The organism is Luteolibacter flavescens, assembly GCF_025950085.1.
In the GTDB taxonomy this organism is placed as follows: Bacteria; Verrucomicrobiota; Verrucomicrobiia; order Verrucomicrobiales; family Akkermansiaceae; genus Haloferula; species Haloferula flavescens.
The window spans coordinates 54,095-110,878 of the sequence record NZ_JAPDDS010000015.1 but is presented as its reverse complement, the minus strand read 5'-3'; the positions used below and the strand labels follow the sequence as shown (position 1 = coordinate 110,878).

Here is a 56,784-nt window from a genome sequence, read left to right as displayed (position 1 = left end):
AGCAGTGCGGGGATCAGCGCGCGGATCTCCTCCGGAGCGTCCGGCACCAGCTCCGCGAATGCCACGGGAGGGATGCCCTTTCCCGCGGCGATCCAGCGGGCGCACAGCGTGGCCCGCAGCGCGTAGAGGTAGTCCTTTGCCCGCACCTGCTCGTCCGCCAGCTTTCCCAGCACCATCTGCCGTGCCAGGCCGTGGTAGTGGTCCCGCGAGGCCCGGGGTGAAAATACGGCGCGTGCCGTACTTTGCCAGCGCTCGCGGAAGCCGGGCTCGCAGCGATACACCACCGGCGAGTGCAGCCACTCGACCAGCGCGCCATTGCTCCTCCCCAGCAGCCGCACTGCCTTCCGCACGTCCCACCCTCCGGCATCCAGATCGCCCTCCTCCAGCGGCAGGTCGATCGACTCCATGCCATCCAGCACGGAGAGATAGGTCTGCTCCTGCCGCACGAAGATGAAGCGGATATCGTAGTCGCTGTCCGGCGAGGCGAAGCCCCATGCGCGGCTCCCGGACTCGCAGGCATAGGGGATCGTCACGCCATGCTGGCGTTCGATGCGGTCGAGCAGTGCTTGGATGGCGTCTTCCATGCCACCGCCATGGGGCCTGAAACCTGCCATGCGGGGAAGTGGAAAAAAGTCACTGTGAAGAACAGCCATTCAACCGCAGATGGACACGATGAACGCAGATGAAGAGGTGATCGGGACCAGGATGGATGGGATGGATGGGATGGATGGGATGGATGGGATGGATGGGATGGATGGGATGTGATCGGAATCCGGCTGATTATCCGTGTCCATCGTGTTCATCCGTGGTTGGATGGGTATACCTCAATCATATCTGGCTGCCTTAATATACCTGCTTGGCGACGATCATGGCATGTCGTTAGGATGAAGCGTCGGCTCTCCTGATTTCACCATGCGCTACGAACCTGCGGATTTTTATTTCAATGGCGAGCTGATGCCGGCTTGGGGCGCCAGTTGGAGTTTGGCCGGCTTGGCCGAGCTTCTCGATAGCAGCGATTCGTGGGACGCGGACTACAGCCATCGCGACGTCTGGATTATCTATTGCAGGATCGACCACGAGGGAACGGTCGAGAGCTGCGATCCGCGGGTGTTCTTGTATGTGATTCAGGAAGTCGTGCTCCTGCTCCTGCGTCACTCGGAGCAGATGCTGGTCTCCCTGAAGGGCGACGCAGAAGATCCCGTGAAAGTGCACCGCCAGATGGTGGACGCGGCTTTCGCGATGAGGAGGTCGGTCATCGAGAAGGGATGCGCCTTCTGGTGCTCCGGCACTACGGAGGATCTCCAGCAATGCGTGGACTGGATGGAGCGGTCGCGATTGCCCGCGGACGATCCCCGCTATCAGGAGCCACCGCATGTGGAGAGTGAGAAGAGTTCCTTGGATTCGCTTCTCAAAAGCCAGGCGACGAATTTGCACCGGCTTGCGCAGGCAGGTCGCTTCGATCGCGAGTTGAGGAAGGAACTGCTGCGGATTTGAGCGGAGGGCTTTCCGTCAAGCGATGGTGCCGAGCCGGCTGGCGCTTCTGGTGCTCCTCCAGCGCCAACCCACCAGACCACCCCAGGAGATGAAATAGAGAGATGCGACGCACCAATGCGGAATGACTAATTGCGATTTGTAAGATCCAATGTGGCCCCAATTAATATATTCGGGCACGGGGAGCCAGTCTTGGGCGTCGTTCCGTCGTCGGTCAGATCGACACTTTGTGGGCCAACGCGAACCGCCCAAGGGATCCGGCGAGTGGACGAACATCAACGAGCCCGCGTGGTGGTGTAGCCTATCGGAATAGGAAATCGATCCCCGGAAGATGAGATGGCCGCACTAGTGGAGAACTTCATCGAATCCACCCACGCCCATAGCAGGAATATCAGTCCCGGCACGCCGAACCAAAAGGCGCGGGAACGGAGCAGACGGAAACGGGGCGGACTGCCTTTCATGAAGGAACCCTAGGCTTCCGGCGAATGGAGCAGGAATCCAAAAGCACCGAACCCCTTTGAGCCTTCGCCTCTCGTCGTAAGCACGCGAATGAACGCAGATGAAGAAGGGATTGGGGCCAGGATGGATGGGATGGATGGGATATGATCGGAACGCGGCTACTTATTTGAGTTCATCCTGCATTTATCGACCACGGATGAACACGGATAGACACAGATGAAGAAGCGATGGAGTGCTTGCGTTGCCGAGAGATCGGGCCCCTGGGAGCGCCGGTCATCAGACCGGCCCGCCTCACCCCGCGCCCCGCCCGCTCCCCAAAAAGCTTCAACATGGCTCCGAGTAAAGCCGGTCGTAACCTCAAGCTCTCCCCGGCAGTCTCCCACCGGGAACGCGGAATTCATCTCGCGCGAGTCACCACTGCTGCTGTGGTTGAGTTCCATCCGCCGAAGATGATTTCGGGCAGAAGAACGATCTGAAACCATGAACTCGCCCGAGCATTCTCAAGAGCAGCCTTTCAACCGCAGATGGACATGATGAACGCAGATGAGGAGGGGATCGGGACCAGGATGGATGGGATGGATGGGATATGATCGGAATCCGGCTGTTTATCTGTGTCCATCGTGTTCATCTGCGGTTGAAAACTCCATCCGTCAGAGGCAACAGCGTCTGGCCTCTTTATCCCATCCGTCCTGATGCTGAGCCGTGCAGTTCATCTGGGTTCATCCGTGGTTGATGAATGCGGCAGTGAGAGAGGACTCGGGCGGAATGAATTCCGCGTTCCCAGTGGGGGGCGATGCGGGCGTCCGTGGTGGGGGCGGGCGATGAGGGACCACTCGGGCCGGTCTAATGACCGGCGCTCCCAGGTGGGGGACGGCGCTGCCAAGGGGCGGTGCTCCACGGGGGTAGAAATGCAAAAAGGCGGCAGCCCTTTCAGCCACCGCCTTTCGTCGTCCTTCTGCGAATGACCGCGGCGGGCACGGGAGTAAACCCAAGAAATCCCGCACCCGCCGTGGTGCACCGCGATGGAGGTCAGTTAAACCCAAGAAACCTTCCTCCACCGCGGACCATCCGCTAACCAGGAAGAGCTTTCACGGTGCCAACACGGGCTCCCTTTTTCCAAAAATGTATGAATCGGGAATCATCCCGATGTGATCGACGATCAAATCCGGCTCATAGGCGAACTTCTTCAGGTCCTGCCGGCGGGTGCCGCCGCTGAGCACGAGCACGCTGCGGTAGCCCATCTGCACCGCACCGAGGATGTCGGTCTCCATGGTGTCTCCCACCATGATGACATCATCGGTGCGGAGGCCCATTTCCTTGCGGGCGGCTCGCATCATGACCGGGCTCGGCTTGCCGACCGAGAAGGCTTCCACGCCGGTCGCCTTTTCGATCATGGCGACGATCGCGCCGCAGCCGGGGCGGGTGCCCTGGTCGGTCGGGCAGTTCGGGTCGGGATTCGTGGCGATGAGGCGTGCACCTTTTTCCACGAGGCGGACACCACGCTCGATCATCTCGAAGGTCATGGTGCGGCCTTCGCCGACGACCACGAAGTCCGGATCATCATCCACCACGGTGAGGCCGTTGCGGTGGAGGGCGGCGGCCAGGCCGTGCTCGCCGATGACGTAGGCCGTGCCATTCGGCTTCTGGGAAGCCAGGAAGCGGGCGGTGGCCATCGCGCAGGTGAAGACCTCGTTCTCGCTCGCCTCGATGCCGAGACGGCGCAGCTTCAGCGCGACGTCACGGCGTGCGCGCTGCGAATTGTTCGTGAGGAAACGAAAGGGAATGCCGTGATTCCGCAGTCGTGTGATGAAGTCGGACGCTCCGGGGATCAACCGCGATCCCCGGTAAATGACGCCATCCATGTCGAGTAAGAAGCCAACGGTTGCCATGCCACGAACCTAGCGGCTGGCATGCCACCGGGTGGCCCGCAGCAGAAAGCGCCCTGAAGCGCCCTCATGCCGCGAAGCGGTCCGGGTGATCCTCTTGAATGTTTGGCCGATTCAATCAACGGGACCTCTGAAATCGGTCAGCCGTGTGGCGATCCCGTCACGGGTGGTCCTTCAGCAGCTCGTCAGGAGTGTAGAAATCGATCTTCTCCTTCGTCGCCTCGCGGATCTTCGCGACGGTTTCCGGCTTCACCGCGGGTGCCTGGTTGCCGAAGCTGTTGCGCACGTACGTCAGCACGCCCGCCACTTCCTTGTCATTGAGAAGCGGCCCGAAGCCCATCATGGGAGGCACACCGGTGGTCGGGTCGAATTTCGTGCCCTTCACCGTGATGGGTCCATAGAGGCCCTTCAGCGTGAGTTTGATCAGGCGCTCTTCATTGCCGGTGACCCACTCGCTGCCGTCGAGCGGCGGGTAGATCTTCTCCTGTCCCTTGCCGTCCGCCTGGTGGCAGGTCGCGCAGTGTGCCTCGCGTGCGAAGACTTCCTTGCCGAGTCTCCAGAGCTCCAGTTCATCGGCGGGCAGCTTCGGCTCGGCGGGTGCCGCGGTGGCTTCCTCGGGCTGCAGCTTCAGCTTGCCAGAGAGGTAGTCGGCGGCTTGCGGGTTCGCGCTCAGGTCGAGCTTGCCGTCTTTCTTCAGCGTCTCGATGTCGTCGCCCAGCGTGAGGAAGGCGGTCTTCACCGCTTCCGGCATCCACTTCTCGATCGGATGCTTCATCACCTCCAGAGCGATCAGCGCGCCGTCGGTATTATCCAGCCATGACGCGGCCGCGAGTGCCTGGAGACGCACGAGCGGCTCGGGGTCTGCCGCCGCTTTCATGAGGATGTCCTTGTGGTCGGGGATCTTCCTCCACGCATGGCGCACCACCTCCACGGCAGCGGCGCGTGCCTGGTGCGCCTTCGCCCCGAGGCATAGGCCGAGGATCTCGCGGTCCACCTGGTTCTGCGCCCACGTGGCCCACAGCGCTTCGCAGAGGTGGTGCTCATAGCGCGCGTCGGACTTGTCCAGCGTGGTGATCCACGCCTTCGCCGCGGCGGTCACCACGTCGGCCGGGTGGCCGCGCAGCTCGCGGCGCGTGCGGTAGCGGGTGCGATACTCGGGCTCCTTCAGCAGGTTGAAGAGACCGGCGACGGAGCTGTCCACGATGTTCGCGGGCTTCACCAGCGGGCGCGTCTTGTGCGTGATGCGGTAGATGCGGCCATGCTCCTTGTCGCGCTTCGGATCGCGCGCCGAGTGCTGCATGTGGCCGATCAGCGCATTGTGCCAGTCCACGATGTAGAGCGAGCCATCCGGCGCGAACTCCAGGTCGCACGGGCGGAAATTCGGATCCGACGAGGTGACGAGGTCGCCGAGGTGCTTTCCGGAGAAGCCACCGCGGTCCTCCCACACCTGGTGGATGCTGGTGCCGAGGAAGCCGATCGAGTTGTTCGTCATGAAGCCGCCCTGCAGCTCGTCCGGGAAATGCCGCGACGAGATGAATTCCGCACCTGCGGTGGGGCGGGCTCGCTTCGGCGCGAATTCACCGATCTTGCCGGTCTCGTAGCTGAAGGGTGCCTTGATCGAGATCGGCAGGCCCCAGTAGTTGTTCCCGCCCGAGGCGTCCGCGATGAAGCACTGCTGCCAGTCATCGAAGGCGATGCCCCATGGATTGTTGAAGTACGTCTGCACGTAGCGGTCGAGCCGCCACGTCTTCGGATCGAAGCGCCAGATGCCGCCGCCCGTGCATCGCTGCGGGCCATAGGGCGTCTCCACCTGCGAGTGGAGGAAGACACCTTCGCCCATGTAGATCGCGCCCGCGGAGTCCGTGGAGAAGGCGTGGATCGCGTGATGCGTGTCGTGCGGGTCGAAGCCGTGCAGGATGTATTCGCGCTGGTCCGCCTTGTCGTCGCCATTGATGTCGCGCAGCAGCATCAGGTTCGGCTCCTGGGAAACGTACACGCCCTCCGGCGCGAGCTCGATGCCGATGGGCAGGTGCAGGCCGTCGGCGAAGACGGTTTGCTTGTCCGCCCGGTTGTCCCCGTCGGTGTCTTCCAGGATGAGGATCTTGTCGTTCGGCATCTCATCGCCGGGCCGGTAGTGCGGATAGCTCGGCATGGTGCAGACCCAGAGGCGGCCGCGGTTGTCGAAGGTCATCTGCATCGGATTCGCCAGATCCGGGAAATCCTCCTCGCTGGCGAAGACGCTGATCTCGAAGCCATCCATCATCTTGAAGGACTCCAGCGCCTTCTTCTCGCGGAGGTACTGGATGGGGCGGTCGAAGTTCGTCTTCACCTCGTCCAGCGGACGGGTCTTCTCGTCCGCGGCCTTCAGGTCGGTGGTCTTTCCGCGCAGCGCGGCCCAGATCGCCTGGTCGCGGTTCACGGTCATCCCTCGGATCTTCTCGACCTCCTGCGGGTAGTTGAAGTCGCCGTAGGGCTGGAAGCGGCGGCCGTAGGCATGGACGCCATTCAGCATGCGGTGGTCGTTTTGCCAGAACCACGACTTCTCCTTCACCAGCCGGAGCACCTCGCTCGGATTGCTTTCCAGCAGGATCGCCTTCGGTTCGTAGAGTTCCCCGGCGAGGATGTCCCCGATCTGGCTGTCCCCGTATTCATTCAGGGAAAAGCCATTCATGGTGAAGGGCTGCTTCGTCTCCGCGTAGGCCTTCTTCGTCGCGGTGAAGAGATCGATGAAGCCGACCTTCTGGTCTTTGGCCACCTCCGCCATCACCTGCGTGTAGCGGGCGAGATTCTCGTTTTCCTTCGTGCCATCCGGCAGGTCGAAGAATCGGGTGAGATCCTCGAAGGCGATCGGGGAAACCAGCACGAGCTTCGGTGCGGACTTGCCGTTGTACTTCTGCGCGAGCGTGTGGGTGACGAAGGCGGTCAGCTCCTTGCGGTACTTCTCCACGCCCTCCGGGCCGTCGAAGGACTCGTTGTAGCCGAAGAAGGCGAGGATGGTGTCCGCCTTGCAGATCGCCAGCCACTCGTCCTCGGACGGGTAGTGGCCCTCGCCCTTGTGCTGGTTCAGCTCGGGGCGCAGCGCCTCGCCGCCGGGGAAGGCCCATGGGGTGCTCCGTCCCGCGCGCGGGCGGTAGGCCGGGGTGTCGCCGGGGTAGCACATGTTCCGGAGCGTCAGGTCCTGCTCCGGGAAGCGCAGGAGGAGCTGCATCTCGAAGCCTCCGTAGTACTGCATGCGCTCGCCGAGGCCATTCCCGAGCATGACGATGCGCTCGTTCTTCTGCGGCTCCTTGAAAAGCGGGGCCGCGTGCAGCGGGGACGAGAGGAGGACGGCGGCGATGGCGAAAACTCGGGCTTTCATGACGGGTGCTGTCGGTGGGCGACTTGCTGGAATAGCCGACCAGAGGCGGGAATCTGTCTTTTCGTCCGGAAAAGTCTGCTTGGTTTTGTTTGGCAGCGGGCGCTTGCGGGGCTGGCCGGGACGGGCCAATCTGGAAACGTGAAAACCATCATGCAAGCGCTCGCCGCCGGACTGCTGCTCGCCGGCGCGGCCGCCGGAGCCGAGTGGCAGGAGCTTTTCAATGGCCGGGATCTCACCGGCTGGGAGCCGCAGACCAAGGTGGACTGGCAGGTGAAGGACGGCGCGATCGTCGCCACGAAGGGGGCCGACGGGCTGCTGACCACCCGCGAGACCTACCGGGACTATGAGCTGGAGGTGGAATTCCGCGCGCCCGACGGGACGAACAGCGGCATTTTCCTCTCGACGCCGAAGACCGTCACCGACCCGGCGAACGAGTGCTACGAGGTGAATATCGCCCCGGCCTCGAATCCTTTTCCCACAGGCAGCCTGGTGGGCCGCAGCCGCCACGATGGCGGGGAGGCCCCGGAGTGGCGGAAGCTGAGGATGAAGGTGGAGAGCGGCCGGGTACTCGTCTGGCTGGGTGACAAGCAGATCATCGACTACAAGGACCGCAAGCCGCTGGAAGGCGGGCACATCGGCCTGCAATTCCGCGAGGGACGGGTGGAATTCCGCGGCATCCGCATCCGCAAGCTGGGCCTGCCGTGACCCCGGACCCGCGAACCATCGCCACCGAGGTCCGCGCCGTCTATCGCGAGTGGGAGCAGCGCCCGCTGGAGCGCTCCTGCACCGGCAGCGGGGACTGCTGCCGCTTCCGGGCGACCGGGCGGACGCCGTTCCTCACGAAGGGCGAGGCACTCGTCGCCGCGCTCGCATGGCGGGCTGCGGGGCGGACCGAGGTGCCAGCCTCGCCGGACGGGGCGTGCCCTTTCCTGAAGAACAACCGCTGCCAGATCTACGAGGGCCGGCCCTTTGGCTGCCGAACCCATTTCTGCGATGCGGCGGGAGGCCCGGCCACGCGGAAGGAAGTCCGCGACCTGATCCAGCGGCTGGAGGATATCGACCACCGGCTGGGTGGGAATGGCGGGGTGAATCTCCCGGGGGCGGTCGCCGCAGCGATGGCCTCGCTGGGCCGTCGCCGTTGAGCCGCGGGCGGCGGGATGAGGCATCCGGGCAAAAAAATTGCCGCCGGGGTCCCACCCCCGGCGGCTAAAATCATCATCCGTCCGACCGGGGGGTCATTCGGCTGACAATGTGCTGTTCACCCTTACATGAACACCACGCAGAACGTGGTCTTCATAGGGATAGACCCTTGGGGCGGGTGGACGTTCAAAAGTTCTGAAACTTTTTTCCCGGATCTTATTTCCGGCGGTAGACCTCGCTCTCCGGCACGGCCCGGCGCAGGGCTCGCAACACCTGCCGCGTCTCCTCGTCCACCGAGAAGACCATCACGTAGGCCTCTCCGCCCCAGGCCCGTACGATATCCGTCTCCAGCTTCCGGCGGGAGTGGTCGGTCAGATCGTAGGTGAGTTCCAAGGCGATGACCACGAATGGCCAGCCACGGAAGTGCTCGACTTCCTTCGACACCATCAGAGCCCGTTTCACCCCGGATGAGGCATCGAGCAGGTCGCGGAGCGCCTGCAGATCGTTGCTGCACAGTTCGTGAGGGAGGAAGCTGTCGGTTGCCTTGAGCTGGCTCCGCTCCATCAGGGCGGCGCGCAATTCCAGATCGTGCTGGTGCGCCCGGTCCTTGATGAGGGCCGCTTCCAGCACCCGGCCCTGGTTCGCGTGAAATCTCTCCAGCGCCTCGTATGCCTGGCTGGCGATCGCAGGGTCGCTGGTCGCGCGCTCGAGGAAATCGCAGGCCGTGGGGTCGGACTTTTCCGCCAGATGGCTGCCGCGCAGGTAGAGGGCGCCGGAGTGGGCGGGCTGGCGCTCCAGCAGCGCCATTACCTCGGGCTGCACCTTTTCCAGCCCGTCGAGGCGGACCAGCGCGGCGATCCGGTCCCAGGCCTTGCGCACACCCGCGACCTGCTCCAGCTCCTGCTGGTGGGTCCGCTCGTCGTGGGTCTTCTTCGACTCCTCCACCCACATGCTGCTGAAGTGGCGGCGGGACCGGTCGAGGAAGCCCGGGGCGAAAAGCCGGTCGGCAGCCGAGGTACCGTCAGGCAGGGGCTGGGGGAGTTCGCAGGCGGCGGACTCCGGGATGCCCAGCGCGGCCAGTCGCCTCGCGAGGCCCGGATGGCTCTCGGTCGGGCCGGTGCCGACGGCCATGGCCTCGGCCAGCCACAGGGCCGCCTGCCGTGGCTCCACCGGCTGGCGGATCGCCTTTGAAAGCCGGTCCATCACATCGGTCGGGAAGTCGCCATTTTTCTGCATGGCGAGGTCCAGCGGCTCCCAGAAGACGCAGCCGGTGTGCTTCCCGAGGATCGCCAGGCGGCGCAGGCCGGACGCCAGTGTCTCCGGGGAGACGGCCCGGGCGGCGAATTGATCCGCAGCCAGCTCGCTGAAGCGCGACAGGACGAGCACCCGCGAATTGAAATGCAGCCAGAACCACTGGAAGAACTCGCCCACCACCGGGACGTCGCCATTCCGCGTCAGCCGCTCCATCACGCGCTCCCACGTTTCGCGGGTGCGGTAGAGCCAGGTGCAGGTCTTCCCGTCCGCGCGGGTGAGATGGCCCATCTCGTGGGCGAGCACCGCCCGCAGCTCGTCGAGCGGCAGGGCCTCCAGCAGCGGCACCCCGATGACGAGGTGGGCACGATACCAGCCGAAGAAGCCGATGCGCGGATTCTGCACCACCGAGGCGTTCATTTCCGCATTCAGCGTTACTTGATGAAAGCGGACGCCGCCCGCGAGATCGCCGAGGTCGCGCAGCAGCCGGTGGAGCTCCGGGTGGTCCTTTGGCTTCAGTGGCAGCCCGGCCGGGGGCTCGAAGCGCACCCACAGGCAGCCCAGCATGAAGGAAATCAGGCTCAGGCCGGCCAGCGCGATCGCCCCGGCGAGCAGGATAGCCCCGGGCGTATTATAAAGGACCGCCATCACCACGCCGGTGATCACCAGCATGACCCCGGCGAGCACCGGGGCGGCCAGTGCGCCGTAGCCGAGGCTCACCCAGCCGACCGTGCGCTTCAGCAATCCCTCCGGCCGATCGCTCCAGGCGATCTCAAGCCGGTGAACCAGGGACTCGAAGCGTGTTTGCGACATCAGTGGGGGAAATGTGTGTGGTCGATTAATCTAACGGGCATCATGGGACAACACAAAAAGATAGGGCGAAAAGCATGATTCATGATGCATGAATGTCTTTCCGGGAGTTCGGGGTATTCCATGAGCATCTTCCTCCGCATTTATTGCGCCGCAAGGGTATTTCAGCCGCATCCGGTGACTCGGACCGGTGGCTCTTGGAAATCAATGCCATGACTTGGCATTAAAATCGCAACGAGCCTATAATGTCCGATTTCCCCCCCCTTCGGGAGTTACGGTTTTCCTACCGGCGCGGGTAGGTCACCCGCCACAGGACGAGCCCGTGGGCGGGGGCATTCATCCCGGAAAAACGGCGGTCCTTCCCCTCCAGCATCAGCTTCACCCCGTCCGCGGGAAAGCGCCCGTAGCCGACCTGCACGAGGGTGCCGACGATGCCGCGGCACATCTTATAAAGGAAGCCGCTGCCCTCGATGACGAAGGTCAGCTCCCGGCCCGAGCGGACGATGTCGCAGCGGGTCAGGGTGCGGACGGCGTCCTCCAGGACGTCGCCACGGTTCGCGGTGAAGGCGCGGAAATCCTGCCTGCCGGGGAAATGGGCGGCCGCTTCCCGCATGGCGGCGAGGTCGAGCGGGCGGGGGGCGTGCCAGGCCTGCGTCCGCAGCAGCGGATTCATCACGGCATCATTCCAGACCCGGTAGCGGTACTGCTTCCTGGTGGCGTCAAAGCGGGCGTGGAAGGAGGCCGGGGCCTTCACCGCGGCCATCACCCGGATGTCCTCCGGGAGCAAGGCATTGATGGCCAGCGCCAGATGCCGCGCCGGCATGCGGAATTGCCCCGCGGGGATCTCGAAGTGCGCGACCATCCCGCGGGCATGCACCCCGGCATCCGTGCGGCTGGAGCTTTCCACCTGCGGGGCCGCCGGGAAGAGCTTCGCCAACGCGGCCTCCACCTGATCCTGCACGCCGAGGCCGGAGCGCTGCGACTGCCAGCCCTGCCAGGCCGCGCCATCGAAGGCGAGGGTCAGCTTGAATTTCAGCAGTCGCACCCCGCCTTGAAACACCACCGCGACGGCGAAAGCAACGGCGGCTTGGAATCGCGCGGACCTCCCGTATCTTCCCCGCGCATGTCCGCCCTATCGAAGCTCGGCGAAGCGCGCATCGACGAGGCCATCGCCTCGGGCGAGTTGACCCCGCCCGCGCCGGGCACCGAGCTGGACTTGGAGGCGTATTTCCAGGCACCGGCCGAGTGGCGGCAGGCCTTCTCGATGCTCCGGGGCAATGGCTTCGCGCCGCCCGAGGTGGAGCTGCTGAAGCAGGCGGACCGTCTGGAAAGCCAGCTCGGCGATTGCCGGGACCCCGCCGAGCGCATCCGGCTGCGGAGGGAGATCGATGAGCTGCGCGTGCGCTTCCGGATGGCGCTGGAGAGAATGCGCGCCGGTGGCTGAGGGATTCAGCGGAATTGATTCTGGGCGGCCATGTAGTCGTAGCCGGCCTTCGTCATCTTGTCGGTCAGCTTCTTTTCATCCAGCCCGTGGGTTTTCAGCAGGTCCTCCAGCGAGTCGCAGTTGTTTCTCAGCTCGGTATTGAGCAGGCCTAGCAGCAGGTGGGGGTCCATGCGGAGATAGTTCGAGAGATCCACGCGGCGGAGGCTGGGCATCCGGGCTTCCGGGGGCAAGTCCGGCCCATGGATTGGGCCGTGAGTTGGCCATGACCGGCTCATGAATTGGCTTGTCCGGGATACCTGCATCCGCTTTCGATTGCAGGCCATGGAGCCAACCTCTGCCTATGAAGCAGGCCAAGCCTTTGGCCGCATCCTCGTCTATGTCCTGATAGGGCTCTCGATCGTGGGCGGCGGTATCTTCTTCATCATCGGCCTGATCAAGTCCATGAGCCGGAGGAACAAGGGCTGGGTCATCGGCACCATCGTCTCCGGCGTGGTGGCCATGGCCGGGGTCGTGGGGCTCATCGGGGTGACGGCGAATGCCATCGCGAAGATCGCGAAGACCCAGAAGGACAAGAGGAAGACGGTCGCGTCAAAGGACGGACGATTCCGCCTGGAGGTCCCGTCTTCATGGCGCGATCTCCCGGAACTCCATGAAGATGCGGAGATCAAGGCGGGGAATGCTCTCCAGGAGCAGTACGTGGTGGTGCTCGAGAGTCCCAAGGCCGACTTGCTCTTCGATCTCGCGGAGTTCGACGAGTTGGTCATCGGGCAGATGCTGGAAAGCATGCCCGATGTGAAATCCTCCGAGCCGGAGATGCGCCCCGTGGGCTCCTACCCCGCGATCCACCGCCGGATGGCCGGCACGGTGGAAAAGATTCGCGTGGTCTATCACGTCGCCTCGATCGAGACGGACACTGCGTATTATCAAGTGCTCACGTGGACGCTGTTTTCGAAGGAAAGCACGGCCGAGCCGGTTTTCCGCGAGGTCATCGAGAGCTTCACTTCCGACGACGGCCCCCCGGCTCCCAAGGCACCCCGCTTTCCAGCGAATGCCACGGTGCAGGAGCGCGTGGTGGCCATCGTCATCGAGCAGCTCGGCCTCAATCCGGAGACCGTGAAGCCGGAATCGCGCTTCGTGGAAGACCTCGGAGCCGACAGCCTCGATACGGTGGAACTCGTGATGGCGGTGGAAGAGGAATTCGACCTCCCCATCCCTGACGAGGAGGCCGCGAATCTCCGCACCGTGGGCGATCTGATTATCTGGCTGGAGAAGCCACGCGTGGAAGCGGAGTGAAATGCTGCTAAAACAGCATTAATCCGCTTGCAGGTGATCCGGCTTTATGCTGTTTTTCTAGCATGAAGTTGGTGCTGCTTTTCCGGGTGGTGGGTGTGTTGCTGGTGGCGTCGCAGTTCACGAGCTGCGCGTGGCTCGCCGACATCTTCAAGGGTCCCGGTGCCGTGATGGGCAATCCGGGACGCAATGGCGGAGGCCACGCCGAACCGCCCACGAGGAGGCCGCCACCATCCAGAAACCCTGACGAGCTTCCTAAGCCGAATCCCGAGCCCATTCCCGGTCCGAATCCGCGCCCCGAGCCGGAACCCCAGCCTCAGCCTCAGCCGAATCCCAAGCCAGCCCCCAAGCCGCCCGTCCCGACCGCGAGGCCGGTACCGGGCAAGCCGGGATTCGTCTTCAGCCCCTTCAATAACAAGCTGATCGACGTGGAAGGAATGCAAAGTGGCAGGCTGGTCGCGGATCCGCACTACCCCGCAGAGGAGAGAATGTACTTCCGCGTCCCGTGAGCCGGTGCGGTCAGTGCTTCGTCTCCTGAGGCTTCTCCCGCTCCAGACCGTAGTCGTCAGCAAGGTTCTCGTGGGTGTGATTCACGAAGACCGACTGGCCGAGCGGGTGGGAGTCGCCGAGCACCTTCTTTAGCGCGCGCCGCCACAGCTCCACCATCTGGTTCGCCGCCTGGGCCGCGAGGGTCACCGAGGACGGATTCGACTGGTGGAGGAAGTGCGCCTCGCGCTCCACGCTCGCTTCCTCGGTCTCGATGTGATGGAGCAGCGCCTCGATCTTCCCCAGACGCACGGCATCCGGCTCGCCGCGGGCGACGGATTCCTCGAAGTTCCGCTTCAGCGCGTTGTCTTCCACCCGCAGGGCGTCGTAGCGACGTTTCAGGTCGTAGGCGGCGGGCATACCGATCTCCTCGATCTCGCGACCGAGGGCGTCGAGCTTCGCATCCACTTCGGCGATCTTTTCGGCTAATGGGGAAAGGTTCACGGTATTCATGGGTCGGACAAAATACGTCTACCCTTCAACCTAACGCCTTTCCGGGCGGTTCTCCACGCCTTTTTCGCAATCAGCCTTCCACGTGCGGGAAAATCACCGCCACGCGGTCGATGCCGTTCTTCGAGAATTCATCCCAGTAGCGCTTCTCGATGTCGCGGGTCTGCGCGCGGCGGTCCTCCTCGCTCATCTTTTGCCAGGCAGGCATGCCGATCACGCGGACGAGGTCGCGGTCGGCCAGGCGGACGACCAATTCTTCCCAGAAGGACTCGTTGCGGAACTCATCGTAGCACTGCTGGAAGAAGGAGCCGTCCTGGAATTCCGGTGAGAGGTGGTGGCGCTGCTTCTCCTCGTCGAAGTGGACATGCTCGCCGAGGCCCGCGTGCTTCGCCTTTTCCAAGACCTTGTCTTCCAGTGCCTCGTAGGCGGATAGGCCTTCCTCCGCTCCGGGACGCTCGTTCCAGGAGGCGACTTCGGCGGCCAGGCTGACCATCTCGACCAGGGTGCCGAGTTCTTCTTCCGTGAAACGCAGGTGCATGTCGGGGGCGGGAGAGAATCACCGCTTCCTCCGGCCCGCAAGCTCTCAGCGACTCCGCGCTTGCACCGCGCGCGGCATCCGGGAAGACTGCGCCCGTCCGCACGGAAAACGCACGAGTAGCTCAGCGGTAGAGCGGCCCGCTTACACCGGGTTGGTCGGCGGTTCGATCCCGTCCTCGTGTACGTGCCGGTTTCCGGAAGTTCCAAGTGGGGAAGTTCCAAGTGCCAATTTTAGGCAGGCGGTCAGAGGCGGCGTTCGAGGGCGTCCATCATTGCCTTTTCCACGAGGGCGGCGGCGAAGGCTTCGGTGGCCTTGTCGAGGCGCTGGACGGCGGCTTTCAAGGGATTTGGCAGTCCGGCGGCGAGGGCGTCCTTCACGGCTGCGGCTGCGGCTTCGATCTCGCCGCGCTCGTCGGCGGAGACCAGGTCGCCGGCTTCGGCGAGGGCCTGCTCCACGGCGGGAAGAAGTTCTTCCGCCTTCATCTTCGCCTCGGTGAAGATGCGCTCGGCCATGTCCTCAAAGGCGAATTCCACGGACTCGCCCACCATCTTTTCCACGGCCTCGTCGTCCACGTTCACCGCGGCGCTGCGGATCTCCACCACGGTGTCGAGGCCGGTGGTGACGTCGCGCGCGAGCACCTCGAGGATGCCGTTTTCATCGATGCGGAATTGCACGCCGACGCGCGCCTGGCCTTTCGGCGCGGGCTCGAAGGGCACGTCGAAATTCCCCAGCTCCCAATTGTCGCGCGCCATCTCGCGCTCGCCCTGCAGCACGCGCAGGCGCATGGATGCCTGCCCGGCGGCGGCATTCGTGAACATCTCGCCCGCCTTGCAGGGGATGGTGGTATTCCGCGGGATGAGCACGTTCATCAGCCCGCCGAAGGTCTCGATGCCCAGGCTGAGCGGCGTCACATCGAGCAGCACCATCTTCCTCAGCGTGCCTGCCAGCACGCCGGCCTGGATGGTTGCGCCGAGCGCCACGGCCTCGTCGGGATGCTGGGAAAGATCCGGTTCGCGGCCGAAGAGATCCGCCACCGCGCCACGCACCGCGGGGATGCGCGTGCTGCCACCCACCAGCACCACGGCATCCAGATCGGCCGCCGCCACATTCGCGTCGGCCAGCGCCTGGCGGCAGCAGGTGAGCGTGCGGGCGATCAACGGCTTCGCGAGCTTTTCCAGATCCGCCCGGGTGACTTCCTTCTCCAGGCTGAGCGCGCCGTCGTAGAAGGGTGCGCGGAAGATTTCCGACTCCCGGTCGGACAGCGCGCACTTCACGCGCTCGGCCTCGGCCAGCAGGCGGACCTTCGCGGCGGGGTCCAGCGAGTCGAAGTCCTCCATGCAATGCCGTGCGAGGGTGGCGTCGAGGTCATCGCCGCCGAGCCGGGTATCGCCGCGGGTGGCCAGCACCTGGAAAACGCCGTCCTGCATTTCCAGCACCGAGAGATCGAAGGTCCCGCCGCCGAGGTCATAGACGGCGACGCGTGAGCGCTCGCCCAGCTTGTCCAGCCCGTAGGCCAGCGCGGCGGCGGTGGGCTCGCTGACGATGCGGACCACTTCAAGCCCGGCGATCTCCCCGGCGCGCTTGGTGGCGGCGCGCTGGGCGTCATTGAAATAAGCGGGCACGGTGATGACGGCCTTTTCCGCTGTGCGGCCGAGGCGGAATTCGGCGATGCCTTTCAGCTCGCGCAGGATCTCCGCGCTCACTTCTTCCGGGCTGCGTCCCAGCACGGCGACGCCGCCATCCGCGGCGCGCTCCATCGGCACGCAGAATTCCGTCTCCTCGCCATGGCGTCGGCCCATCAGGCGCTTGATGCTGGTGATCACCCGGCCCGGCTCGCTGGCGCGGCGGCGCAGGGACTTCCGGCCCACCTCCACCGAGCCGTCCGCACCGAACCACACGGCGCTCGGCGTGATGCGGCGGCCCTCGGCATCGGCGAGCAGGATGGGGAAGCCGGACTCGACCGCCCCCACGGCGGAATTGGTGGTCCCCAGATCGATCCCCAGAATCAGCTCGCTCATCACGCGGGGAAGCTGTTCCGGCACCGGGAGCAGGTCAATTTTTCCGGGCAATCCGCTCTTGATGTGAGCATCGTGCATATTGCAAATTGCACCTCCGATTCTGAATGCATGACTTTATGCACGATGCTGGCCGATTTTCCGGGTCGGAGATCATTCTCCAAGTCCATGAGGTTCAATACGACTTCGCGTTTCGCACGGGAAGGCATGCAGATTGTTAGGAGATATCGCTAGCCCCATGGACATCCTCATCGTTGACGACGAAAAATCGATTCGCCTCACCACTTCCCTCGCCTTGGAAGGGGAAGGCCACTACGTCGAAACGGCTGAGGATGGGGAATCCGCGACGAGGCGGATCAAGGAGGAGAATTTCGACCTCGTCTTCCTCGACCTGCGGCTCGGCGACGAGGACGGCCTGGAGATCCTCCAGCAAATGCTGAAGGTCCGCCCGAGGCAGCTCATCACCATCTTCACCGCGCACGCCTCCGTGGCGACGGCGGTGAAGGCGACGCAATTCGGTGCCTTCGACTACCTTGAGAAGCCCTTCACGCCGGACCAACTCCGGGCGATCTTGGCGAAGGCGCACCGCGCGCTCCAGACGAAGCACGAGGTGGTGAGGCTGGAGGAGACCGTGAAGGAGCTGAAGACGGAGGTGCGCCACGGTGCGCCGCCGATGCGCTTCCAGTCGGACGATCCGAAGACGAGCGCCGAGATCGAGACCCTTTTCCGCGCGGCGGCGTCGCCTGCCTCCGTGCTGATCCTTGGCGAGAGCGGCACCGGCAAGAGCGTCATCGCCCGCGAGGTGCACGATCGCAGCCATCTGCGCGACAAGCCATTCGTCACGGTGAGCTGCCCCAGCCTTTCCAAGGAACTGCTCGAGAGCGTGCTCTTCGGCCATATGAAGGGGTCCTTCACCGGTGCCATCAAGGACACCTGGGGGAAGGTCCACGCGGCCGAGGGCGGCACGCTCTTCCTCGACGAGATCGGCGAGCTGCCGATGGAGATCCAGCCGAAGCTGCTGCGCCTGCTGCAAGAGCGCGAATACGAGCGCCTCGGCGAAAACAAGGTGCGCGAGAGCAATGTCCGCGTGATCGCCGCGACCAACCGCGACCTCGCCGCCTGCGTGGCCGCCGGCACCTTCCGCGAAGACCTCTACTACCGCCTGAACGTGATCAGCGTGACGGTGCCGCCGCTGCGCGACCGCCGCACGGACCTGGTCCACTTCGCGGAGGACTACCTCAATTTCTTCTCCAGCCAGATGGGCCGGAAGCTCGATGGCTTCTCGGAAAGCGGACGCCAGACGCTGCTGCGCCACGCGTGGCCGGGCAATCTCCGCGAGCTGCGGAATGCGATCGAGCGCGCGACCATCCTTTCCCATGGTCCGCAGGTGGAGGCCGTGGACCTGCCGACCCCGGTGGGGGCGGTGGAGGGAGCGAACAACGGCTCCGCCCTGCCGATGATCGGCGGAGAGCACAGCCTGGACGATCTGGAACAAGCCCACATGCGCGAGGTGCTGCGCTGGGCGCCCACACTTCAAGACGCCGCCGCCATCCTCGGCATCGACAAGGCAACCCTCTACCGCAAGCGGAAGCGCTTCGGCATGGACTGACGCTTCCGCCCCATGCTCCGCACCCGCCTGCTCTACGGACTCGTCACCCTCATCCTGCTCCTGTGGAGCGTGGGTGCGGCGGCGCTGCTGCTGGTGCAGGATGCGAACAAGCGCTTCGCCACGCTGATGGAGGAGAGCTTCCCGGTGATCCAGTCGGCGCGGGGAGTACGGACGGCCACCTCCACGCTGAACAGCTATTATCTTCCCGCTCTTGCTTCGCAATCGGGCGCGGAGCCGGTGGGACGGAGTTTCTTCGACGAGCGGAGCAAGGACCTCGATGCCCGGCTGGCATTCCTGAGCAGCCGTGGCAGCGATGAGCCCCGGTGGAAGGAGGCCATCGCCAGCCTCGATGGAGCGATCAAGATCTACAAGGAGGGCTACGAGCGTCTCTTCGGCGCGCCCATCGTGGACCAGACCCAGCGGGCGGATTTGCTGCAGCATCTCAGCTCGCAGACCCAGCGCATCACGGACATCTCGGAGACGGTTCTGTCGATCGCCGAGGTGAGGCTGAACCAAGGGATCGCGCAACTGGGGGCCGAGAAGTCGAAGAACACGCTCTTCGTCGTCACGCTGGTCTCGCTCGGCACGGCCATCGCCGTGCTGATCTATTTCCAACTCGTGCGCCAGATGGTGGACCCGGTGGTCGGGCTGAAGCGCTCGATCGACGAGATCCGCCGGGGGAATTTCGAGCTCACCCTGCCGGAGCCATCTTCCGACAGTGAATTCCGCGGGGTGGCCACCGCCTTCAATGACATGGCGGCGGAACTGCGCCAGCGCCGCGGCGAGACGGATGACCGCCTGATCCGCACGCACCTGGTGAACCGCGCGATCCTGGAGGCCATCCCTTCGCCGGTCTTCGTGCTCGGGAAGGACGGCCGCATCCTCCAGATCAATCCCGCGGCGGAGCGCCTGACCGAGGGGCTCGGCGTGGCGGGCCGCCTGCCGGCGAAGATCCAGCGCATCCTGGATGATACCGATATTTCCGAGTCGAACCACCTGCCGGAGGACCCGCGCGAGGCGCTGCTCTTCCGCATCGACGAGCGCGAATTCTACTACCTTCCCCGTATCTTCCGCTTCACCTCGGAAGACGGCGTCCACTCGGGCCGCGCGGTGCTGCTGCACAATGTGACGCGCATCCGCTGGCTGGACGACATGAAGACGAACCTGCTCTCCACCGTCAGCCACGAGATCAAGACGCCCCTCACCGGCATCCGCATGGTGCTGCACCTGATGCTGGAGGATCGCGCGGGCAATCTCTCCGACCGCCAGCGCACCATGGTGGCCTCCGCGAACGAGGACTGCGAGCGCCTGCTGGAAACGCTGAACACACTGCTGGACCTCTCCCGCGCCGAGAGCGGCACCACCCATCTGGAGCTGGTGAGCACCTCTCTGCCGGAGGCGCTGGGACGTGCCGAGCGGCTTTTCTTCTCAAAGGCGGGGGAAAAGGGAGTCACCTTCCATCGCGAGATCGAGGAGGGGCAGCCCGAGGTCTGCGCCGACCCTCTGCGGTTGGACGAAGTGGTGAACAATCTGGTCTCAAACGCCATCAAGCACAGCCCGGCCGGCGGGAAGATCACGCTGAAGATAACCCGTCCGAACAGCGATCACCTGCGCGCGTCCATCATCGACGAGGGCGCCGGTGTGCCGCTCTCTGCCCAGGGCCGCATCTTCGAGCGCTTCTTCCGCGCGCCCGGCCAGAGTGCGGATGGCGTGGGCCTCGGACTCTTCATTTCGCGGGAGATCATGCGCGCCCACGAGGGGAAGATCGGGCTGCTGGATCGGGCGGACAAGAAAACGGAATTCTACATCGATGTCCCTCTCGCCTGATACCGCCGCCCGCCGCTTCAAGGTGCTCGTCGTGGATGACGAGCCTACCCTGCGGCTGGGGTTTTCCTACGCACTGGCAGAGCACGATACGGAGACCGCGGCGGGTGGGCGCGAGGCGCTGATCCGCATCGGCGAGCAGGACTTCGACGTGGTCATACTGGATCTCCGCATGCCGGACATCGACGGGCTGCAGGTCATCGAGATGCTGCGCCGCCAGGACAATCCGCTGCCGGTGGTGCTGTGCAGCGCCGCGCTGACGCCCAGCTCTGCCCTGCGGGCGATCACGGGCAACGTGGTGGACTTCCTTCTCAAACCGGTGCGCCCTGCGGAGCTGCGCGGGGTCATCGAGCACGTGCTGAATCCCGGCGAGGACGTGCTTTCCCAAGCGCTGGCCAAGGCCCGCGCGGGCAACCTGAACCAGGCGATCCAGCATCTGGAAGGTGCCGCCGATCCCTGCGCGCGGACCACCGTGTGGACCAGCGTGCTCCGGGCGATCCGGCTGGGTGGCCTGGAAGGAGAAGCCGCGGCATTCGCGAAGCTGGAGCGGGAGGGGCTGGACCAGCTCGCGTTTCGCGCGGAGGGGTGAGGGAGAGCGTCGGCTCCGGTTCAGGGGCTGGCGGGCTTCCGTCTTGATGCGAACCTGATCGCGACCACCAGAAGGAGGACGGCGAAAGCGAGCGGCCAGATCGACGGGCGGGTTTCCTCAACCGACTCCGAAGATCCTTCGGAGATTTCGGGTGGGCTCACGCTCTTGGGTTCGAGCGATTGGGCGACGGGGCCGGTGAGGCTGTATTCCTGAGGGTCGCCTTTAAAGCGGAACGTCCGGTTGCCCGCCTTCAACTGCTCATACCACAGCCGCCAAGGTTCGATGTCGCTTTCCAGATACGACTCCGGATCCTTCTTCAGCGGGGGATTCTCGACCAGGTTTGCAAGAGCTTGGGCAGACAGTTTTCCGTTGGGTTGGGTAAGGCCGTAGTCAGCACCTTTCGCCATGTGCTCGACCGGATCTTCACTCCATTCCATGTCATGGAGAAGGGAGCCCAACCGGTCCACCACGCGGACGTCCTGAAGCTCTCCCATCGAGCTGAGGATTTTGAGGCGTTCAAAATCGTAGGAATTCGAGATTCCCGTTCTTTTCCATTCCTTTCTGAACTCTTCGATCCGCGCGAAAAGAGCGTCTGGAAAGCCATCTGAATTTCTCAAAACCTTCCAAGCTTCGGCTCGAACAAGTTGAACCTCCTCCTTAGGCACTTCATTTGAAGCAAGCACGGCCAACAGCGCAATTTCCTCGGATGAGGGAGGATCTCCCATTTCTTCGATCTTCGCCAGATAGCTATCGGACCATTCCGACCCGGAGGCCAATCCGATGAGGAGGGCCGATATCACCAGTGCTGTTCTCATGACGGGAGGTGTCATCCGCGAGTGGAGAGGATGGGTCGGAGTTATGCAATGAGACTTTTGGAGAGGGTTCTGCTTTGCCGATGGGGTCGGGTGGTGACGCCTCCGGCTGAGGTCCGGAGGGGCTGCCGGGACAAGGATGCACGGTCCATCTAGATCCGGTGATCCTGGGAGCGCGCGGCCACTGGCCCGCTTGGAAAGACCGGCGAAGCAAAGGTAGAAGCCGCTCGCACGGGATATCCGAGAGGCGTGCGTATTTGGTCGCTTCGCCATCCGTCCTGTATGTTCAGAAATGCCACCCCAAAACCCCTGATCCGCCGCGGGTGGCTTCCGAGAATGGGCCCTTACAAAGCTCGTCGGAGGAAGTCACCCGCGGCGGATCGCCGGAAGCACCCCTTTGTGCTTCCTTCGCCAACGCTCCGGGAGAATGCGGGCGGGGGTGGCCTCCCCCGCCCGCAGCGGATGCCTTCAGTCCGAGTCCGTCCAGGACCTCAGAGTTCGTCGCTTAGCTTATGGCCGTCGGCTTCCGCTAAGCGAGTCGGTGGCACGCGCTCCCAGCGGGGGCTGGGGGTGAAGTCTGCTTGCAGAACTGCTTTGGCCGCACGCGGAGCGATGCGGACCACGATGGCCTCGGGTGGGGCGGGCTTGGGAGGGATGACTCGGGCGGAATGAATTCCGCGTTCCCAGTTGGGATCGATCACGGATCACCCGTCCCGGGCCTCACTTCACCTGATACCGCGACGGCCCTTCGGAGGGCTTGGGGATGTGGATGAGCTGGTCGTAGTCGCCTTCCTCGCAGCAGCGGACGAAGCCTTCGGCGTAGCTCTTGAGCTTGTCCCAGCATTCGCGGATCTCGCGGGCCTCGTCCTTGTTGATGGAGTGGTCGAGGGCGGCGGTGGAGATCTGCTGGAGGAGCACGGAAAACTGGCCGACGATCTCATTGGTCGCGGGGAGGACCTGGAAGCCCTTTTCGCAGGAGCTCTGGGGATTCCGCACGAAGTAGCCGCCGGTCTGCTGGCAGAGCCACTCGACGATGCGGAGGTCGCCGCTGAGCTCGATGATCTTCATCAGGCGGTCGAGGGGATTGCGGCTGCCGCTGCCGTCCTCGCTCTGCTTCTCCGCCCACTTGTATACCAGCGAGAGGGAGATGCCGAGGTCCGCTGCGACGGCCTTGGGGCTGGTCTTTGCGAACGCGTTGCGAAGCACTTCGTGGCTTTCCATGCGCGTGACGCTAGCAGGTGCGCGCGTGGTGCAAATGCGAAATTGTAATCACTCAGGCGGACGCCATATCTGCAGCGGTGGCGAGTGACAGAGCGGCAATGTCTTCCACCTCGGCGACGGATTGCACCTGGGCGAGGCGCTGGCGCAGCTCCTTTGCCCCGGGGAAGCCCTTGCAGTAGGCCATGAGGCGGGCGCGCATGGACATCATGGCGTGCTTCTCGGCGCCGTAGCGGGCGCTGCTGACGGCGAGGCGGCAGTGCCTGAGGACGAGCGCCCAGCGGTCCTCGAGGGGCACGGGCGGGAGGGCCTGGCCGGTCTGGAGGTAGTGCTTTGCCTCGCGGAAGACCCAGGGATTCTGCATGGCGGCGCGGCCGATCATGACGCCGGAGACGGCGGTCTCGCGCTTCCGCCGCTCCAGGTCGGCACCGGTGGAGATGTCGCCATTCCCGATGACGGGGATCTTCACGGCCTGGGCGCATGCGTGGATGACGTCCCAATTCGCCTCGCCGGAGTAGCCCTGGGAGCGGGTGCGGCCGTGGACGGCGATGGCTTCCATGCCGCAGTCCTCGAGGATGCGGCAGACTTCCACGGCATTGATGGTCTTGTCGTCCCAGCCGATGCGCATCTTCGCGGTGACGGGGACTTCTCCCGCGACGCCCTTTTTCACGCCGGAGGCGACGGAGGCGAGGGTGGGGCAGTCCTTGAGCAGGGAGGAGCCGCCGTTCTTGGCGACGACCTTGTTCACGGGGCAGCCGAAGTTGATGTCGATGAAGTCGGGCTGCTTCCAGCCGATGATTTTCTTCGCGGCCTCGCCCATGCGCTCGCCATCGCCGCCGAAGAGCTGCACGCCCACGGGGCGCTGCTCGTCGGTGAATTCGGTGTACTTCCGCGTGCGCTCGTCGGCCTGCATGATGCCCTCGGCGGAGACGAATTCGGTGACCATGACGTCCGCGCCGAGTTCCTTGCAGATCTGGCGGAAGACCAGGTCCGTCACCCCGGCCATGGGGGCGAGGTAGAGGGGGAAAGCGCCGTTTTGGAACCAAGGGAGCACGAGGGGGAAGGTAAGTTCCATGCGGGAAGTGCCAAGTGCCAAGACGCGGTGGGGGGACGGTGGAAGTCTTTGGGACAACGAAAGGGGCGAAATTCCGCGAAAGAAAGGTAGGGCCTATCGCCAGTTTCTTCCTTTTCGTCTATTTCGTCCTTTTCGTTGTCGATAAGAACGAAGCGAGCTTGATCTCGGAGCGATGTGGACATATTTTGTCCACATGAAGACGGCGACCGTCCGTGATCTGCGGAATGACTTTGCGAAGCTCGAGGCGTGGCTGGGCGAGGGGGAGGAAATCCAGATCGAGCGCCGCGGCGAGCCGATCGCGGTGCTTAAACCGGTGAAGCCGGTGGAGGGGAAGAAGATCCAGATGCCGGATTTCGCGGCGAGGCGTCGTGCGATCTGGGGCGACCGCGTCTTCACCGAGGAGGAGGTGAAGGCGATGCGTGAGGAGGAGCTGGGCGACCGCGGATGATGAGCGCCTTCCCCGATACCTCTTTCCTGTGCGCGATCTACCGCACGCAGGACAATTCGGACCGGGCGGACGCGTGGATGCTGGCGCGTTCCGGGCCTTTGGCCGCGTCCTCCTACCTCCTCCTGGAGTTCCGCCAGTCGGTGCGGTTCCAGGGGCGGCTCTTTTCGCTGGACCGCAGCAAGGGCTACCCGCCTGCCGAGGCCACGCGGATGCTGCGCGACCTGCAGGCGGACCTTTCCACCGGCATCCTGGAGGTGACGGCGGTGGATTGGGCGGACGTGCATCGCCTGGCGGAGTCGCTGAGCGCGAAGCACACGGCGGCGGGCGGGCACCGGCTGAATGACATCCTCCACGTGGCCACGGCGCTGCACCTGGGCGCGGCGGAATTCCTCACCTTCGATGCGAACCAGCGGCGGCTGGCGGAGGCGGAGGGGATGGCCGTGCCGGTGTGAGGCGGCGGAGCGGAGCGACCGCGGGGGCGATGATGCTTGCCCCGCCATCCGGCAGTCCCTTGTGTAACCGGTACCCGGCGTGCTCGCGCAGTCCGCCACGCACCCCATTTTCCTGCTTGCCCTGATGAAAAACCGCCTCGCCCTCCACTGGCAGATCCTTGCCGCGCTGCTCCTCGCCACGCTCACCGCTGCCAGCTTCCGCGGCATCTTCGGCGAGGCCTCGGAGTCGTCCTTCGTGAATGCGGCGCTGGAGGGCTGCAAGCTGGTGGGGGATCTCTTCCTGCGGGCGCTGAAGATGATCATCATCCCGCTCATCGTCACCTCGGTGGTCGGCGGCATCGCGGGGCTGAAGGACGCGCAGGGCTTTGGCCGGCTGGGGCTGAAGACGATCGGCTTCTACATGGGCACCGGCTTGCTCGCCATCCTGCTCGGCCTCGTGCTCGTCAGCGTCATCGCGCCGGGCCTGACGGACGGCCAGCCGAATGAGTCGATCCGGAATGCCTTCGCGCAGGGGACCGGCGTGAATCCGGCGGACATGGAAAAGATCGCCGCGGCATCCGGTAGCGTGCCGGAGGGCAAGGGCATCTGGGAGAGCATCTCGGGGATCTTCCGCTCGATGCTGCCGGAGAATATCTTCGCCGCCGCCGCATCGAATGAGTCGGTGCTGGGCGTGCTGATCTTCAGCCTGCTCTTTGCCGCGGCCGTGACGAAGCTGCCGGAGCAGCAGGGGAAGTCCCTGCGCGAGTTCTTCGTCGCGGCCTCGGAGGCGGTGGGCACCATCGTCCACTGGATCATGGCCTTCGCGCCCATCGGCGTCTATGCGCTCATCCTGCCGGTCATCTATTCCACGGGCTTCGGGCTGTTTGCAAATCTCGGGAAGTACGTCGTGACCGTGCTGCTGGCGCTGGGGCTGCACCTCTTCGTCACCATGCCGCTGGTGCTGATGCTGGTGGCGCGGGTGAATCCGATGCGGCATTTCTCCGCGGTGAAGCAGGCGCTCATCATGGCCTTCTCCACGGCCTCCTCCGCCGCCACGCTGCCGCTGACGATGGAGTCGGTGAGGGATCGCGTGGGCGTCTCCTCGCGCGTGACGTCCTTCACGCTGCCCATCGGCACGTCGATCAATACGGACGGCACGGCGCTCTACGAGTGCGTGGCGGTGATGTTCGTCGCGCAGGTCATGGGAGTGCACATGGGCTTTGCGGAGATGTTCTTCGTGGTGCTGGCCGCGCTGCTCACCAGCGTGGGCATCGCGGGGGTGCCGCACGCCAGCCTGGTGGCCATCCTGCTCATCTTGAAGAACTCCGGCATCCAGGGAGCGGAGGCAGCCATGGGCGTGCTGCTCGCCGTGGACCGCTTCCTCGACATGAGCCGCACCGCGGTGAATGTCTTCGGCGATACCTGCGTGGCCGTCCTCGTCGCCCGCAGCGAGGGCGAGGAAACACTGGTGAAGAATTGACCTGTGAATCAGGTGGCAGCCCGGCAAGTTGTCATGGAAGAGAATCCGTATGCGCCCCCGGTTGAGGATGGCTCGCTGGCACCGCCGCTGGCCGGGGATGCCCTCTATTTCCGGGACGGTGAATTTCTCGTGGTCCGGGACGGGGCGGAACTGCCACCGGTTTGCATGCGATCAAATGCCCCGGCGGATGCGGACTCATGGCGGAAAAGGGTGAGGATCGCATGGACCCCTCCGTGGGTTTTCCTTATCATGCTGATCCCTTCGTGGGTTTCCACTTTCATCCTGATCAAACTGATCGTGTTTCTCGTGGTGATGTGGTTCGTGCAGAAGAGGGCGAAGATCACCTACACCCTTTCGGCCCCGGTCCGGCGGGCGATCGTCTGGAAGCAGTCGGCCGGTGGCGTTCTGCTCGTTGCCGCCGTGGCGTTGATCATCCTGTTTTTTGCCGCGGAGGATGGTCCGGATCCGGTGTTCGGCGTGACGGGCATCGTGTCGCTGGTCGTCTCGCTGATCCTTTTAATCATCGCGAATCCGATCAAGGTCGTGAAGTTCCGTGACGACTGGTTCCGGGTGAAGGGCTGCTCGCCGGAGTTCCTCGCGAGCCTGCCAGTGCATCGGTCGCCATTCTGACGACGACTGAAGGACGCTCTGGCTATGCGGGTGCCGGTCGGTTAGATGGCAGCCCGGCAAGTTGTCATGGAAGAGAATCCGTATGCGCCCCCGTTTGAAGATGGCTCCCTGACACCGCCGGTGGCCGGGGATGCCCTCTATTTTCGCGACGGTGAATTTCTCGTGGTCCGCAATGGGGCGGAGCTGCCGCCGGTCTGCGTGCGGACGAATGCCCCGGAGACCGGGACCTCGTGGCGGGGAAAGGTGGCCATGCGCTGGGCACCCCGGTGGACCTACCTGATTCCGCTGGCCGCCTTCATCATGAATTCATTCCTTGCCGCGATTGCGATCCTGATCGTGATGAGGATCGTCGCGAATACGGTGAGGGTCACCTACTCGCTCAGTGCGGAGTCCCGTGCCGTCGTCTTGAGGAAGCGGGCGGCGGGGAGTTTCCTTTTCCTCGTCGGCATCGTCCTGATCGCGGCATTCGTCAGCCCCATGCAAAGGAATTTCTCTGGCGATCCCTGGTGGATCGTTGGCTTGGGCGGAGTGGTGATCATGATCTCTGCCGTGACGATCATCCTGAGAGCGAGCCCGCTCCGGATCGTGTCGGTTAGCAACGGGTGGTTTCGCTTGAAGGGCTGCTCGCCGGCGTTTCTCGCGAGCCTGCCGGTGCATGGGTCGCCCTTTTGAAGGACGCTCTGGCCATGCGGGTGCCGTTCAGTTAGAGGGCGGCCCTACAAATTGCCATGGACGAGAATCCCTACGCACCCCCGGCAGAGACCAGTCCGCCGCCGGATTTATACAATCCATTCAACTCCGCCTATTATTTCCGCGATGGTGATTTCCTCGTGGTCCGGGACGGGGCGGAACTTCCACCGACCTGCATGCGGACGAATGCCCCGGCGGATGCGGGCTCTTGGCGGAAAAGGGTGACGCTCGCATGGACCCCTCCGTGGGTCTTCTTTCTCCTCCTGATCAATCTGATCGTGTTGATCGTGGTAATGTTGTTCGTGCAGAAGAGGGCGAAGATCACCTACACCCTTTCCGCTCCGGTCCGGCGGGCGATCGTCTGGAAGCAGTCGGTCGGTGGCGTTCTGCTCGTCGCCTCGGTGGCGTTGATCATCCTGTTTTTTGCCGCGGAGGATGGTCCGGATCCGGTGTTCGGCCTGACGGGCATCGTGTCGCTGATCGTGTCGCTGATCCTCTTCATCATCGCGAATCCGATCAAGGTCGTGAAGTTCCGTGACGACTGGTTCCGGGTGAAGGGCTGCTCGCCGGCGTTCCTCGCGGGCCTGCCGGTGCATGTGTCGCCCTTTTAGCGGAACTGTAGCCGCCGCGTAGGCATCAGGGACAAGAAGATCGAACCGCGAAAAACGCGAAATCCCGCGAAATTTTTGGATCGGGATTTTCTTCCTGCCTTTAGATTTCGCGCCTTTTCGCGTCCTTTCGCGGTTCCATCCCAAGCCCGACTCATCGACTGACCTCCGATCTCACTAGAGGCTACGACTTTGCGTGAAACGCCCTGAAGGAGAGGCGCGGGTTCAGGGGAGCTGCGGCTTCCGCCACTTCACGTAGAGCCGCAGCACCCGCTCCGCTCCGTCCTTGCCGAGCAGGCTGAGCGAGGCGCGTCCGTCCGCGCGGACGCTGCCGTAGGCGCGGGTGCCGTCGCTGCCGACGGCCACGGGCGTGCCGAATTTCCGGTCGGCGTCCTCCGCGCTCATGCGGGGCCATCGGGTGATTTTTTCGGAAACGAGGACGACCTGTCGACGGATGGGGTGGTCACCCCGGGGCTCCAGCCAGGCGAGGGCGATGCGGCGGGTGATCTCCTCCAGCGGCAGCGCCTTCCCCAGCGGCGGGGCGGTGGACGCGGCCACCGGCGGCTGGTGCCTCTCCCGCGGCTGCGGGACGATGGCGGGGACGCCTTCCCCCGGCGGGTCCATGTCCCACTCGGGCGGCGGGGCAGGGGCCGTGGCGGTCGTCGCGTGGGGGAAAAGTTCCAGCTCCACCAGCGCGGGTGGCTTCGCCGGCTGCTGCATGCGGTGCCATATCAGGCAGAGGGCGAGACCTGCCAGCAGCCCGAGCGCCACCAACCCGGCGGTGCTGTCACCGGTGTGGAGGCACCGCGCGGCGAAGCCCACGATGGCGATGGTGGTGGCCGTGGCCGCCACGACGGCGAGCCAAGAGACCGTCTCGCGCCGCAGCACGCCGGACCCCAGCGCCTCCTGCCAGCCGTAGCGCTCCGGATTCAGCGGCTTGTCACACGCGGGGCATATCTCCAGGCCGGAGGGATCTCCCGGGGACAGCCGGTCCCAGCGGGTGAAGTGAAAGGCGTCCATCTCCGCGCCGCAGTGCGGGCATGTGGTGGTGGTCAGCTTGGCCATGACGGATCTTTCCCGGGTTGGGGTGCGTATATCATTCTCAGTGGGTTATGGCAAGTTCGCGGGTGCCTGTGACTCATTTGACGAAGAAATCCCCAAGATTTCCCGATTTCGCGTGTCACACTATGTGCCGCCCGATGCAAGGTAAGAGGAACCCTCACGCTCCGATCATGATGCCGAAATCCATCCGAACTCTGTTGCGGGTCATAGGGACCTGTCTGTTATCTGCCACCATGGCCATGGCTGGACCCCGTGACGAGGAGTGGAAGAAGGTCGCCGAAGCTCGCGAGAAGGATCAGCCGCAGACGGCGATCGAGCTGCTGGCGGGGATCGAGAAGGCGGCCTTCGCCGATGGATCGTGGGCGGAGGGCACGCGCGCGCTCGTCTCGCGGATCGCGGAGGGGGCGGCCATCGACGGGAAGGCCAAGCCAGTGAAGGATCTGGAAGCCGCCATCGGGACCGCGCCGGAGCAGGCGAAGCCCTTGCTGCGGGCGCTCACGGCGCGCTGGCTGCACCGCTATTATCAGGTGAATCAGTGGCGCTTCATGAGCCGCAGCTCGACCGGCCAGCCGGTGGGGGATGACATGGAGACCTGGGATCTGGCGCGGATGCTCACGGAGATCGATGCGCGATTCCAGACGTCCCTGGCCGATGCCGAGGCGCTGAAAAAGGTGCCGGTGGCGGATTTCGCGGAGCTGCTGGAGGCGGGCTCGCTGGGCGATGAGCTGCGGCCCACCATGTATGACTTCATTACGCACCTCGCGCTGGAATTCTATTCCTCGGAGGAGGTGGCGGTGTCGCGACCGCAGGATAGCTTCCAGATCGCGGCGGATTCCCCGGCGCTCGGCACCGCGGCGGAGTTCCTCGCGTGGAAGCCGGAGGTGGCGGATGCCTCGGAGCCGCGGGTGCGCGCGCTGCGCCTCTATCAGGACCTGCTCGCCTTCCACCAGGCGGATGCCGCGCGCGATGCCTTCCTGCTTGTCGATCTGGAGCGCATCGCCTGGGCGGGGAAGACGGCGGGCATCGAGGGTCGTGACGCCCGCCATGAGGCCGCGCTGCGGCGCTTCATCGCGGAGCACGCCGCCAGCCCGGTGAGCGCCTGGGCACGCGTCTATCTGTCCGGCCTGCTGGAGCAGCGGGGCGCGCTGAAGGACTCGCACGAGATTCTCAAGGGGGGCGTCGCCGCCTTCCCGCAGCACGCCTTTGGCAGGCTCTGCCAGAATGGCGTGCAGATGCTGGAGCAGCGCGAGCTCACGCTGCAGACCACCTCCCACTGGACGCCCGCGGGCGAGGAGATCCGCGTGACGCACAAGAACGTGAAGCGCGTCTGGTTCCGCCTCCATGCCGCCACCTTCACGCCATCGAAGGCGACGCTGAGCGAGGACCCGCGGCCCCGCATGGGAGCGGATGCCGCGCCGGTGAGGGCGTGGGAGGCGGAGCTGCCGGATGACGGGGACTTCCGCAGGCGCACCACCTGGGTGCAGGCACCCGCCGACGTGCCGCCCGGCTTCTACGTGCTCACCGCGAGCAGCGATGCGGACTTCTCGGCGAAGGAGAGCGTGCTGGCATCCGCTGGCATCCACGTCACGCAGTTGGCCGTGGTCGTCCGCATCGCGCGTGCGGGTGGCATCGAGGGCCATGTGGTGGATGCCGTGAGCGGCGCACCGCTGGCAGGCATCGATGTCGGCGCGTGGATGGACCGGGGGACCCTGCCGGTGACCCGCAAGGTATCCACGAAGACGGATGCGGAGGGCTTCTTCAAATTCCCAGATATCAGCGGCTCGCGCTATCTCGTGATGGCGGAGCGTGGCAAGGAGCGCGCCGTGGCCCGCGGCTGGGGCGGTGGCGGTCGCGACCGGGACGTGCCGGTGCGCCGCTCGGCGGTCTTCTTCACCGACCGCGCGATCTACCGGCCGGGGCAGACGATCCAGTTCAAGGGCATCTGGTGCGAGGCCGATGCGGAGGGCGGGAACTACCGCACCCTCGCCGGGCAAAGTGGCAGCGTGATCCTGCGCGACCCGAATGGGAAAGAGGTGGGCAAGCTGGAGGTGAAGACCAACGAGCACGGCTCCTTTTCCGGCAGCTTCCCCGCACCGGAGGGCAGCGTGCTCGGCCAGTGCACGCTCCAGTTCGCAGGAACGCCTGGCGTCGCCGTGGTGCGCGTGGAGGAGTACAAGCGCCCGAAATTCTACACCGAGATCGATCCGCCCGCGGACCCCGCCGCGCTGGGGAAGGTCGTGCGGGTCAAAGTACGAGGGGAATCGTACACGGGCGCTCCCGTCGATGGCGCGCAGGTCTCGTGGCGCGTCACCCGCATGACCCGCCTGCCGGTGTGGATGCGCTGGTGCTGGTGGTGCCCGCCGATCGCGGAGGAGTCCGAGGAGATCGCCCACGGCATCGCGGAGACCGCGGCGGACGGCTCGATCATGGTGGAATTCACCGCGAAGCCTGACACGACGGTGCGCGAGGATGTGGAGCCGGTCTTCGACTTCCAGATCACGGCGGACGTGACGGACGCGAATGGCGAGACTCGCTCTGCCACCCGCACCGTCTCCGTGGCCTACACCGCGCTGAAGGCGGAGCTGGAGGCCGACCGCTGGCTGGAGGCGGGCAAGGAGCTGGACCTGCGGCTCAAGACGATGTCGCACGATGGCGAGGGCCGCCCGGCGAAGGGCGTCATCAAGATCCATCGCCTGAAGGAGCCCGCCGTCTGCCCGCGGCCGGAAGAGAATTTCGCCCCATGGCGTCGCCGCGGTGTGGCAGAGGAGAATGATCCCTCGCGCCCGTCGCCGGACCCGGACAAGTGGGAGCCCGGCGAGATGGTGGCGGAGCTGCCGGTGGAGACCGCGGCGGATGGCAAGGGCGGCGTGAAGCGCGCGCTGGATGCCGGTGCGTATCGCCTGATCTACGAGACGAAGGACGCGAACGGCCGCGACGTGAAGGCCATCCTGGGCATCCAGGTGGTGGCACCGGACGCCGCGGACTTCCCGACCATGATGCCCTTCTACACCACCTTCATCGCCGACTCGGTGCAGCCGGGGCAGGAGGTGGTGCTGGTGTGGGGCAGCGGCCATGAGAAGGCGCGCGCGTGCATCGAGTGGCGCATGGGCGACCGCGTGCTGAAGCGCGAGTGGTCCGCCGAGGGCCGCACGCAGCAGGCCTTCCGCTTCCCCGTCGAGGAGAAGCACCGCGGCGGCATCTCCGTGGCCATCACGCAGGTGACGATGAACCGCCTGAACCAGACGAGCCACATCGCGCAGGTACCGTGGACGAACAAGGAACTCAAGCTGCGCTGGGAGCACCTGGTCTCGAAGCTGGAGCCCGGCTCGAAGGAGACGTGGACCGCCGTGATCGAGGGCGCAGGAGGCGAAGCGGCGGCCGCGGAGATGGTGGCCACGCTTTACGATGCCTCGCTGGATGCCTTTGCCCCGCATGCCTTCCGCGGGCTGGCGAGCCTGCTGCGCCGCGAGTGGTCGAGTCCGCCGTACTGGCAATTCAGCGCGGAGACTCGGAACTTCGAGGTGCATCGGAATTTCCCGTATCCGGAATTCTTCCAGATGGACGAGCCCTTCCGGCGCTTTCGCGACGGGCTGGATTTTGGCGAGATCCGTGTGGGCTACGGCGGTATCGGTGGGGGGCGTGGACTTCGTATGAGATCTGACGATCCGTTCGCCGATGCAGTGGGAGAAAGCAGCACTCTTGCTATGAGAGCCCCGGCCGTGGCAGCCGCGCCGATGATGAAGGCGGCACGCTCCGAATTGGCAGCCGATGGTTTCCTTCCAGGCGGCGGTGGCGAAGTCCGCGAGCAGGACGCCGGAGCCGCGGCCCCGGTCGATCCCTCGCAGGTGACGGCGCGTGCGAACCTGCAGGAGACCGCATTCTTCTTCCCGGACCTCGTCAGCGGCGAGGATGGCAAGGTGCGCATGACCTTCACCATGCCGGAGGCGCTGACGAAGTGGCGCTTCCTCGGCCTGGCCCATGACAAGGACCTGCGCAGCGGCCTGCTGGAGGGCGAGACCGTCACGGCGAAGGACCTGATGGTGCAGCCGAATCCACCGCGCTTCCTCCGCGAGGGCGACGAGCTGTGGTTCTCGGTGAAGATCACCAATACCAGCGACAAGGAGCAGAGCGGCACCGCACGCCTCACGCTGAATGACGCCGCCACCGATGCCGACCAGACCGCCGCGCTCGGCGTGACCACCGCGGACCTGCCCTTCACCGTGCCGGCGAAGGAGAGCCGCAGCGTGAAGTGGAAGCTGACCGTGCCGGATGGCGCGGGCTTCCTCCGCTACAAGGCGGTGGCCACCAGCGGCGCGCTCAGCGATGGCGAGGAAGGCTGGCTGCCGGTCATCCCGCGCCGCATCCTGGTGACGGAGTCGCTTTCCCTGCCGATCCGGAATGCGGGGACGAAGGACTTCGACTTCACGAAGCTCTCGCAGAGCGGCGGCTCGCCCACGCTGGAGAATCGCTTCGTCCACGTGCAGGTGGCCTCGCAGCCCGCGTGGTATGCGGTGATGTCGCTGCCGTATCTCATGGAGTTCCCGCACGAGTGCGCGGAGCAGACCTTCAACCGCTACTATGCGAATGCGCTGGCGAGGAATATCGCCGGGTCCGATCCGAAGATCCGCCGCATCTTTGACCGCTGGAAGGCGGGCGGCACCGCGCTGGACAGCCCGCTGGAAAAGAACGCGGACCTCAAGGGCATCCTGCTCGACGAGACGCCATGGCTGCGCGAGGCGAAGGATGAGTCCGGGGCCCGCCGGAAGATCGGCCTGCTCTTCGACGCGAACCACATGGACCGCGAGCAGGAGAAGTCGCTGGCGAAGCTGGCCGCCATGCAGATGGGGGATGGCCTGTGGCCGTGGTTCCCCGGCGGCCGCGGCGATACCTACATCACCACCTACATCGCCACCGGCTTCGCCCGGCTGCGCGCGCTGGGCGTGGAGACGGACATTTCCCCGGCGCTCAATGCGCTGGACCCGCTGGATGCCGCGATGACGAGGCACTACGAGGAGCTGAAGAAGCACAAGCTGCTCGATGGAGAGAACGTCCACCCGTGGATCGCCTACCACCTGTACATGCGGACCTTCTTCCTGAAGGACAAGGCGCTGAAGGCGGAGGACAAGGTGGCCTTCGACTACTTCGCCGGCCAGGCGCGCAAGCACTGGACGAAGCTGGGCAGCCGCATGTCCCGCGCCCACGCCGCGCTCGCGCTGCACCGCATGGGCGAGAAGGAAGTGCCCGCACTGGTGACCCGCTCGCTGAAGGAGCACGCGACGGTGAATGACGAGCAGGGCATGTATTGGAAGGACAGCGAGGGCGAGGGCTGGTGGTGGTGGCAGGCCCCGGTGGAGACGCAGGCCATGATGATCGAGGCCTTCCGCGAGATCGATGCCGACGCGAAGGCGGTGGAGGATTGCCAGGTCTGGCTGCTGAAGCAGAAGCAGGTCTCGAACTGGAAGACCACGAAGGGCACGGCGGACGCGGTGTATTCCATCCTGCGCGGCGGGCAAAACTGGCTCGCCTCGGATGCGCTGGTGAAGATCTCACTCGGCGGCACGGAGGTGAAGCCCGCGGACGTGGAGGCGGGCACTGGCTTCTATGAGAGCCGCTTCGCCGGCGAGGCCGTGAAGCCGGAGCTCGGGAAGATCGAGCTGAAGAAAGAGGACCAGGGCGTGAGCTGGGCCAGCGTCCACTGGCAATACCTGGAGGACATGGCGAAGGTCACGTCCCACGGCCAGAGCGCGATGACGCTGGAGAAAGCGCTCTTCCTCCGCAAGAACACCGACAAGGGCCCGGTGCTCGAGCCCCTCGCCGGACCGGTGAAGGTGGGCGACGAGCTCGTCACCCGCGTGATCCTGAAGAACGACCGCGCCATGGAATACGTCCACCTGAAGGACCTCCGCGGCAGCGGCACCGAGCCGGTGAACGTGCTCAGCGGCTACCGCTGGCAGGATGGCTTTGGCTACTACGAGGTGACGCGGGACACCGCCAGCCACTTCTTCATCGACCGCCTGCCGCCCGGCACGCACGTCTTCGAGACCAGCGTGCGCGTCCAGCACGCCGGAAAGTACCAGACCGGCATCGCCGAGATCCGCTGCATGTATGCCCCGGAATTCAACGCCCACAGCGGCAGCGTGGAGGTGACGGTGGAGTGATCCTGACTGCCGCCGCCGCCGTGCTGCTCGTGTCCGGGCCCCATGCCTCCGCGTGGGGCCGCGACACGGTCACCGGTCGGCAGACCGCGGCCGGGGCGGAGAAGGCTCCGGGGGCTTCCGGGAGATGACTTCGACTTTCCACGATCTGTTGATAGTTACGGTCCGCATGAGAACTCCGGAGACAGCGATTCGGTTGATAGCGCGCGAAGGTCTTTGCAGTGTCTCGAGCAATACGAAGTGGCACCGCGTCCTTGATGCGGTGTCCGGGATTCCTTGTCGGAAGCGGGTGAAGTGGATCGACGTGGAGGAACCTTCGCGATGGGAGGTGGGCCTGTGGCGGCCACACGGGAACTTCGTCGAGTGTGGAGGTGGCCTGGATCAGATGAAATTCATCGAGTGGATCGAGGTCGAGTGCGTCGAGGTGCAGGAACAGGGGCGCTTGGTTTCTCCCCGGCGCGTGGATCGTAAGGAAGAAATCGCGGCGGCTCTGCGGGAGCAGAGGGCGCGGTTCGAGGAGGCCGGAGATGCCATTCGGGTCTTGGGATACCTCCGGCCGGAACGACCTCCGAAATAGTGACTGGCAGCCGGTTTGGCCGAAATTCCCCGCCCCTCACTTGACCGGATTCGTCACAAGAGTGGAATCCTTCGTCAATTTCTCCTGATTTAGATTGGAGCCGGGGGGGTAGTCGCTTAGCAGATAATTCGTGAAAAGAAAAATCGCACTAGCGCTCCTATCCACCCTGTGCTTGCCGGTCCTCCACGCGGCCGAGGCCCGGGTCTGGACCTCCCGCAAGGGCAGCACCATCGAGGCCGAGCTCGTGAAGCAGGACGGCGTCAATGCCACCCTGCTCCCGAAGGACGGCAAGCAGATCGTCCTGAAGCTGGACGACCTCAGCCTGGCCGACCGCCAGTTCCTGGTGGAAAATGCCGGCGCGGACGAGAAGATCCTCGTCACCGGCGAGCTCGGCGAGCCCGAGAAGCAGGTCCGCATCGACGCCGCCACCATCAAGAAGCTGAAGGACCAGTTCCTCGACTTCGGGTCGGAGAGCGAGGCCTCCTTCGAGCTCACGGAGAGCACGCACTTCCTCATCGCGAGCGCCGGTGACGTGCGGCCGAATGCCGCCGCGGAGACCGCCGAGCGCGTCTGGCACGGCATGGCCTTCCAGCACATGAATTTCCGCCGCGACTGGGGCGATGGCAAGATGCTCATCATCCTGGCCGAGAAGCGCGAGGCCTACACCGCGCTGGGGAATTGGTATCAGGAATTCCTCCGCACGAAGGACGCCGGCGACGTGGCCGTGCGGGTCGCCGCGAGCTGGGAAAAGACCGGCTCCACCACGATCAATCTGGATGATACGATCATGGAGCGCTTCAAGCTCTTCCCCCGCGCGCTCGTCTTCAATGTGAAGGACAGCAGCTCGTACAAGAAGCCGATGACGCCCTTCCTGATCAATACCCTCTCGCAGAGCCTGCTGGCGAAGCAGATGGGTGGCGTCAGCTCCTACGGCGACGAGGGCTACTTCGCGGTGATCACCGGCCACTCCTTCTACAAGGAGATCTCGCTGGCAGGGAAGAGCGAGACGAACCTCCTGACCTCCACCGGCACGGACGGCGAAGGTCTTGAGACAAAGAAGGGCTTCGAGGACGGTACCTCGTGGGCACGCGAGCTGAAGTCGATGGTCCGCAAGGGCGACATCAAGCCCGAGCTGGAGCCCATGCTGAAGTGGACGGCCGAGAACCTGAAGCCCGAGCAGCTCGTCATGATGTATGCCTTCGCTTACTTCATGGAGAGCACCCCGGCCCGCCTGAACAGCTTCGCCGCCATGGTCCGCCGCATCGAGACTTCCAAGCAGGTGCCCGCACCGATCGAGATCGCGAATCTCTTCGGCTTCGACACCGTCGAGGCATTCAATGCGGAGTGGCTCAAGTTCATCAAGGAAGGCCCCTTCAAGTAAGATAGAATTTTTCCGATAGAATGAAACGCACCCTAGCACTTTCCCTGCTGCTCGCCCTCTCGCCGCTGACCCGCGCGCAGGATACGGCCGGCATCGAGTATCGCGACTTCACCGGCCCCGGCGGCGCGCCGATCTCGGCGGTGGTCGTGGACAAGAACGATACCCAGGTCATCCTTCTCCTGAAGACCGGCAAGCGCACCACCGTGCCGCTCGACAAGTTGAGCGACAAGGACCGCGAGTACATCTCCTCCTGGAACAAGGAGAAGGCCGTCTTCCTGCAGAAATGCAAGAACCTGAGCATCCGCCAGCTCCTGGAGCTGCGCGGCTACGAGTCCTTCGTCTTCCGTTTCGAGAGCAATTCCATCTACATCGATGGCAAGCTGAACGGCACGCCCGGCAAGTTCCTCATCGACACAGGCGCGGGCACCAGCCTGCTCCACATCCCCTTCGCGAAGACGGCGAATTGCGAGGTGGGACCGATGGATGAGAAGATCTACGGCGTGGCGGGCGATGCCCCGGCCGGCTGGACGGACGTGCCCACCATCTCCTTCGGCGAGTCCGTCTTCAAGGGCCGCAAGATCCTCGCGACCGACCTGGGCAATGGCCTGCCGGAAGGCGCGAAGGTGAACAAGGACGCGATCCTCGGCGCCGACATCATGAGCCAGCTCGATGCCGTGATCTCCTACCCGGAGCGCCGCATCTTCCTCCGCCCGGACAAGTCCGACGAGGCCGCTGTTGAAGGCGTGGGCAATGCCCAGGAAGGCGATGAGAACGTGACCTTCCGCATCTTCAAGACGAAGGACAACCAGACCTACCGCGGCAAGGTGACGTCGAAGACTCCGACCGTGGCCACGCTCACCCTCGTCGGTGGGAAGACGGTCCAGGTCCCCGTGTCGAAGCTGGTCCCGGCCGATGCCGAATTCGTCTCGAACTGGACCGAGGCCGGTGCCTTCTTCCTCCAGCACTGCCAGAGCCTCACCGTGCAGGAGCTGCTGGAGCTGCGGAAGTACCAGTCCTTCGAGTACGAGCGCCGTGGCAATCACATCTTCGTGGACGGCACGCTGAATGACAATGCCGTGACCTACATGATCGACACCGGCGCGGACGGCACCTGCCTCCACCTCGCCGCCGCGGAGAAAAACGGCTGCGACGTCGGTCCGCTGGACCAGTGGGTCTATGGCATCGGTGGCAAGGCACCCGCCGCCGTCACCACCATCCACAAGCTCACCATGGGTGACGCCGTCCTGACGAACCGCAAGATCCTCGCCACCGACCTGAACCGCGGTCGCGACGATGAGATGGACCATGTCGGCCTCTTCGGTGCGGACTTCATGCGCGAGCTGGAAGCCGTCATCACCTACCGCGAGAACCGCATCTTCCTCATCCAGCGCGCCATGCCCGTGGCCCCGGTGGACCCGAAGAAGCGCTGACCGATTTCCCGCGGATCGATCTTAGCAAAGCCAAGTTTATTTGCGCATCCCGCCCGGCATGGATCCCACGATCCGTGCCGGGCGATTTCTTTGCCGGGGTGGAGGAATTTCAACCGCGGATGAACGGGATGAACGCGGATGAAAGGCAGGGATGGGATGGAGGCCGGGTGATGGATGCCTTCGGTGGAAGGCTTCACTTTGAGTTGCAGCCGTTCCGGAGGTTTCAGCAGAAAGACAGAACCGCGAAAAACGCGAAACTCCGCGAAATCTAAAGGCAGGAAGAAAATCGCGATCCCAACATTTCGCGGGAGTCCGCGGTTCGGTCGTCATTCCTCCGCTGCCTGCGGGGCGGCTACAGTTCGGAGTGAAATGCCCTGGAACCAAGATCTCTTCCTGCCTTTCAGATTTCGCGGAGTTTCGCGTTTTTCGCGGTTCCACAAAGAGCCCGCACCCAGCGAAGAGCCCGTACCAAGGATCTCGAATCAGCGCCCGCGATTTTCCCGGGGCCTCAGCTCACTCGCCGTCCTTCTTCTCCGGGAAGGTCAGCCGCATGGGACCCTGCAAGTGGGTCAGGAAGGTGACGCCGGGGATGCTGCCTTTGACCAATTTGGTGGTTGTGCTATCGAGCACGAAAGTCCCGGTCAATTTGGATCCTGTCTGTTTCCAGCCGCCTGCATCCAGGCATGCCTGAAAATAGGCGGGCCTTTTATTCAGTGCAGTCAGAGTGACAGTCAGCGGCTTTTCCGTGGTCGGTCGAACCGAGAAGACGAGGGCTTGGAGAAATGCCGCCAGATTCCCCGGATCCATATCTCCAAAATCGAGGCTGACGGACGTCCCATGGGCGCCTTCCTCAGTCGACCAAAAAATTGATGTCCTGACTTCAAATAGGGCGTTGACGTCCGAAGTGCCGACTTCTGCGGGATTGGAGCGATCGTAGTAGAGCTTGTAAGGCTGACCGAGGATATCGAGGGGCTTCTCGAACGTGTCTCCAGCCCATACCGGGAGAATGGCCCAGCTCAATCCTGAATTACTTTCACCACCGAGGTGGAACGGGATGAAGACCGGTGGACGGGAAGGGGGTGTCTTTGGCTTCTTCACGTGGTCGAATATTACCCAAGCGACTCCGAAGCGGTCGGTCTCGATGCGTCCTCCACCGGGGACGGGGGTCGGCTCAACTTGTGGGCCATCCCAATCGGGATGCGTGAAGTAGCTGCCGACGAATTTGTCAGACCATGACTTGTCCGCGGGATCATCGGTCACGACCTCGATCTTCAGTGGTGCCTTTGGCGTGCTTCCAGTCGACCGCAGCAGGCAGTGCAGTGTGGCGGCCATGACCTGCTCCCGCGTGTAGGGGCTGTAGGCTGGGACAGGCCACGCTTTCACGCGCAGGTAAACGGGCATGCTGAGCGGGTGTAGCGTGTCCAGCGGGTCTACCATGATTCCGAAGACATGGGCCAGATTCTGGTCGAGCAGGTTCCCCTGCTTCCACTCCATGGCTCCGTGCTGGACGGGCCGCGGAGCACTGATGACTTTGTGGACATCGTATCCATGATTGCTCTCCACTGGCACCGGGCCGAGTGGGATGGCGGAGGGGTCTGAAAAAGCCCCCAGATTCACCGGTTGCTCGATGGTGTCCACCACCAGGATGGTGGCCTCGGCGAGGGGGAGGTGGCTGCCGAGGGCTACGGCGATTGCCGCGGATAGGAGTCGCATGACGATAGGGCGTTCGCGTGATGGGATGGCGGGCTCACTCACCGTCCTTTTTCTCCGGCACGGTCAGTCGCATGGGACCCTCGGAGCCGCGGACGAGGGTGACGCCAGGGATGCTGCCTTTGACGAGTTCGTTGGTCTTCGGGTCGAGGATGAAGGTGCCTGCGAGCGATTCGTTGTTGGGATTTTTCTCGATCTTCCAGCCGCCGGCATCCAGGCACTGCTGGAAGTAGTCGGGGGTATCGCCGCTCGACATGAGCCGGATGATCAGGGGCTTTTCGGCGACGGGTCGCACCGAGAGGACCACGGCATGGAGGAAGGCGGCGAGATTCTCCGGGTCGATCGTGCCGAAGGTGAGATGGGCGGTCGTCTCGCCGGGGGCCTCGCGGATGGACCACGTGAGCCATGAGCTGCCCTCGAAGAGCGCGTTGCCATCCGGGCTCGCGAAGGTGGCGGGATTGAAGCGATCGTAGTAGAGCCGGTGGCGCTGGCCGAGAAGGTCGAGCGGGTTTTCAAAGGTGTCGCCCGCCCAGACCGGCAGCAGCATCCAGTCGCGATCCGACTCGGCCCCGCCATGGAGGCGCGTGGGCACCAGCACGGGTGGTCGTGAGGGAGTGGCCGCTGTCTTCGTCACGCCGGGGAAGACGAGGCGGGCGATGCCCATGGCGTCCGTCTCGATGCGGCCACCACCGGGGACGGGGGTGGGCTCGACCGGCTGGCCTTCCGTGTCGGGCCGGTTGACATAGTCGCCCGCGAATTTCTCGGCCCATGACTTGTCGGCGGGATCGTCGGTCACGATCTTGATCTTCAGCGGGTACTTCGGCGTGGGATTGGTGGACCGCAGCAGGCAGTGCAGGGTGGCGGCCATGACCTGCTCGCGGGTGTAGGGGCTATAGGCCGGGACGGGCCGGGACTTCACGCGCAGGACCACGGGGAGATAGGGCACCTGCGTCGTGTCCTCCGGCTCGACCGCGATGCCGAAGACGTGGGCGAGATTCTGGTCCAGCTCGGTGCCTCCCTTCCACTCCATCGCGCCGTGCAGGCAGGGCCGCGGGGAGGTGATGATGTCGTGGATGCCGTAGTTGTAATTGCTCTCCATCGCCACCGGGCCGAGCGGGATGGCGGCGGGATCGGAGCGGGCACCCAGGTTCACCGGTTGCTCGATGACGCCCATGCCCACGTTCGTGGCGTCGGCGCGGGGGATGAGGCTGAGACTGAGGGTGAGGCCGCCGAGGATGGCGGCGAAGGCGGCGAAGGCGGCGGATGTGTGTCGCATGGCAGTCATACGCTGGTGTGCTGGAAAACTAGCACATTTTTTCAGCAGATGACAGGAGCGGATTTGTCACATGTCTTGTGACGTGACTGCAAGGGGGGGGGGCGGCGGGAGGCTTGCGGCAAGATGCCGCAGCCACTTTTGTCAGACGAGGGTGCCCTCGGTGACGCCGAGTTTTTCGAAGGCCTTCACGTTGTCGAGCAGGGTGACGGCGTCGGTGCGGCCGGTGAGGAGGTCCTGGTAGGCGGCGATGGTGCGGAGCGCGCCGAGGTCGTCCTCGTCGAGGAGTTCGATGCGGAACTTCGCGAGGCCCGTGGTGCGGAGGTCGTCGTAGAAGCGCGCGCCGGTCTGGGCGCGGCCGTTGAAGAGCGTGTTCCGGCAGCCGACGTCGGCCATCAGGCGGTGCTTTTGCCCCACGCGGTCGCGCAGGTGGACCACGTGGCTCTCGCACGGGCGGCCGCAGTCCTTGTAGGTCGTCCCCTCGCTGAGAAAGGTGCAGAAGACGCAGTGCTCCATGTGAAACATGGGCATGTGCTGGTGCAGCGTCAGCTCGAACCACTCCGGCGGCGCGCCCTGGAGCAGGTCCATCACCTGGCCGATATTCAGGTCGTAGGAGATGGTCAGCGTGTCGAGGGCGGCGGCTTCCTTCAGCAGCTTCGCGGTGATGGGGTTGGCCACGTTCAGCGAGAAGTCGCCGGTCTTCCGCAGGTCGCTACGATGTTTGTAGTAGTCGAGCGAGGCCAGGTTCCGCAGCAGCACGCCGTCCGGCTCCGCGCGCTCGATGAGCTTCAGGTAGCCAGTCTCGCCGGGCTTCAGGATGCGCGGGGTGGCGAGGTGGATCTGGGATTTGGGATCTGAAATTTCAGATTTGAGGGCGACGGCCTCCTTGTAGCGGCGCGGGTCCTCGAAGTCGCAGTAGATGGTGGCGATGTCGGACTCGAGCGCGGCCTCCACCTGCGGGAGGCTGCGGCAGAGGACGGAGAGCTGCGGTGCGGCGGGCCCGGACGGCTGCAGGCCGCGCGGCGGCAGCAGGTCGCGCGCGGTGATGCGGGTGGGCCCGGCGGCGGGCTGGTCCGGGCCATCCTGCGCGGCGAGTGCGTCCACGATCTCGCGGCGCAGGCGGTTCAGCTCGGAGAGCGCGATGTGGCACTCGCCCTGGAGCTGGCAATCGAGCGAGGCCAGCTCGTAGGGCGTGTCGCCGAGGCGGCTGAATTGCGCGATGAGCGTCTCGGCACTCAGCGCGTGCTTCGACGCCTCCTGCAGCGCGAGGGTGGACGCGGCCGATGTGGCCAGGGTGCCGGATGCCGCGGCGACGTGCAGCGGCTCGCCTGGCCGGCCGGTGACGGTCAGGTGCAGCGGCGCCTTCTTCTCGCGCAGCTTTGCATTCTGCCAGAAGCGGCGGATGTCCGACTCCAGCTTTTCGTCGGAGGTCTTGTAGATCGTCTGCCCGGGCTTCAGGCGGGTGAAATTGATGCCGCTGAAGGTGCGGTGGAAGACGATGCGCTCGCCCTCGATCTTCCAGATCTTCGCGCCCTGCTCCAGGTCGCGGTTCTCTCCAGCGTCGAAGACCACGCCATCGCCCGGCTTCAGCGGGATGTCCGTGCGGTCGGTGAGTTCGATCCACGTGCCACCGCAGGCGGCGATGGTGCCGAGCAGCGGGCCGCGCTTTTTGCCAAAGCGGCCGTGGGTGAGGTAGGGATGATTTGTCCCGCCCAGCCAGCCGCTGGTGAGGCCGCGGGAGAAGGTCATCTCCAGCTCGTAGCGGTCGTCGCTGGAGATGGGGGATGTAGCGGGCGCGGCATCGGCGAGGGCGGCGTCGAGCGCCTTGCGATAGACGCGGGTGACGGCGGCGACGTACTCGGGGGTCTTCAGGCGGCCCTCGATCTTGAAGGACTTCACGCCGGCGCGCACGAGGTCCGGGATGAAATCGACGGCGGCCAGGTCCTGCGGGCTGAGCAGGTACCGCACCTCGCCCAGCTCGCGGCGCACGCCATCCACCTCCAGCTCGTAGGGCATGCGGCAGGCCTGCGCGCACTCGCCGCGGTTCGCGGAGCGCTGGCCGAGCGATTCGCTGGTCAGGCACTGGCCGGAGTAGGCGACGCACAGCGCGCCGTGGACGAAGACTTCCAGTGGCGTGCTCGGCGAGGTGCCAAAGCGCTCGATTTCCTTCACCGACAGCTCGCGGGCGAGCACGGCGCGCTCCAGCGGGAAGAGCGACTCGATGAAGCGCAGGCCTTCCGGCGCGGTGATGGTCATCTGGGTGGACGCGTGCAGCTCCACCTTTGGCGCGATCTCGCGGGCCATCTTGGCGAGGCCGAGGTCCTGGATGATGAGGGCGTCCACACCGGCCTCGGCGATGAGGCGGAGCTGGCGTTCCGCCGCTTCCAGCTCGCCGGTGAAGATCAGGGTATTCATCGCGATGAAGCCCTTCACGCCGTGCTTGTGGAGGAATTCCATGAGGCCCGGCAGGTCCTCCTCGGTGAAATTGTCCGCGCGCAGGCGGGCATTGAACTTGGGCATGCCGAAGTAGATCGCGTCCGCCCCGGCGGCCACGGCGGCGCGGGCGCAGTCCCAGTTCCCGGCTGGGCTGAGGAGTTCGGGCGTGAGATCGGCGTGCATGCGCGCACCGATGGCACGGATTCCCGCGCTTGGGAAGAACGACGCGGGCCGGGCGGCCTAACGGGGGGGGAGTAAGTCGCTCGCGGAAATCGTAGCAGGAGAAAAAGAAGGGATAAAAACGCCTGCGGGATGCATTTCGAAGCAACGGATACATGGTGAAAAAATTGGTCATTGGCGCGCTGGTGGTGGTAGCGGGATTCACTTTGGTTTTTTCCATGGGGAATTACTCATCCGTCGCTGACCAAGCGAGGTGGTCCAGAGTCGGGAACGATCACTCGTCTCTCGCTGCCGCGTTGAAAATTTACAGCGTTTCCGCGGGCCGTCCTCCATCGACTGACCAAGGCTTGGATGCCTTGGTCAATGAGCCCAGGACGGAACCCAAGCCGAGGCGTTGGCACCGCGTAATGGAGCGCGTGCCCTGGGATCCTTGGCAGAGCCCGTATCGCTACGCGCAATTGCCCTCGACCTCCAAGTGGCGCTTTGAACTGAGAAGCGCGGGGAAGGACATGGTTTTCGGCTCTTCCGATGACATCGTGACGATGTATGAATGGGGTGAAGCCACGGCGGAGTTGAAAGAAGTCATTGGCGAACCACGACCTTCGTATTGAGATCGAGAATGTTGGTTGCATATCGGAAGCAAGAGTGGGCGTTGGAAGTGGCTCCGGCTTCCAGCCGGTAGCCGGGCGGGGCTGGACGGTGCAGGCTTCCGGCAAGATGCCGGAGCCACTTTCCCGGTGGTCGAGCAGGCAAGGGAGGAGGCGTGCGGCTTTACGAGGGAGTGAGGAAGTCCACGTTTTACGCGTTCACGGGTCTGGGTGTGCTGGCGATGCTTTTGACGGGCTTCTTTGTTTGGTTCGCATCCGGGATATCATCGCATCCGCCTGAAGCGCGATTGGATGGCGACAACTCCTCGATGGTAAGCGCGATCCTGATGTATTGCGTCAATAACGGTCGGCCCCCGACATCGGCTCAGGGGCTGGAGGCGCTGGTGGCGATGCCGACCACCGGGCCCAAGCCGAGGCGATGGTCGAAGGTCTGGGATGAGATACCCTTGGACCCATGGGGGACGCCATATGGCTACTCACTCCTGCGCTCGAATACTCCTCAATGGCGCTTTGAACTCCGCAGCGCGGGCAGGGATCGAATTCTCAATACCTCCGACGATATCGCATACGAGCATAAAGTCGGCTACGATCCTGATTACAGGAAACCGGACGAGGAGGAACCCGCGGAGTCGCGCCCTTCCTTGTGAGGTCGTGAGTGGGTCTTGAAAGTGGCTCCGGCTTCCAGCCGGTAGATGGGGCGGACGCGGGCGATGCAGGCTTCCGGCAGGATGCCGGAGCCACTTTGCTCCCTTGATCCGCGTCTGCCGGTGGCTAGGGTCGCGGCATGGCTTCCGGGAAATCTCTCCTCACCGCATGAGCAGCGAGGCGGTGCGTGTGGACAAGTGGCTGTGGGCGGTGCGGCTTTTCAAGACGCGCAGCCAGGCGGCGAAGGCGTGCGAGGCGAACCGGGTGAAGTCCGGCGAGAAGATCCTGAAGCCCGCATCGGAGCTGAAGGGCGGCGAGCTGCTGGAGATCCCGTATCCGGAAGGCCCCGGCACGCGGACGGTGCGGGTGCTCGGCCTCATCGAAAAGCGCGTCGGCGCCCCGGAAGCGCGGCTGGCCTGCGAGGAAATCACGCCGCCTGAGGTGGTCGAGCAGCGGAAGATCTGGAGCGAGAGCCGGATGCATCGTCTCGTGGGCGAGCAGGGACGCCCGACGAAGAAGAACCGCCGCGAGATCGAGAAGAACCGCGGGTTTTTCGAGTGAGAGGGAGCACTCTGAAGTGCAGCCGTTCAGGAGGCTTCAACGAAAGAGATGGAACCGCGAAAAACGCGAAATCCCGCAAAATTTCAGACCGGGATTGAGGTCGCGTAGCGACCAAGGAGGGTAGCCGTGGGCTTTAGCCCACGGGGTGCATGCGGCGGTGAATGGTGTCGCGTGGCGACACAGGATTCGCCAGTGCGCGGCGGTTCTCCGTGGAGGCACGCGTCCGTCGGGTTCCTGTGTCGCTCTGCGACACCCTGCGCGCCCGGCTGTCCCGCGGGCTGAAGCCCGCGGCTACCGTCCTTGACCGCTACGCGGTCGGGAAAGGAAACCCGAGGACAAGGAATGCTGCCGGCAGGATGCCGGAGCCACTTTTGAGAAAGGACTCACTTTCCCGGGGTGTCCTTGATATTTCGTTTTGACGAAATACCCGCGAATTTCTACCTTCCCCGGGTTCCATGAAGTGCCCCCGCTGCGTGCAAGTGATCCACCGAGGGGCGGGTCTGTGCCCGCACTGCGGATTTGGCATCGCGGAAATGGACGCCCGCCATGGCAGCGACAATGTCTCGCTGCGCCGGCTGGCCGATCTGGCCGGGCTAATGCGGAATCGCGAACGGGGCAAGGTGCAGGCGGCGCTCGATGGATTTTGCCGCCGCTTCCCGCAGTTGTTTTTCGCCGTCTACACCGGCTCGGCGCAGGGCGGGGGAAATCTCCGTCAATTCGGCTTCTGGCTGCTGAATCGCGCCGCCTTCGAGGACGTGCCGGTGGATCGCCCGAATGAAGCGGGCATCCTGCTGGTGATCGATCCCGAGGCGAAGTCCGCCGCGCTGACCTGGGGCTACCAGCTCGATGCCTTCCTGACCGAGGAGGATACCTTCGTCTGCCTCAGCCGGGCGCATGCCTATTTCCTCGAGGGCCACTTCGCGGATGGCACGGTGCGCCTGGTCGAGCAGCTCGGGAAGATCCTCCGCAAGCGAGCCGCGCAGGCCCGCCGGGATCCGGAGCGCTTCGAGCGAAAGGTGGCACCGCCGCCGCGCACCGGGGAGATCGCCCGCCGCATCCGCGAGGGGCATCGCCAGTCGCCGGTGAAAACGACGGAGGTGGTCCCGTGAGGACACTCGCGTGCCTGATCCTTTCCGCCGGCCTCGCTGCCGGCGCGCAGAAGCTGCCCCTGCCGCTCCCCGAGTGGGAGGCCGCCGACAAGGCGGCGCTGGAGAAGGGCGAATTCGTGCCCGGCCTGATGCTGCTCGGCATGGATGCGGAGGAAGAGGACGCCGCCGCGAATCCGCCGGACGTCCCGCAACCGACCGCGGAGGAGCTGGCCGAGAAGGAAAAGGCCTCGACCGAGGTGGCCGAGGAGTATCTGGAAGAATACTTCGGCGAGCGCCCGTCCACCTTCATCGTCGATCCGCAGGGCCTGCTCAGTTCGAAGGACGAGCGGGACCGCGAGAGCTTCCTGAAGTATCACTCCAGCGACTCGGAGGTGGACCTCTACGTGTATCTCTTCGACGGCCACCAGGTGATCCCCTCGGAAGTGCGCGAGGAGGAGATCGTCGAGCGCTTCTTCTCCGAGGGGAAGCCCGCGGTGGTGGTCTATTACTTCCTCGGTGCGCCGCAGAAGTCGGACATCTACGTCAGCCCGCAGCTCAGCGATGCCGTCCCGGCGGTGGAGCAGCGGCGGGCACTCATCAGCTCCGTGGAGGAGGCGCTGGAGAAGCCGGACGCGCTTGCCCAGCTCGAGGCATTCTGCGTGCAGCTTTCCATCCGCATCTACTGGATGGAAAGGGCCGCCGGGCTGGTGACCGAGTCGGCCTCTTCACCCCTGCCGCGCCGTGCGAGATCGCAGGAGCCTGCGGTGAAGCCCGAGCCTGCCATGCTGGTGCAGGCAAAGGAGTGGAGTGCCCAGTACGGCCAGATGGCCGGCGTCATGGGCGGGGCGGTGCTGATCCTCGCGGGAGTGTTCGCCTTCGCCCGCAGCCGCACGCGCCACCGCTTCCCGGTCTTCGAGGTCGCGCCCCGTCTCGGTGGCGCGCATGCCGCGGGCATCGGTGCTGTGATTTCTTTCGGAAGCACCACGCAGTCCCCGTCCTCGCAGCGGAATGACGTGCCCGACTACCTCGGACTCTGAGGCGACGAAGATCATCATGGCCGACTGGGACGAGCGCTGGCGACAGGGCGACACGCCGTGGGAAAAAGGCTACGCCGCGCCCCCGCTGGCCGAGTATCTGGAAGCCGGGGCGACCACCGCGACCGAGCTGCACCGCGCCCGCCGGGTGCTGGTGCCCGGCTGCGGCAGCGGGCACGATGTCCGGCTGCTCTCCCGCCATGGCATCCCGGCCACCGGGCTGGATCTCTCGCCCGCCGCCGTGGAGCGCGCCCGGCAGGAGCCGCCCGCGGGCGGGGAGGACTACGTCTGTGGGGATCTTTTCTCGGCGGACTGGCGGGCGGGTCGTGAATTTGACGCCGTGTGGGAGCACACGTGCTTTTGCGCCATCGATCCCTCCATGCGCCCGGCCTACGTGCGGGCGATGGCGGAGATCCTGCCGCCCGGCGGGCACCTCGTCGGCGTGTTTTTCCTCACGCCCTGGGACCCCGGGGAGCGGGAGGCCGGGCCGCCCTTTGGCACCAGCCGCGAGGAGATCGTGGCACTCTTCGCCCCGTGGTTCGAGCTGCGCGGCGGCCGGCTGCCGGAGCGGGCGTATCCCGGCCGGGAGGGTCGGGAGTGGCTGGCGGTGTTAGAGCGATGCGCGAACCCCGGAGTTGCGGAGTCCGGTTTGATTGCATAGAATGCGAGGTGTTTCCCGGAATGATGGATTTTCCCTCTGGCCTGCTGTTCGGCGCACTCACCGGTTTGCTCTTGCTGTCCCCCTCGCGGGCGGACGCGGCGCGCCCCTATATCAATGACAAGAAGGTGCCGGAAAACCGCCACGACCTGGAGGTGATCCAGAAGCACGTGACGGACTCCCTGCCTGCGGCGCGGAAAGCCACCGTGTGCATCGACCTCGGCGATGGCTCCGGCAGCGGCGTGGTGGTCAGCGCGGACGGGCTCATCCTCACCGCCGCGCACGTCACCGGCGGCGTGGGGAAGGAATTCACCGTGATCTTTGAAGACGGCCGGAAAGCGAAGGCCGAGTCGATGGGCCTCATTTCCACCACCGACGCCGCCATGGCGCGCATCACCGAGCCTGGCACCTGGCCGTATGTGGAGATCGACCGCGAGGACTCCGCCCACCTTGGCGACTGGGTTTACTCGCTCGGGCACTCCGGCGGCTTTGACAAGGAGCGCGGGGTGAATGTCCGCCTCGGCCGGCTGGTGCAGGTGAAGGACTCGACGGTGCAGTCGGACTGCTCGCTCATCGGCGGGGACTCCGGCGGCCCGCTCTTTGACCTGAATGGCAAGCTCATCGGCATCCACTCGCGCGTGGGCCAGCGCACGCAGGAAAACATGCACGTGCCCGTGCGCGAGTTCCTGAAGAACTGGGACGCGATGCAGAAGAGTGAATTCGTCGGCGAGGGTCCCTTCGCGAAAAAGCCGGAAAAGGGGAAGGGCTTCCTCGGTATCGGCACCCTGCCGCGCGCGGAAGGCGGGCTCAGCATCGACAAGGTCGGCCGCGAATCGCCCGCCGAGAAGGCCGGCCTCAAGTCCGGCGACATCGTTTTGAAAATGGACGGTGTGGAACTCAAGACGAAGGAGCAATTCCAGGACCTGCTAAAGGAAAAGGCCCCGGACGACCGGGTGGCCCTGGAACTGCTCCGCGACGGCAAGACCGAAACCCTCACCCTGCGACTTGGTGAACGCTAAACACCTGGTGAACGCCAGATCCATCGCCGCCGTCCTCCTCCTGGCCACCGGGATGGCCTCCGCCGCCCAGACGCTGGAAACCGCCTACCGGACGAACGGCCAGTCCGTGCAGTCGGCCTTCGATTCCGTGCGCGCGGTGCTGCAGGACTCCAGCGCGGTGATCCAGCGCGGCCGGAAGGAAATCGCCTACGGCACGGTGATGTCCGCCGATGGCTACATCCTCACGAAGGCCAGCGAGATCGGCGATGCGAGCGACCTTTCCATCATCGTCGGCAAGAAGGCGTATCCCGAGCCGCAACTCATCTCCACCGATCCCACATGGGATGTGGCGCTGCTGAAAATCCCGGCCGAGGGGCTGACTCCCGTGCGGCTCTTGCTCGATCAGGCGGAGCCCCCTCGCGGCACTTGGGTCGTGGCGAATGGCGCGACCTCGCGGAGCCTGCGCCGCGTGCAGGTCGGCATCATCGCCGCGAATGCGCGCGAGATCCCCCATGCGGGCGGCCCCGTGCTCGGCGTGAGCTTCGAGGAAAAGGACAAGAAGCTCGTCGTCACCGAAGTGGCGGAAAAAAGCGGCTCGGCCACCGCCGGTGTGACGAAGGACGACGTGCTCCTGCTGCTGGACGGCGACGAGATCACCGGCACCGAAGGCCTCGCCGAGCTCATCGGCGAGTATCACGTCGGCGACGAGGTCACCCTGACCATCGAGCGCGCGGGGGAGAAGAAGGAGCTGAAGGTGGAGCTCAAGGGCCGGTCCGACGTCTTCGGCGAGGAGGTCACCCGGAATGACATGATGAGCGGTGCCTTTTCCAAGCGCCGCAGCGGTTTCCCGAAGGTGATCCAGCACGACATCATCGCGAATGCCTCCTCCATCGGCGGCCCGGTGCTGAATCTCGACGGCGGCTGCCTCGGCATGAACATCGCCCGCGCGACCCGCTGCGAAACCTTTGCCATCCCCGCCAGCGAGCTGAAAAGCATCGCCGAGCGCCTGATGTCGCAGGCGAAGTGACCTGGCTCAAATTGGCCTCTGCCGGAGCAGGTGCCGGGAATCGAGGGCCAGCAGGGCGGGGGCGATGAAATCGAGCAGGTAGAGGAGTGCGATCGCGCCGGTCAATTCGGGGATCTTCTCCGAGTCCCACCACACACGCGCCCATGAGAGCTTCAACTCCATCGCGCAGCGGGCAACCAGGCCGAGCAGCAGGAAGATCATCCCGGACCGGGGAGCACGGGTGATGATGGTGGCCCCGCAGAGGATGAGCGCGTAGGTGGCCGTGACGAGCAGGCCGAGCCCGGTATTTCCCGCCTCGACCAGAGACAGGCCGCGTCCGGGACCATGGGCCACCGAGATTGTCAGGAGCAGCCCCGAGCCCGCCATGGCGAGGTATCTCAACACGGTAGAACCTAGACGGGGATTATTCATCGCGCCCGGTGCTTCTTGAAGATCGCCAGCGTGCGGTCCCGCTCGGCAGCGTGATCCACGCAGGGCAGGGGATAGCCGGGGGCGAGGGGCAGGTTGTTCTTCGGCGGCTCGAGAAGTTTTTCCGCGGGGACCTTTGCCAGCTCCGGCAGCCAGCGCTTCGTGTAGGTGCCGTCCGGGTCGTAGCGTTTCGCCTGCGACCAGGGATTCTGGATGCGGAAGTAGGGTGCGGCGTCCGCCCCGGTGCCCGCGCTCCATTGCCAGCCGCCGTTGTTTGATGCGATCTCCCCGTCCACCAGGTGCTGGAGGAAGAATTGCTCCCCGAGCCGCCAGTCCACGTGCAGGTCCTTCGTGAGAAACATCGCCGTGATCATCCGAACCCGGTTGTGCATGTGGCCGGTGGCGACCAGCTCGCGCATGCCGGCATCCACGATGGGGAAGCCGGTGCGGCCTTCTTTCCACGCTTCGAATTTCTCGTCCGGCTCCGCCCACCACAGCCCGCGCCAGTCGGGATTGAATTCCTCCTCCAGCACATTCGGGAAGTGCCAGAGGATCGCCATGTAGAATTCCCGCCAGGCGAGCTCCTTGATGTACTTCTCCATGCTGCCTTTGGCCTTCGCCGAGCGGGTGGCGGCCATCGCCTCCACGGTCTTTATATACGCGGTGCGCGGGGAAATGAGGCCGAAGCGCAGGTCCTGAGACAGCCGCGAGGTCCCGGCCACGGCGGGGAAGTCCCGCGTCTCCTCATAAGTACCGAGCCGCTCCGTCACCGCCGTCTTCAGCCGGGCCAGCGCCGCCCGCTCGCCCGCCTCGATGATCTCCGCCTCCGGCTCGGCCAGTCCCCAGTGGGAATTGTCCGGCAGCGGCAGCGAGGTGATCCCCGGCGGCGTGTGGAGCGCCTTGGGCTTTGGCAGAGGCTGCGGCTTCTCCAGCGACAGCCAATTCTTCGAATACGGGGTGTAAGCGCGATACGGCTTCCCATCCTGGGTCAGCACCTCGGTCGGACCGTGCAGGGTGACGTCCTGATGCGCGTGGCAGGCGATTCCCAGCCGCGCGGCCATCGCTTCCACCCGCTTCTCCGCCTCCCTGCCAAAGGGATCCGGGTCGCGATTGTAAAAAATCGCCTCCGCGCCCGTCTCCTTTGCCAAATTTTCCAGCTCAGCCTCGGCAGTTCCGGCGCGGACGGTCAGACGCCCACCGATGGACTCCAGATTTTTCGCCAGCGACTCCAGGCAGCGGCAGAGGAAGGCCTGGCGCTTTTCCCCCGTCCAGAGATGCCGTTTTTTCCACCCGCTCAGGATGTAGGCGGGGATCACGGCCCCGGCGCTGTTCGCAGCGTGGTGGAGGGCGGTATTATCGAGGATCCGCAAGTCGCGGCGGTGCCAGTGGATGGCAATGCGGTACGGGAGGGACATGCCGGCTAAGAAAGCCGTGCCCGTCGCCCGTGCAAGCGCGCTGACTGATTCAAGGCGTTCCCAGCAACTTCTCCGCCTTCTTGACGGTCACGTTGCTCAGTCGGCCATTCACCTTTTTCGAGCCTTCGAGAAGCGTCTTGAGCTGGACAAGGGTCTCCTCGGCAGCTTCAAGTGCCTTCCGGCCACCACCGTAGTGCTTGTCCGAAAAGTACTTCGTGAAGGTCACCCCTCCGCGGCTCAGGCACAGCCTCCAACCTTGGAAAGCCGTGTTCTCGTAGGTGAATCGAGTCAGATTGCGCTTCGATTTCATTGCGGGGGCTGTTTCGAGAGCATTCATGTGACACTCTGCCACCGATTCGGTGTCATGGCCACCTCATTTTTGGTTGGGATATGTTAGAGACCATTCAGAATGCCCGAGATATGAGGATTTCCGGGGTTTTAGAGTGTTAAAAAAATTCGTTGCCAATCGTCGGGGGTTCTCCTTTAGTCCCCGCCCGCGCGAGCCCCGACAAGCCGCCGTAGGTCCTCCAGCCACGCCGCATCCGCGCCGTGACCCGCTCGCGGGAGGGAAACCCGGCCACCAAACACGACATGTCCGCCACGAAACTTGCTCGATTCGAGCTTCCGAACCGCCTCGTCAAGCACGAGGACACCGCGACCGAGACCTACGCCCAGTTCACCGCCGAGCCTTTCGAGCGCGGCTACGGGCACACCCTCGGCAACTCGCTCCGCCGCGTGCTGCTCGGCTCCCTCGAAGGTGCCGCCATCACTTCCGTCCGCATCGCCGGCGTGCAGCACGAGTTCTCCAGCCTCCCGGGCGTGGTGGAAGATGTCACGGACATCATTTTGAACCTCAAGAAGGTCAAATTCTCGCACAACGACAAGGAAGCACGCATCCTCACCATCAAGGTCGAGAAGGAAGGCGTGGTCACCGCCGGTGACATCCAGGGCGACAATCTCTACGACGTCGTTAATAAAGACCAGATCATCTGCACCCTCGACAAGAAGGTGAAGTTCGACTGCGAATTCGAAGTCCGCGTCGGCCGTGGCTTCTCCACCGGCGACGAGAACAAGCGCAAGGACCAGCCGATCGGCGTCATCGCCATCGACTCCATCTTCTCCCCCGTCACCCGCGTGAAGTACGCGGTCGACACCACCCGCGTCGGCCAGATGACCGACTATGACAAGCTGGTGCTCGACATCTGGACCGACGGTCGCGTGTCCCCGCAGGATGCCCTCCTGCAGGCCTCCGCGATCCTCCGCCACCACCTGGACGTCTTCGTCAACTACGACGAGAACGCCGTGGACTTCGAGGAGGCGCCGACCGAATCCAACGAGGAGAACGCCGCGCTCAAGAAGCTTCTCAACATGAGCGTCAACGAGATCGAGCTCTCGGTCCGTGCCGCCAACTGCCTCAACAACGCCAACATCACTTCCGTGGGCCAGCTCGCGATGAAGTCGGAGGCGGAAATGCTCAAGTATCGCAACTTCGGCAAGAAGTCGCTGAACGAGATCAAGGACAAGCTTTCCGAGCTCGGGCTCGGCCTGGGCATGTCGCTCGATCCGTCCCTCCTCTCCGGCCCGGTGCCGGCCGTCCGCGGCCCGCGCCTCGGCGTGGAGGAGGATGCCCCGGTGGGCCTTGCCGACCTGATCGCCCAGAACCTCGACGACTAATTAAGAAAGGGACCGCACCCGATGAGACATCGCCGCAATACCACCAAGCTCAAGCGCACCGCCGCCCACCGGCGCTCGCTGCTTGCAAACCTCGCCTGCAGCCTGATTGAGCACGGCCGCATCCGCACCACGCTCGCCAAGGCCAAGGCCCTGCGCCCCGTCGCCGAAAAGATGATCGGTCTCGGCAAGCGTGGCGACCTGCACGCCATCCGCCAGGCCGTCGCCTTCCTCCGCCAGAAGGACACCGTGAAGAAGCTCTTCAATGAAGTGGCTCCTCTCTCGAAGGACCGTCCGGGCGGCTACTGCCGTATCACCAAGCTCGGCGCCCGCATGACCGACTCCGCCCCGATGGCCGTCATCGAGTGGGTCGACCAGCCGGAAGTGGCCGAAGCCGTGGAAGCTCCCGAAGCCGCCGCCGAAACGGCCCCGGCTGAAGAGACCCCCGCCACCGAGGCTGCCGCTCCTGCCAAGAAGAAGGCAACCAAGAAGGCCAAGGCCGAAGCCGAAGCTGACGCCGAGTAATCGGCCCGGTTCCGACAAACTGATTCCAAAAACCCCCGCCGGGAAACCGGCGGGGGTTTTTTGCGCACCTGCATATAAGAAGTTGTTGGACCGCGTAGCGGTCACGGACGGTAGCCGTGGGTTTCAACCCACGGTCATGGGTTCGCCCCGGAAGGGTGTCGCATTGCGACACAGGAACCCGATCTTGGCGGACCGATCTCCGGAAAAGAGACCACCGGGTGCGACTCCGGTGTCACTACGTGACACGATGCACGCCGGCGCTGGAATCCGTGGGTTGAAACCCACGGCTACCGTCCATGACCGCTACGCGGTCTCCGAACCCGAACTCCGAGCCCGGCCTTCGATTCATGATGGGGCGGCAGGGGAACAAGTGATGGAATGAGCGACGACCGGGGCGACAAGAGTCGTGCCGTGAGGCGTTTCCAAGGAGGCGACTTCCTCATCACGAAATGTGTATAGGCGTGGCCATGCCTGATTGAAGATGGAAACGAAAATGCCTCAGTCGCGGAAGCTGTTCCTCCTCGTCGGGTTGATGATCTTCGCCGCTTCCGTCGTTCTCTTCTGGAGATTCATCATCGAGCGCTCCATTTCCGCGATAAAGACGGGAGCGGAGTTTGCCTTGGAGGATGCTGAGCCGGATCTGAGGCGGGAGCTTGGCGCGCGGCTTGGCTGGACAAGCCTGCCGCACGGGAGCGTCGAGAAGGCTTGGGTCCGCGGATTTCAAGATCACACCGCGCTCTATCGCATCCGGCTTTCTCCGGCCGACTTCGCGACCCTGCGTGGTGCCGTGCTGACGAGCACCGCCGAGGATATGAAGGTGGATGATGCGGATGATCTCTCGCTATGCCCGTCCGACTTCGGAACCGCGACGCCTCAGGCTCCGACGGAGACAAGGATTCCGGAATGGTGGGAGGTGCCGCGGCTCAGCTCCTTCGACAGCCTGCTGTGGAATGGCCCCGAGGAGGGATACTGGTTTTGCTATGATGGGCAGCGCGAGATCCTGTTCCTGCTGAGCCGCAACTCGTGAGGGGGATGACGGTTTGCGATCCCGCAGGGCCTGAAGTGAATCCGCCGCCATGACTTGGTTCCTGCTTCGTCGTCCTCGCGGCGTGTGGGCTGTAGTGGTCGGTGATGCCTTCACAGACCTATCTTGAGCCGACCCAGGAATCTGGCCGTGCTTTCTTTTCGCGCCAGATTTCCGGCGGCGTGGTGATGTTGAATCTGCTGCGCTTCCGCGAGGTCGCGGATTACTCGGGTGCGCCGGAGTTGGCACCCGCATCGCCGATCTCCGGCGAGGAGGCGTATCGGCTCTACATGGCTCACACGCTGCCGCATCTGGAGAAGTCCGGCGGAGAGGTCATCTTTTTTGGCCAAGGTGGGGACTTCCTCATCGGCCCGGCGGACGAGCGTTGGGATGCGGTCATGCTGGTCCGTCAGTCGAGCACGGCGGCGTTCCTCGAGTTCGCGTCTAACAAGGATTACCTCGCAGGCATGGGCCATCGTGTCGCGGCGTTGGAAGATTCGCGGCTGCTGCCCATCGTCGAGCGGACTCCCTGACGGCGCTGGTTGGGGTGATCCCGATCCCCGTTTTGCCAGACCATGAGGATTGCGGGCGGTTTTTAATGGGTGGCATGGAGGATGGTACACAGCCGGTCCGGAAGGGATGCATCGTCGCGCTCGTGGCGGTGGTCGCAGGCGCGATCGGCGTGATGATGTGGTCCGGTCACCTGCTGGTGGAGTCGGCCACGGGAAAGGAGCATTCTCCAGCGGAAGCGGAACCCCGGCTCAGGCGGGCGCTGGAAAAGGACTTCCGCTGGACCGGTTTGCCGCCGGGGCGTCTGGAAGGAGCG

Annotated in this window: 52 protein-coding genes and 1 tRNA gene (2 of these 53 only partly in view); 34 read left to right on the top strand and 19 right to left on the bottom strand. The window is 64.6% G+C overall.

Features of this window, described 5'->3' with window-relative positions; all coding sequences use genetic code 11:
• Positions 1–614 carry the 5' end (the start) of a DNA polymerase beta superfamily protein gene (locus OKA04_RS21010; protein WP_264503182.1) on the bottom strand. The gene continues 1,240 nt to the left of window position 1, outside the view, so 614 of the gene's 1,854 nt are visible here — the first part of the coding sequence; the start codon lies at positions 612–614; the stop codon falls past the left edge of the window.
• A gap of 298 nt (positions 615–912) precedes the next feature.
• On the opposite strand from OKA04_RS21010, the gene OKA04_RS21005 reads away from it, so the two are divergent.
• Positions 913–1,494, top strand: coding sequence for a hypothetical protein (locus tag OKA04_RS21005; RefSeq protein ID WP_264503181.1), 582 nt, complete (start codon positions 913–915; stop codon positions 1,492–1,494).
• Between the two features lie 1,544 nt (positions 1,495–3,038).
• Here the strand turns inward: OKA04_RS21005 and OKA04_RS21000 are convergent.
• Complete coding sequence (locus tag OKA04_RS21000; protein WP_264503180.1) at positions 3,039–3,812, bottom strand: HAD-IIA family hydrolase; 774 nt, start codon at positions 3,810–3,812, stop codon at positions 3,039–3,041.
• Between the two features lie 184 nt (positions 3,813–3,996).
• Entirely contained in the window at positions 3,997–7,194 is a 3,198-nt protein-coding gene (locus OKA04_RS20995) for a PVC-type heme-binding CxxCH protein (RefSeq protein ID WP_264503179.1), read from the bottom strand.
• Between the two features lie 150 nt (positions 7,195–7,344).
• Here OKA04_RS20995 and OKA04_RS20990 point away from each other — a divergent pair, with 150 nt between their 5' ends.
• Entirely contained in the window at positions 7,345–7,899 is a 555-nt protein-coding gene (locus OKA04_RS20990) for a 3-keto-disaccharide hydrolase (protein ID WP_264503178.1), read from the top strand.
• Positions 7,896–8,336 (top strand): YkgJ family cysteine cluster protein, encoded by a 441-nt coding sequence (locus OKA04_RS20985; RefSeq protein ID WP_264503177.1) that lies wholly within the window; start codon positions 7,896–7,898, stop codon positions 8,334–8,336. The genes OKA04_RS20990 and OKA04_RS20985 overlap by 4 nt, the downstream gene beginning before the upstream one ends.
• Before the next feature lie 214 nt (positions 8,337–8,550).
• Here the strand turns inward: OKA04_RS20985 and OKA04_RS20980 are convergent, their stop codons facing one another.
• Together OKA04_RS20980 and truA are read right to left on the bottom strand one after the other, a co-directional pair.
• Entirely contained in the window at positions 8,551–10,398 is a 1,848-nt protein-coding gene (locus OKA04_RS20980) for a M48 family metallopeptidase (RefSeq protein ID WP_264503176.1), read from the bottom strand.
• Positions 10,399–10,678: 280 nt separating this feature from the next.
• Positions 10,679–11,440, bottom strand: coding sequence for a tRNA pseudouridine(38-40) synthase TruA (truA, locus tag OKA04_RS20975; RefSeq protein ID WP_264503175.1), 762 nt, complete (start codon positions 11,438–11,440; stop codon positions 10,679–10,681).
• Between the two features lie 78 nt (positions 11,441–11,518).
• Between truA and OKA04_RS20970 the strand changes: the two genes are divergently transcribed.
• Positions 11,519–11,839 (top strand): DnaJ family domain-containing protein, encoded by a 321-nt coding sequence (locus OKA04_RS20970; protein ID WP_264503174.1) that lies wholly within the window; start codon positions 11,519–11,521, stop codon positions 11,837–11,839.
• Positions 11,840–11,844: 5 nt separating this feature from the next.
• Here OKA04_RS20970 and OKA04_RS20965 read toward each other — a convergent pair whose 3' ends face one another.
• On the bottom strand, positions 11,845–12,051 hold the full coding sequence (locus OKA04_RS20965; protein ID WP_264503173.1) for a DUF4250 domain-containing protein: 207 nt from the start codon (positions 12,049–12,051) through the stop codon (positions 11,845–11,847).
• An 844-nt stretch (positions 12,052–12,895) separates the two neighbouring features.
• On the opposite strand from OKA04_RS20965, the gene acpP reads away from it, so the two are divergent.
• Both acpP and OKA04_RS20955 read left to right on the top strand, forming a co-directional pair.
• Positions 12,896–13,132 (top strand): acyl carrier protein, encoded by a 237-nt coding sequence (gene acpP, locus OKA04_RS20960; protein ID WP_264503207.1) that lies wholly within the window; start codon positions 12,896–12,898, stop codon positions 13,130–13,132.
• A 62-nt stretch (positions 13,133–13,194) separates the two neighbouring features.
• The gene (locus OKA04_RS20955) at positions 13,195–13,638 is read left to right on the top strand and encodes a hypothetical protein (RefSeq protein ID WP_264503172.1); all 444 of its coding nucleotides are present in this window, start codon (positions 13,195–13,197) and stop codon (positions 13,636–13,638) included.
• Between the two features lie 10 nt (positions 13,639–13,648).
• Here the strand turns inward: OKA04_RS20955 and OKA04_RS20950 are convergent, their stop codons facing one another.
• Together OKA04_RS20950 and OKA04_RS20945 are read right to left on the bottom strand one after the other, a co-directional pair.
• A complete protein-coding gene (locus OKA04_RS20950) occupies positions 13,649–14,128 on the bottom strand; it encodes a hypothetical protein (protein ID WP_264503171.1) in 480 nt (159 codons plus the stop codon).
• A 70-nt stretch (positions 14,129–14,198) separates the two neighbouring features.
• Positions 14,199–14,663, bottom strand: a complete 465-nt coding sequence (locus tag OKA04_RS20945) for a hypothetical protein (RefSeq protein ID WP_264503170.1) — start codon at positions 14,661–14,663, stop codon at positions 14,199–14,201.
• Positions 14,664–14,773: 110 nt separating this feature from the next.
• Between OKA04_RS20945 and OKA04_RS20940 the strand changes: the two genes are divergently transcribed.
• A tRNA-Val gene (locus OKA04_RS20940) sits at positions 14,774–14,845 on the top strand.
• 60 nt (positions 14,846–14,905) lie between these two features.
• On the opposite strand, the gene OKA04_RS20935 is transcribed toward OKA04_RS20940, so the two are convergent.
• Entirely contained in the window at positions 14,906–16,681 is a 1,776-nt protein-coding gene (locus tag OKA04_RS20935; protein WP_264503169.1) for an Hsp70 family protein, read from the bottom strand.
• A gap of 235 nt (positions 16,682–16,916) precedes the next feature.
• Between OKA04_RS20935 and OKA04_RS20930 the strand changes: the two genes are divergently transcribed.
• Genes OKA04_RS20930 through OKA04_RS20920 form a run of 3 tightly spaced genes read left to right on the top strand, consistent with a single transcriptional unit; the run spans position 16,917 to position 20,700 of the window.
• Positions 16,917–18,287 carry a sigma-54-dependent transcriptional regulator gene (locus OKA04_RS20930; RefSeq protein WP_264503168.1) on the top strand — a complete coding sequence of 457 codons (1,371 nt, stop codon included), beginning with the start codon at positions 16,917–16,919 and terminating at the stop codon, positions 18,285–18,287.
• A 12-nt stretch (positions 18,288–18,299) separates the two neighbouring features.
• Entirely contained in the window at positions 18,300–20,114 is a 1,815-nt protein-coding gene (locus OKA04_RS20925) for a sensor histidine kinase (protein WP_264503167.1), read from the top strand.
• Positions 20,098–20,700, top strand: coding sequence for a response regulator (locus OKA04_RS20920; RefSeq protein ID WP_264503166.1), 603 nt, complete (start codon positions 20,098–20,100; stop codon positions 20,698–20,700). The genes OKA04_RS20925 and OKA04_RS20920 overlap by 17 nt, the downstream gene beginning before the upstream one ends.
• A gap of 20 nt (positions 20,701–20,720) precedes the next feature.
• Here the strand turns inward: OKA04_RS20920 and OKA04_RS20915 are convergent, their stop codons facing one another.
• The 3 genes from OKA04_RS20915 to dusB form a co-directional block, all read right to left on the bottom strand.
• Complete coding sequence (locus OKA04_RS20915; RefSeq protein ID WP_264503165.1) at positions 20,721–21,515, bottom strand: hypothetical protein; 795 nt, start codon at positions 21,513–21,515, stop codon at positions 20,721–20,723.
• A gap of 717 nt (positions 21,516–22,232) precedes the next feature.
• Entirely contained in the window at positions 22,233–22,733 is a 501-nt protein-coding gene (locus OKA04_RS20910) for a phage regulatory CII family protein (protein WP_264503164.1), read from the bottom strand.
• 52 nt (positions 22,734–22,785) lie between these two features.
• Complete coding sequence (gene dusB / locus OKA04_RS20905; RefSeq protein ID WP_264503163.1) at positions 22,786–23,805, bottom strand: tRNA dihydrouridine synthase DusB; 1,020 nt, start codon at positions 23,803–23,805, stop codon at positions 22,786–22,788.
• 193 nt (positions 23,806–23,998) lie between these two features.
• Here dusB and OKA04_RS20900 point away from each other — a divergent pair, with 193 nt between their 5' ends.
• The 6 genes from OKA04_RS20900 to OKA04_RS20875 all read left to right on the top strand — a co-directional run bounded on the left by OKA04_RS20900 (position 23,999) and on the right by OKA04_RS20875 (position 28,095).
• Positions 23,999–24,253 carry a type II toxin-antitoxin system Phd/YefM family antitoxin gene (locus tag OKA04_RS20900; protein ID WP_264503162.1) on the top strand — a complete coding sequence of 85 codons (255 nt, stop codon included), beginning with the start codon at positions 23,999–24,001 and terminating at the stop codon, positions 24,251–24,253.
• A complete protein-coding gene (locus OKA04_RS20895; protein WP_264503161.1) occupies positions 24,253–24,705 on the top strand; it encodes a type II toxin-antitoxin system VapC family toxin in 453 nt (150 codons plus the stop codon). The genes OKA04_RS20900 and OKA04_RS20895 overlap by 1 nt, the downstream gene beginning before the upstream one ends.
• 124 nt (positions 24,706–24,829) lie before the next feature.
• Entirely contained in the window at positions 24,830–26,164 is a 1,335-nt protein-coding gene (locus OKA04_RS20890; protein ID WP_264503160.1) for a dicarboxylate/amino acid:cation symporter, read from the top strand.
• Positions 26,165–26,413: 249 nt separating this feature from the next.
• Positions 26,414–26,794, top strand: a complete 381-nt coding sequence (locus OKA04_RS20885; protein WP_264503159.1) for a hypothetical protein — start codon at positions 26,414–26,416, stop codon at positions 26,792–26,794.
• Between the two features lie 66 nt (positions 26,795–26,860).
• Positions 26,861–27,466 (top strand): hypothetical protein, encoded by a 606-nt coding sequence (locus tag OKA04_RS20880; RefSeq protein WP_264503158.1) that lies wholly within the window; start codon positions 26,861–26,863, stop codon positions 27,464–27,466.
• 56 nt (positions 27,467–27,522) lie between these two features.
• Positions 27,523–28,095 (top strand): hypothetical protein, encoded by a 573-nt coding sequence (locus OKA04_RS20875; RefSeq protein ID WP_264503157.1) that lies wholly within the window; start codon positions 27,523–27,525, stop codon positions 28,093–28,095.
• Between the two features lie 222 nt (positions 28,096–28,317).
• Here the strand turns inward: OKA04_RS20875 and OKA04_RS20870 are convergent, their stop codons facing one another.
• A complete protein-coding gene (locus OKA04_RS20870; RefSeq protein ID WP_264503156.1) occupies positions 28,318–29,157 on the bottom strand; it encodes a hypothetical protein in 840 nt (279 codons plus the stop codon).
• Between the two features lie 236 nt (positions 29,158–29,393).
• Between OKA04_RS20870 and OKA04_RS20865 the strand changes: the two genes are divergently transcribed.
• The 5 genes from OKA04_RS20865 (at position 29,394) to OKA04_RS20850 (ending at position 38,969) form a co-directional block, all read left to right on the top strand.
• The gene (locus OKA04_RS20865) at positions 29,394–35,312 is read left to right on the top strand and encodes an alpha-2-macroglobulin family protein (protein ID WP_264503155.1); all 5,919 of its coding nucleotides are present in this window, start codon (positions 29,394–29,396) and stop codon (positions 35,310–35,312) included.
• Between the two features lie 124 nt (positions 35,313–35,436).
• Positions 35,437–35,886 (top strand): DUF6678 family protein, encoded by a 450-nt coding sequence (locus tag OKA04_RS24795; RefSeq protein WP_425503707.1) that lies wholly within the window; start codon positions 35,437–35,439, stop codon positions 35,884–35,886.
• 130 nt (positions 35,887–36,016) lie between these two features.
• Positions 36,017–37,267 (top strand): hypothetical protein, encoded by a 1,251-nt coding sequence (locus OKA04_RS20860; protein WP_264503154.1) that lies wholly within the window; start codon positions 36,017–36,019, stop codon positions 37,265–37,267.
• A 20-nt stretch (positions 37,268–37,287) separates the two neighbouring features.
• Positions 37,288–38,697, top strand: coding sequence for a retropepsin-like aspartic protease (locus OKA04_RS20855; RefSeq protein ID WP_264503153.1), 1,410 nt, complete (start codon positions 37,288–37,290; stop codon positions 38,695–38,697).
• Between the two features lie 74 nt (positions 38,698–38,771).
• Positions 38,772–38,969: a hypothetical protein gene (locus tag OKA04_RS20850; RefSeq protein WP_264503152.1), complete on the top strand. Its 198-nt coding sequence runs from the start codon at positions 38,772–38,774 to the stop codon at positions 38,967–38,969.
• A gap of 241 nt (positions 38,970–39,210) precedes the next feature.
• Here OKA04_RS20850 and OKA04_RS20845 read toward each other — a convergent pair whose 3' ends face one another.
• The 3 genes from OKA04_RS20845 to OKA04_RS20835 all read right to left on the bottom strand — a co-directional run bounded on the left by OKA04_RS20845 (position 39,211) and on the right by OKA04_RS20835 (position 44,299).
• A complete protein-coding gene (locus tag OKA04_RS20845) occupies positions 39,211–40,335 on the bottom strand; it encodes a hypothetical protein (protein WP_264503151.1) in 1,125 nt (374 codons plus the stop codon).
• A 109-nt stretch (positions 40,336–40,444) separates the two neighbouring features.
• Entirely contained in the window at positions 40,445–41,683 is a 1,239-nt protein-coding gene (locus OKA04_RS20840) for a hypothetical protein (RefSeq protein ID WP_264503150.1), read from the bottom strand.
• A 141-nt stretch (positions 41,684–41,824) separates the two neighbouring features.
• Positions 41,825–44,299, bottom strand: coding sequence for a peptidase U32 family protein (locus OKA04_RS20835; protein ID WP_264503149.1), 2,475 nt, complete (start codon positions 44,297–44,299; stop codon positions 41,825–41,827).
• 152 nt (positions 44,300–44,451) lie between these two features.
• Here OKA04_RS20835 and OKA04_RS20830 point away from each other — a divergent pair, with 152 nt between their 5' ends.
• The 8 genes from OKA04_RS20830 (at position 44,452) to OKA04_RS20795 (ending at position 50,915) form a co-directional block, all read left to right on the top strand.
• Positions 44,452–44,907 carry a type II secretion system protein GspG gene (locus OKA04_RS20830; RefSeq protein ID WP_319800627.1) on the top strand — a complete coding sequence of 152 codons (456 nt, stop codon included), beginning with the start codon at positions 44,452–44,454 and terminating at the stop codon, positions 44,905–44,907.
• 170 nt (positions 44,908–45,077) lie between these two features.
• Positions 45,078–45,551 (top strand): type II secretion system protein GspG, encoded by a 474-nt coding sequence (locus tag OKA04_RS20825; RefSeq protein ID WP_264503148.1) that lies wholly within the window; start codon positions 45,078–45,080, stop codon positions 45,549–45,551.
• 166 nt (positions 45,552–45,717) lie between these two features.
• Positions 45,718–46,110, top strand: coding sequence for an RNA-binding S4 domain-containing protein (locus OKA04_RS20820; protein ID WP_264503147.1), 393 nt, complete (start codon positions 45,718–45,720; stop codon positions 46,108–46,110).
• Between the two features lie 533 nt (positions 46,111–46,643).
• Positions 46,644–47,219, top strand: coding sequence for a TPM domain-containing protein (locus tag OKA04_RS20815; protein ID WP_264503146.1), 576 nt, complete (start codon positions 46,644–46,646; stop codon positions 47,217–47,219).
• Complete coding sequence (locus OKA04_RS20810; RefSeq protein ID WP_264503145.1) at positions 47,216–48,235, top strand: hypothetical protein; 1,020 nt, start codon at positions 47,216–47,218, stop codon at positions 48,233–48,235. Before OKA04_RS20815 ends, OKA04_RS20810 begins: the two co-directional genes overlap by 4 nt.
• 16 nt (positions 48,236–48,251) lie before the next feature.
• A complete protein-coding gene (locus OKA04_RS20805) occupies positions 48,252–48,893 on the top strand; it encodes a methyltransferase domain-containing protein (RefSeq protein ID WP_264503144.1) in 642 nt (213 codons plus the stop codon).
• A gap of 23 nt (positions 48,894–48,916) precedes the next feature.
• A complete protein-coding gene (locus tag OKA04_RS20800) occupies positions 48,917–49,909 on the top strand; it encodes a S1C family serine protease (protein WP_264503143.1) in 993 nt (330 codons plus the stop codon).
• 7 nt (positions 49,910–49,916) lie between these two features.
• A complete protein-coding gene (locus OKA04_RS20795; protein ID WP_264503142.1) occupies positions 49,917–50,915 on the top strand; it encodes a PDZ domain-containing protein in 999 nt (332 codons plus the stop codon).
• 6 nt (positions 50,916–50,921) lie between these two features.
• Here OKA04_RS20795 and OKA04_RS20790 read toward each other — a convergent pair whose 3' ends face one another.
• From OKA04_RS20790 to OKA04_RS20780, 3 genes are read right to left on the bottom strand one after another with little or no spacing between them, the layout of a single operon-like run.
• A complete protein-coding gene (locus OKA04_RS20790) occupies positions 50,922–51,326 on the bottom strand; it encodes a hypothetical protein (protein WP_264503141.1) in 405 nt (134 codons plus the stop codon).
• Entirely contained in the window at positions 51,323–52,738 is a 1,416-nt protein-coding gene (locus OKA04_RS20785; RefSeq protein WP_264503140.1) for a cryptochrome/photolyase family protein, read from the bottom strand. The genes OKA04_RS20790 and OKA04_RS20785 overlap by 4 nt, the downstream gene beginning before the upstream one ends.
• Before the next feature lie 49 nt (positions 52,739–52,787).
• Complete coding sequence (locus tag OKA04_RS20780) at positions 52,788–53,048, bottom strand: hypothetical protein (protein WP_264503139.1); 261 nt, start codon at positions 53,046–53,048, stop codon at positions 52,788–52,790.
• A gap of 281 nt (positions 53,049–53,329) precedes the next feature.
• Here OKA04_RS20780 and OKA04_RS20775 point away from each other — a divergent pair, with 281 nt between their 5' ends.
• The 5 genes from OKA04_RS20775 to OKA04_RS20755 all read left to right on the top strand — a co-directional run.
• Entirely contained in the window at positions 53,330–54,412 is a 1,083-nt protein-coding gene (locus OKA04_RS20775; protein WP_319800628.1) for a DNA-directed RNA polymerase subunit alpha, read from the top strand.
• Between the two features lie 21 nt (positions 54,413–54,433).
• Complete coding sequence (rplQ, locus tag OKA04_RS20770; protein WP_343226918.1) at positions 54,434–54,934, top strand: 50S ribosomal protein L17; 501 nt, start codon at positions 54,434–54,436, stop codon at positions 54,932–54,934.
• A gap of 532 nt (positions 54,935–55,466) precedes the next feature.
• Positions 55,467–55,961 carry a hypothetical protein gene (locus tag OKA04_RS20765; protein WP_264503137.1) on the top strand — a complete coding sequence of 165 codons (495 nt, stop codon included), beginning with the start codon at positions 55,467–55,469 and terminating at the stop codon, positions 55,959–55,961.
• 104 nt (positions 55,962–56,065) lie between these two features.
• Complete coding sequence (locus tag OKA04_RS20760; RefSeq protein WP_343226917.1) at positions 56,066–56,491, top strand: DUF1330 domain-containing protein; 426 nt, start codon at positions 56,066–56,068, stop codon at positions 56,489–56,491.
• A 74-nt stretch (positions 56,492–56,565) separates the two neighbouring features.
• Positions 56,566–56,784 carry the 5' portion of a hypothetical protein gene (locus tag OKA04_RS20755; protein ID WP_264503135.1) on the top strand. 321 nt of this gene lie beyond the right edge of the window, so only the first 219 of its 540 coding nucleotides appear in the window; the start codon lies at positions 56,566–56,568; the stop codon falls past the right edge of the window.

Coding starts and splice junctions, on each gene's coding strand:
- OKA04_RS20760 (WP_343226917.1), top strand. CDS start 56,066: ATGCCTTCACAGACCTATCTTGAGCCGACCCAGGAATCTGGCCGTGCT.
- OKA04_RS20895 (WP_264503161.1), top strand. CDS start 24,253: ATGAGCGCCTTCCCCGATACCTCTTTCCTGTGCGCGATCTACCGCACG.
- OKA04_RS20990 (WP_264503178.1), top strand. CDS start 7,345: ATGCAAGCGCTCGCCGCCGGACTGCTGCTCGCCGGCGCGGCCGCCGGA.
- OKA04_RS20925 (WP_264503167.1), top strand. CDS start 18,300: ATGCTCCGCACCCGCCTGCTCTACGGACTCGTCACCCTCATCCTGCTC.
- OKA04_RS20835 (WP_264503149.1), bottom strand. CDS start 44,299: ATGCACGCCGATCTCACGCCCGAACTCCTCAGCCCAGCCGGGAACTGG.
- OKA04_RS20885 (WP_264503159.1), top strand. CDS start 26,414: ATGCTGATCCCTTCGTGGGTTTCCACTTTCATCCTGATCAAACTGATC.
- OKA04_RS20815 (WP_264503146.1), top strand. CDS start 46,644: ATGGACGCCCGCCATGGCAGCGACAATGTCTCGCTGCGCCGGCTGGCC.
- OKA04_RS20865 (WP_264503155.1), top strand. CDS start 29,394: ATGGCTGGACCCCGTGACGAGGAGTGGAAGAAGGTCGCCGAAGCTCGC.
- OKA04_RS20950 (WP_264503171.1), bottom strand. CDS start 14,128: ATGAATACCGTGAACCTTTCCCCATTAGCCGAAAAGATCGCCGAAGTG.
- OKA04_RS20800 (WP_264503143.1), top strand. CDS start 48,917: ATGGATTTTCCCTCTGGCCTGCTGTTCGGCGCACTCACCGGTTTGCTC.
- OKA04_RS20830 (WP_319800627.1), top strand. CDS start 44,452: ATGGTGAAAAAATTGGTCATTGGCGCGCTGGTGGTGGTAGCGGGATTC.
- rplQ (WP_343226918.1), top strand. CDS start 54,434: ATGAGACATCGCCGCAATACCACCAAGCTCAAGCGCACCGCCGCCCAC.
- OKA04_RS20790 (WP_264503141.1), bottom strand. CDS start 51,326: ATGAATAATCCCCGTCTAGGTTCTACCGTGTTGAGATACCTCGCCATG.
- dusB (WP_264503163.1), bottom strand. CDS start 23,805: ATGGAACTTACCTTCCCCCTCGTGCTCCCTTGGTTCCAAAACGGCGCT.
- OKA04_RS20880 (WP_264503158.1), top strand. CDS start 26,861: ATGGAAGAGAATCCGTATGCGCCCCCGTTTGAAGATGGCTCCCTGACA.
- OKA04_RS20965 (WP_264503173.1), bottom strand. CDS start 12,051: ATGCCCAGCCTCCGCCGCGTGGATCTCTCGAACTATCTCCGCATGGAC.
- OKA04_RS20995 (WP_264503179.1), bottom strand. CDS start 7,194: ATGAAAGCCCGAGTTTTCGCCATCGCCGCCGTCCTCCTCTCGTCCCCG.
- OKA04_RS20970 (WP_264503174.1), top strand. CDS start 11,519: ATGTCCGCCCTATCGAAGCTCGGCGAAGCGCGCATCGACGAGGCCATC.
- OKA04_RS20945 (WP_264503170.1), bottom strand. CDS start 14,663: ATGCACCTGCGTTTCACGGAAGAAGAACTCGGCACCCTGGTCGAGATG.
- OKA04_RS20765 (WP_264503137.1), top strand. CDS start 55,467: ATGATCTTCGCCGCTTCCGTCGTTCTCTTCTGGAGATTCATCATCGAG.
- OKA04_RS20915 (WP_264503165.1), bottom strand. CDS start 21,515: ATGAGAACAGCACTGGTGATATCGGCCCTCCTCATCGGATTGGCCTCC.
- OKA04_RS21000 (WP_264503180.1), bottom strand. CDS start 3,812: ATGGATGGCGTCATTTACCGGGGATCGCGGTTGATCCCCGGAGCGTCC.
- OKA04_RS20775 (WP_319800628.1), top strand. CDS start 53,330: ATGTCCGCCACGAAACTTGCTCGATTCGAGCTTCCGAACCGCCTCGTC.
- OKA04_RS20870 (WP_264503156.1), bottom strand. CDS start 29,157: ATGGCCAAGCTGACCACCACCACATGCCCGCACTGCGGCGCGGAGATG.
- OKA04_RS20920 (WP_264503166.1), top strand. CDS start 20,098: ATGTCCCTCTCGCCTGATACCGCCGCCCGCCGCTTCAAGGTGCTCGTC.
- OKA04_RS20980 (WP_264503176.1), bottom strand. CDS start 10,398: ATGTCGCAAACACGCTTCGAGTCCCTGGTTCACCGGCTTGAGATCGCC.
- OKA04_RS20900 (WP_264503162.1), top strand. CDS start 23,999: ATGAAGACGGCGACCGTCCGTGATCTGCGGAATGACTTTGCGAAGCTC.
- OKA04_RS24795 (WP_425503707.1), top strand. CDS start 35,437: ATGACTTCGACTTTCCACGATCTGTTGATAGTTACGGTCCGCATGAGA.
- OKA04_RS21005 (WP_264503181.1), top strand. CDS start 913: ATGCGCTACGAACCTGCGGATTTTTATTTCAATGGCGAGCTGATGCCG.
- OKA04_RS20780 (WP_264503139.1), bottom strand. CDS start 53,048: ATGAAATCGAAGCGCAATCTGACTCGATTCACCTACGAGAACACGGCT.
- OKA04_RS20875 (WP_264503157.1), top strand. CDS start 27,523: ATGGACGAGAATCCCTACGCACCCCCGGCAGAGACCAGTCCGCCGCCG.
- OKA04_RS20955 (WP_264503172.1), top strand. CDS start 13,195: ATGAAGTTGGTGCTGCTTTTCCGGGTGGTGGGTGTGTTGCTGGTGGCG.
- OKA04_RS20855 (WP_264503153.1), top strand. CDS start 37,288: ATGAAACGCACCCTAGCACTTTCCCTGCTGCTCGCCCTCTCGCCGCTG.
- OKA04_RS20890 (WP_264503160.1), top strand. CDS start 24,830: ATGAAAAACCGCCTCGCCCTCCACTGGCAGATCCTTGCCGCGCTGCTC.
- OKA04_RS20805 (WP_264503144.1), top strand. CDS start 48,252: ATGGCCGACTGGGACGAGCGCTGGCGACAGGGCGACACGCCGTGGGAA.
- OKA04_RS20840 (WP_264503150.1), bottom strand. CDS start 41,683: ATGCGACACACATCCGCCGCCTTCGCCGCCTTCGCCGCCATCCTCGGC.
- OKA04_RS20910 (WP_264503164.1), bottom strand. CDS start 22,733: ATGGAAAGCCACGAAGTGCTTCGCAACGCGTTCGCAAAGACCAGCCCC.
- OKA04_RS20785 (WP_264503140.1), bottom strand. CDS start 52,738: ATGTCCCTCCCGTACCGCATTGCCATCCACTGGCACCGCCGCGACTTG.
- OKA04_RS20930 (WP_264503168.1), top strand. CDS start 16,917: ATGGACATCCTCATCGTTGACGACGAAAAATCGATTCGCCTCACCACT.
- OKA04_RS20935 (WP_264503169.1), bottom strand. CDS start 16,681: ATGAGCGAGCTGATTCTGGGGATCGATCTGGGGACCACCAATTCCGCC.
- OKA04_RS20820 (WP_264503147.1), top strand. CDS start 45,718: ATGAGCAGCGAGGCGGTGCGTGTGGACAAGTGGCTGTGGGCGGTGCGG.